Source organism: Nonomuraea sp. NPDC054003 (assembly GCF_055585125.1).
In genome coordinates, this window is the sequence record NZ_JBVJKR010000009.1 from 254,188 (window position 1) to 311,440 (window position 57,253).

Below are 57,253 nucleotides of genomic sequence, written 5' to 3' on the forward strand. Positions count from 1 at the left end.
TCACGTGGCCGAGCCTGGTCACATGCGTGACCGCGAGGGTCACGTGGCCGAGCCTGGTCACATGCGTGACCGCGAGGGTCACGTGGCCGAGCCTCGTCGCGTGCGTGACCGTGAAGGTTTCGGTCGCGCGGCCGAGTTCGGTGGAGCGCGTGACGCCGGGTCGGCGCGTGAGCCCAGGGGCGGGGAAGATGGCGCGGCCGGGCGAGGTGCGTGGGAGATCGGCTGGGAGGTGCCTGACGACGAGTCGGCGGGTGCTCCCGAGGGCTTGGGCCGCGCGGCGGAGCCGGGTCGGGCGCATATGGCCGGGCCGGCGCGTCAGCCTGGGGCTCGGGAGGATCGCGCGGCCGGGCGAGGTGAGCAAGGGCCTGGCCGGGGGGCGCCTGGCGCGGAGTCGGCGCGTGAACTCGGGGACCTGGACCGCCCGGTCGAGTCTGGCCGGGTGAACGACGCCGAGTCGGCGCGTCAGCCTGGGGACCAGCGGGGCGGTGCGGAGGCTGCGGAGTCGCGTGACCGGTCCGGACGGCCCGAGGCCGGTAAGGCCCGGGAGGAGCACGGGCGGGCCGGTAAGGGCCAGGAGGAGCACGGGCGTGAGGCCGGTAAGGGCGCGGAAGAGTACGGGCGTGAGATCGGTAAGGGCGCGGAGGAGCGCGGGCGTGAGGCCGGTAAGGGCGCGGAGGAGCACGGGTGGGGGGCCGAGCTTCAGGAGCCTTCGCTGGAGGGCGGGGCGGGCGAGTGGCCCGCGGCTCCGGATCGGACGCATCAGCATGGCGAGGTGAAGCTGCCCGAGGTGGCTCCGCCGCCGGTCGAGGCCGCGCAGGAGGTGGTTCCCGGGGCGCCGCTGCCGAGGACCGTCGACGGGGCGCAGGTGAGTGTACGAGCCGCGGAGAGGACGAATCCGCTGGCCGGGGTCGGCGGGTTGCCGTACGTGGCGGGCGGGATCGGGGTGTTGCTCGTGGGACTCTGGGCAGTCGCCAAGGCACAGGCCCGGCGTATGCGGAGAAAGGTATTCTAGATCCGTCTTTACTGTTCCTTTGACCCGACTAGTATTCCCTTGACCGTGGATTCGCCAATCGCGGAGGGCACAGGTGGCACGCAAACGAGCGACGGCCGTCTCCGCCATGGTGCTCGCTATCGGGTTAACCGGCATCGGGGTCATCCCGTTCGTCGGCGCGGGCGCGACGGCTTCGGCTACGGCGCTGGACCCGGTGGAGCCGTGTGACGTCGGGCAGGAGTGCCCGCCGCAGACCACCGTGACGATCACCACCACGCTCCCGACCCCGACCCCGGAGCCGGAGCAGCCCGAGACCACGATCACCAAGACGGTCACCGCGAAGCCCACCAAGACGACCAAGGCTCCCGAGCCGACGAAGACCAAGACGACCAAGGCCTCCGACCCGGCGCCGGTCACGCAGTCGGTGGCCCCGCCGCCGCAGCAACTGCCGGAGGAGACGCCGCAGGAGGTGCCGGACCCCGTCACGTCGTCGGCCGAAGAGTCGGTGCAGATGCCCACCGTGGCCGGCACCGACACCCCGACACCCGCGCTCTCCACCGACGCCGCCTCCGTCGAGAGCGACACGGTGCAGTTGGAGGTGCGCAACGCGGCGCCGGAGTACGACCAGCGCAGTCTCACCCAGCGGCTCAGCATCCCGGCGCTGATCATGGTGCTGCTGGCGTTGTTCGCGGTGCTGATCTTCGAGGGGCGGCTGCGCCGGATGGCTCACGCCGCGGCGGTGCGCAAGGCCGGTCCGCAGGCCGGGGCCTACCCCGGGGCCTATCCTCAGCAGCCCGGCCCGTACCCGCACCAGGCCGAGGGCTACCCGGCGGGGCCCGGTTACGCCACCGCGGGCGTCGCGGCCCCCGGCTACCCTGGCGGCACCGCGTACGCGCCGATCATCAGCTTCGTGCCCGTCCAGACGTTCCCGAGCGGGCAGGTCCAGTACGGCGCGGTCTACCACGACCCGAACGCCCCCCACACCGCGCCCGCCCCCATGCCCGAGCAGGGTCCCGTCGTCCTGGCTCCCGACCAGTACGGTTCGTACAGTCACCAGCCGGGCGAGCCGCCGTCGTCGCGTCACCAGCCGGGCGAGGACGCGTACGGTCGCCAGCCGGGTGAGGCGGGCAGGGACTCGTCGGGGCACCAGCCGGGTGAGGCGACCAGGGAATCGTATGGTCACCAGCCGGGTGAGGCGGAGAGTGAGCAGCTCCGGGCGCCGTTCGAGCCGTTGATCGCGCCGGAGCCGCCGTCCTCCGACATCCCACCGGGCGGCGCGGCCCCGTACGAGGACACCCCGGATCGGCCTCTGGGCCCGGCCTCGGCTGCCGAGTCCGGCGACTCCGAGCCCTGGTTCGGCCCGCGGACGACAGGCAACCCGCCGTCCGACCTCGACCGTACGATCGTGCAGCGCTTCCCCGACGACGATCACGGTCCGGACGAGCGCGGACGCCACCCCCGCTGACACCCGCCTGCGGCGAGCACTGCGCGTTCCGGGCCGAGTGTGTCCGTTCACGGTGAGCGCGGCAGGTTCCGAGCGAGGGCTTGTTCACGGCGGCAAGGCGTGTTTCCGGCCGAGCGCCTCGTTCCGGGCTGAGTCCGGTGAACGCGGCGTGTTCCCGGCGGAGGGCTCGTTCGCGGGGAGCAAGGCGGGTTTCGGGCGAGCGTGTCCGTTCACAGCGAGCAGAGCGTGTTCTCGGTGGAGGCTCTTTCGCGGTGAGCGCGGCTCGTTCCCGGCGGAGCGCCTGTTCCCAGCGGGTACGGCGTGTTCCGGGTGCCTGCCGGTAGGACGGTGCTGGAGATGGGAAACGCGGCGGGAACGAGGGCCCGCCGCGTTTCCGGGGGTGTTACTTGGCGCGTTTGAAGATCTTGCTGCCGAGCCAGACCAGCGGGTCGTACTTGCGGTCGGCGACGCGCTCCTTCATCGGGATCAGCGCGTTGTCGGTGATCTTGATGTGCTCGGGGCACACCTCGGTGCAGCACTTGGTGATGTTGCAGTAGCCGAGCCCGTGGTCCTCCTGGGCCGACTCCTTGCGGTCCGCGACGTCGTACGGGTGCATGTCGAGCTCGGCGATCCGCATCAGGAACCGGGGCCCGGAGAAGGCCGGCTTGTTCTCCTCGTGGTCGCGGACCACGTGGCAGACGTTGTTGCACATGAAGCACTCGATGCACTTGCGGAACTCCTGGGACCGCTCGACATCGACCTGCTGCATCCGGTATTCGCCCGGCCGCACGCCCTCCGGGGGCGTGAAGGACGGCACCTCCCTGGCCTTCTGGTAGTTGTACGAGACGTCGGTGACGAGGTCCTTGATGACGGGGAAGGTGCGCATCGGCGTCACCGTGATCGTCTCGTCCTCGGCGAAGGTCGACATGCGGGTCATGCAGCTCAGCCGCGGCTTGCCGTTGATCTCCACCGAGCAGGAGCCGCACTTGCCGGCCTTGCAGTTCCAGCGCACGGCCAGGTCGGGGGCCTGGGTCGCCTGGAGCCGGTGGATGATGTCGAGGACGACCTCGCCTTCGTTCACCTCGACGGTGAAGTCCTCGAGCTTGCCCTCGCCGCTCTCACCGCGCCAGATCCTGAACTTCGCCTTGTAACTCATTTCGCGATCCTGTCGAACTCGTCCATCTCGTCGTCGGTGAGGTACTTGCTCAGCTCGTCGCGGTCGAACAGAGTGATCAGGTCGTCCCGCATCGCGGGCTGCTCCTGTTCTTCGACCGTGATGGACCCGCCGTCCTCGGTGGAGCAGACCAGCAGCTTGCGCCGCCACTCCGGCCGCATGCCCGGGTGGTCGTCGCGGGTGTGGCCGCCGCGGCTCTCCTCGCGCATCAGCGCGGCCTTGGCCACGCACTCCGACACGAGGACCATGTTGCGCAGGTCGAGCGCGAGGTGCCAGCCGGGGTTGTAGATGCGCGAGCCGCCCGCGCCGACGAGCTGCACGCGCTCCTTGAGCTTCTCCACGACCTCCAGCGCCTCGGTGAGCTCCTCGGCCTTGCGGATGATGCCGGCCAGCTCGTTCATGGTCCGCTGGAGCTCGTGGTGCACTTCGTACGGGTTCTCGCCGCTGGAGCGCTCGAGCGGCGCCAGCGCCTCGGTGCGGGCCGCGTCCACCTGCTCCTGGGCCACCTTGGGCCGGGCGGGCAGCGCGTCCACGTAGGCCGCGGCGCCGGCGCCCGCGCGCCGGCCGAACACCAGCAGGTCCGACAGCGAGTTGCCGCCGAGCCGGTTGGAGCCGTGCATGCCGCCGGACACCTCGCCGGCCGCGAACAGCCCGGGTACGGACGCGCCGCCGGTGTCGGCGTCGACCTCGACGCCGCCCATGATGTAGTGGCAGGTCGGGCCCACCTGCATGGGCTCGGCGGTGATGTCGACGTCGGCCAGCTCCTTGAACTGGTGGTGCATCGACGGCAGCCGCCGCTTGATCTCCTCGGCCGGGAGGCGGGTGGACACGTCCAGGTAGACGCCGCCCTGCGGTGACCCACGGCCCGCCTTCACCTCGGCGTTGATGGCCCTGGCCACCTCGTCACGGGGGAGCAGCTCCGGAGGCCGGCGGTTGTTGGCCTGGTCGGTGTACCAGCGGTCGCCCTCCTCCTCGGTGGTGGCGTACTTGTCCTTGAACACCTCGGGGATGTACTTGAACATGAAACGCTCGCCCTCGGAGTTGCGCAGCACGCCGCCGTCGCCGCGGACCGACTCGGTGACGAGGATGCCGCGCACGGAGGGCGGCCAGACCATCCCGGTGGGGTGGAACTGGATGAACTCCATGTTGATGAGGTTCGCGCCGGCCAGCAGGGCCAGGGCGTGACCGTCACCGGTGTACTCCCAGGAGTTCGAGGTGACCACGTAGGACTTGCCGATGCCGCCGGTGGCCAGCACCACGGCGGGCGCGTCGAAGAGGACGAAGCTGCCGGTCTCGCGCCAGTAGCCGAACGCCCCGGAGATCCGGTCGCCGTCCTTGAGCAGGCGCGTGACCGTACATTCCTGGAAGACCTTGATGTAGGCCTCGTAGTCGCCGTGCTGCTCGTGGTCCTCCTGCTGGAGGGCCACCACGCGCTGCTGGAGCGTGCGGATCATCTCCAGGCCGGTGCGGTCGCCGACGTGCGCCAGTCGGGGATACTCGTGGCCGCCGAAGTTGCGCTGGCTGATCTTGCCGTCCTTGGTGCGGTCGAAGAGCGCTCCCCAGGCCTCCAGCTCCCAGACCCGGTCCGGCGCCTCCTTCGCGTGCAGCTCGGCCATCCGCCAGTTGTTGAGGAACTTGCCGCCCCGCATGGTGTCGCGGAAGTGCACCATCCAGTTGTCGTCGGAGTTGACGTTCCCCATCGCGGCGGCGGCCCCGCCCTCGGCCATGACGGTGTGGGCCTTGCCGAACAGCGACTTGCACACGATCGCCGTGCGCTTGCCCTGCTGGCGGGCCTCGATGGCGGCACGCAGCCCGGCGCCTCCCGCGCCGATGACGACCACGTCGTACTCGTGACGCTCGATGTTGATCGAGTTATCCACTTGAACTGATCCTTACGCGAACGGGAAGGCGATGATGCCCTTGGCCACCAGGCGGACGTAGAGGTCGGCGCCCATGACGGAGAACATCGAGGCCCACGCCCACTGCTGGTGCTTGGCGTTGAGCTTGGAGACGAAGGTCCAGGCCCGGTAGCGGAGCGGGTGACGGGAGAAGTGGTTGAGCCGGCCCGCGGTGATGTGACGGCAGGAGTGGCAGCCGAGCGTGTAGCCGAGGATGAGCACGGCGTTGAGCATCAGGATCCAGCTGCCGAGGCCGATCGGCTTGTGCACGACGGCCAGTACGGCGTCGTAGGTGAGGATGGCGCCGATCAGGAGCGCGAAGTAGAAGAAGTAGCGGTGGATGTTCTGCATGATCAGCGGGAAGCGGGTCTCACCGGTGTACTTCCCGTGCGGCTCCTGCACCGCGCACGCGGCGGGCGACAGCCAGAACGAGCGGTAGTAGGACTTGCGGTAGTAGTAGCACGTCAGCCGGAACCCGCCCGGCAGGCCGAGGATCAGCAGCCCCGGCGGGAGCGCGTACCAGTCGCCGACGGGCGCCCACCCGAACAGCCGCGCGCCGTCACAGACCTCCTGCGTGGTCAGACAGGGTGCGGCGAAGGGGGCGATGTAGGGTTCGGCGAAGTTGCTCGTGTCGAGGATCGCCCACACACCGTAGATCAGAAATGAGCTGAGCCCGAGGAATACCAGCAGCGGGGTGAGCCACCACCGGTCGGTGCGCAGCGTGCGCACCTTGACCTGGGCACGCTGCTTTCTCGCTGGGGCATCGGGCGTCGTCTGGGTCATCGCGGACCTCTCCACCTCCCGCGGACCCCGCACGCCTGGGGTCCGGGTCGTTCTTCTAGGCGCGTTCGGCGGTGACTATGCCGCGCGGGCGCGCAGTTGGTGTGGCATACGTTACGACGAGCGCATCGCGATTTGTGAGGACGGTCACTCACTTTCTCCTGCTCACGCTGTGATTCCTGTCACGTATCCCGTCAGGGGCGCTGTCCCTGGTAAGGCAACTTCACCACAGTCACAAAAAAGTTATCGATTTGACGGACAACCCTTATGAATTGCCCAAAATCTACGGGTTTAGCCACGTATGCATTGGCGTGCAGCCGGTAACTCCGGACGACGTCCTCCTCGGCCTTCGACGTCGTCAGGACGACCACCGGGATCGTCCTGAGTACCGGGTCGGCCTTCACCTCCCTGAGCACCTCCAGGCCGCTCTTCCTGGGCAGGTTGAGGTCGAGCAGGACGAGGTCCGGCCTCGGCGCGCCCGCGTGGGCCCCCTCCTGGCGCAGGAACGCCATCGCCTGCTCGCCGTCGCCCACCACGTGCAGGCGGTTGCGCAGCTTGCCGAGGTCGAACGCCTCCCGGGTGATCAGCACGTCGCCCTGGTCGTCCTCCACCAGGAGCACCTCGACAGGCCGCCAGTCAGGCATCGTCGTCACCGGCGGCGGGCAGCGTCCAGCGGAACGTGGTGCCGCGGCCGCCGGTCTCGCCCGGGTCGCCGTCGAGCCAGAGCCGGCCGCCGTGATAGTCGACGATCTTGCGGCAGAGCGCCAGGCCGATGCCGGTGCCGGCGTAGACGTCGCGCGGGTGCAGCCGCTGGAAGATCAGGAAGATGCGGTCGGCGTACTTGGGATCGACGCCGATGCCGTTGTCGGAGCAGCTGAACTCCCACATGCCGTCTCTCTCGACCGCCTCGATCCGGACGTGCGGCGGCTCGTCGCCGCGGAACTTGACCGCGTTCTCGATGAGGTTCTGGAACAGCTGGGTGAGCTGGCTGGGACTGCCCGTCACCCGGGGCAGCTCGCCCGTGGTGACCGTGGCCCCGGCGTCCTCGATGGCCGCCGACAGGTTGTCCAGCGCCGCCCGCACCGCCACGCCGCTGTCCATGGGCGCCTTCTCGCCGCCCACCCGGCCCACGCGGGAGAAGTCGAGCAGGTCGTTGATGAGCAGCTGCATGCGCTTGGCGCCGTCGACCGCGTAGTGGATGTACTGCCTGGCCCGATCGTCGAGCTCGTTCTCGTACCGCTGCTCCAGCATCTGGGTGAAGCTCGCCACCTTGCGCAGCGGCTCCTGGAGGTCGTGGCTGGCCACGTACGCGAACTGCTCCAGCTCGCCGTTGGAGCGGCGCAGCTCGTCGGCCTGGTCGGAGGCGGTGCGCCAGGCCGACAGGATGCGCCTGCGCATGGAGTCGATGTGGCTCGACAGCTCGGCCAGCTCCGCGGGCCGCTCGACGCCGAGCCGGTGGTCGAAGTCGCCGCCCGCGACCGTGCGCACCTGCTCGGTCAGCCGGGCGATGGGGTCGAGCACGGTGAAGCGCACGATGAACGCCAGCGCCACACCGGCGACCAGGATCACCACGAACAGCACTACGAGCGCGACGTTGAGCCGGTCGATCTGCGCGGCCACCTCCGGCTTGGGGGCCAGCTCGCGCGCCTGGGCGATCATCAGCATGATGAGCGCCACGCCGGCCAGGAACGCCGCCGCGGTGGCCGCCCCGGCGAAGACGAACCAGCGCGCTATCGGCACCCTGCCGACGCCGGTCGGCGGCTTGGCGGGGGGAAGCGGGTTGATGCTCATGTCTCGCCCCTGCTGACGATCACGGCCGCCAGGTCGTCCTTGAGAGTCCCGACCTCGCCGATGAGCCGGTCGATGTCGATCGCGCCGTGCAGCCGTACCAGCTCGACGAGCCCCTCCACGCCGAGCAGCTCGCCGCCGAGGGCGGCCTCGATCAGCCCGTCGGTGTAGAGCATCATCGACCAGCGCTCGCCCAGCGGCACGTCGAGCACCGCCCACTGGGCGTCCGGGAAGATGCCGAGCGGCGGGCCGGACGGCGCGCCCTCGACGACCTCGACCACCCCGTCGCGCACCAGCACCGGGGGCGGGTGGCCGGCCACCCGCATCCGGGCGCTCGCCAGGTCGGGCGCGATCGTGGCCATGCAGAGCGTGGTGAAGATCTCCGGGGCCCTGCGCTCGGCCCGCAGCAGCGTGTCGAGCGTGCGCAGCAGCAGGTCGCCGGTCTGCCCGGCGAGGACGAGGGTGCGCCAGGCGATGCGCAGCGCCACCCCGAGCGCGGCCTCGTCGGGCCCGTGGCCGCACACGTCGCCGACGATCACGTGGACCGAGCCGTCGGGCGTCTGCACCGTGTCCAGGAAGTCGCCGGCCAGCCGCTGCCCCTGCGAGCCGGGCAGGTAGCGGGTGGCGTGGCGCAGCTCGCGGGTGCGCAGCAGCGGCACGGGCAGCAGGCCGTTCTCCAGGCGGGCGTTCTCCTTGGCGGTCAGCTCGGCCTCGACCAGCCGGCGCTGGGCCAGGTCGGCGCGCTTGCGCTCCATGGCGTAGCGGATGGCCCTGGCCAGCAGCCGGGCGTCGACGTCCTGCTTCACCAGGTAGTCCTGGGCGCCCGCCTGCACCGCCGCGACCCCGACGTGAACGTCGCGTAACCCCGTCAGCACCAGCACCGCGGCGTGCGGCGCCAGGTCCAGCACGTGCTGCAGCGCCTCCAGGCCGGTCGCGTCGGGCAGCGAGAGGTCGACGAGCACGCACTGGATCTGCGGGCCGAGCTGGGCCTTCGTCTCCTCCAGGCTCCGCACCCAGGTGATCCTGGGTGGCGCCTCGGCCTGCTTCAGCAACTCCTCCACGAGGAACGCGTCTCCCGCGTCGTCCTCGACCAGGAGCAGCGTCAGCGTTTCGTTCAGAGTCGCGGTCACGCACGCCCTTCCGCAGATTGAGGCCGTGCTGCTCATTCTGCGATGAGCTCGACCCCTTGTGGAAGGGTGCCTTCCTGCCCTGCTTCGATCACGTAAGAGAGAAGCGTCGCCCGGAACGCCTGCGCGGCCCTGATCGGTTCCACGTCCTTGCGGTGCGCCAGCGCGATGGTCCGGCTCAGCCCGGGCGGCGCCAGCGGCGTGCCGGCCAGCCCCGGCCGCCCGTCCAGCACCATCGACGGCACCACGGCCACGCCCAGCCCCGCCTCCACGAACCGCAGCACCGCGTCCATCTCACCGCCCTGGACCGCGAACCGGGGCTCGAACCCGGCCTGCCGGCAGGCCGCCAGCGTCGCGTCGCGCAGGTCGTAGCCGGTCCTGAACATCACCAGCGGCCTGCCGCGCAGCTCGTCGATGCGCAGGTACGGCTTGCGCGGCCGCTCGGCGGCGGGCGAGGCCACGACCAGGTTCTCGCGCAGGATCTCCTCCGTCACCAGCGACGGGTCGTCGTGCTGCAGCGGCATGATGATCAGCGACATGTCGAGCTGGCCGCGCGCCAGCGCGCGCACCAGGTCGCGCGAGCCGCCCTCCTCGACCAGCAGGCCGATCCCCGGGTACGAGTGATGGAAGCGGGCCAGGGCGTCGGCCATGAGCCCCGCGCAGAGCGAGGGCGTCGCGCCCAGCCGCACCTGGCCCCGGCGCAGCCCGGCCAGCTCGGCGACCGCCTGCCTGGCGGTGTCGGCGTCGGCCAGCATCCGGCGGGCCAGCGGCAGCAGCGCCTCCCCGGCCGGGGTCAGCGTGACGTTGCCGCGCGCCCGGGAGAACAGCGGCGCGCCCAGCTCGTGCTCCAGCGCCTTGATCTGCTTGCTGAGCGACGGCTGCGCGACCCGCATCCGCTCAGCCGCGTGGGTGAAGTGCCTGGTCTCGGACACGGTGACGAAGTACGCCAACTGCTGGAACTGCATGTGATTTTCCTCGCAACCGGCCAGCCCGGTGAACGTGCTTATGCCGTACAAACCAGACATCATAGCCGCTGGCTATCGAAACCAGGCCCCTCATGACTTGGACGGATCATCGCAGGCTACCTAGCGTCGATGAACGTGACTGCCACGATAGAGCGCGGCGCCGCCACCGCGCCCGTTATCCCCCCCAAGGGTGAAGAGAAGCCCAGAGCCAAGAGGCCTGGCGGATTCCTGACCTCGTCCAACGGCAAGAAAGCCGTCATGGCCGTCACGGGGGCCGTCATGGTGCTCTTCCTCGTCGGCCACATGCTCGGCAACCTCAAGATCTTCGCGGGCCGCGACTCCTTCAATGAGTACGCGCTCGCGCTGCGCACCCTGCTGGAGCCGATCGCCCCGTACCGGACCCTGCTCACCCTCGTCGAGATCGTCCTCGTGGTCTCGGTCGTCCTGCACATGTGGGCCGCGATCTCGCTGTCCCGCCGCGCGGCCGCGGCCCGGCCGGTGAAGTACGCGGCCAGGAAGAAGTCGCAGGCCAAGGGGTACGCGACGCACATCATGCGGTTCGGCGGCATCACGATCGCGCTCTTCGTGGTCTGGCACCTGCTCGACCTGACCTTCGGCGTGGTGAACCCGAAGGGCTTCGACTCCTCACCGGCCGACCGGATGATCGCCGGGTTCGACCCGTCCCGGTGGTACGTGACGCTTCTCTACATCGTCGCCGTCGCCATGGTCGGCCTGCACCTGCGGCACGGCATCTGGAGCGCCTTCCAGACGCTCGGCGTGGCCAACCGCGACAGGAACAGGGCGCTGCGCGCGGTCGCGGGGCTCGGCTCCGCCGTCCTGGTCATCGGTTTCCTCGCGCCGCCGCTCGCCATCACGTTCGGAGTGGTCCAGTGAATTTCGTCGAAGGCGCGGAGATCCGCGACACCAAGGCACCGGCCGGTCCCATCGAGGAGCGGTGGGAGAAGCGCAAGTTCGGCGCCCGCCTGGTCAACCCCGCCAACAAGCGCAAGCTCGACGTCATCGTGGTGGGCACCGGCCTGGCCGGCGGTTCCGCCGCCGCGACGCTCGGCGAGCTCGGCTACAACGTCAAGTCGTTCTGCTATCAGGACTCGCCCCGGCGCGCCCACTCCATCGCCGCCCAGGGCGGCATCAACGCCGCCAAGAACTACCGCGGCGACGGCGACTCGATCTACCGCCTGTTCTACGACACGGTGAAGGGCGGCGACTTCCGCGCCCGCGAGTCGAACGTGTACCGCCTGGCCGAGGTCTCGGTGAACATCATCGACCAGGCCGTGGCCCAGGGCGTGCCGTTCGCCCGCGAGTACGGCGGTCTGCTCGACACCCGCTCGTTCGGCGGCGCACAGGTGTCGCGGACCTTCTACGCCCGCGGCCAGACGGGCCAGCAGCTCCTGCTCGGCGCCTACCAGGCGCTGGAACGGCAGATCGCGGCCGGGACCGTCGAGATGTTCACCCGGCACGAGATGCTCGACCTGATCGTCTCCGACGGCCGGGCGCGCGGCGTCATCGTGCGCGACATGGTGACCGGCGACATCGAGCGGCACTTCGCCGACGCCGTGGTGCTCGCCACCGGCGGCTACGGCAACGTGTTCTACCTGTCCACGAACGCCAAGGGCTGCAACACCACCGCCATCTGGCGGGCGCACGAGCGCGGCGCGTACTTCGCCAACCCCTGCTACACGCAGATCCACCCGACCTGCATCCCGGTCTCCGGCGACCACCAGTCGAAGCTCACGCTCATGTCGGAGTCGCTGCGCAACGACGGCCGCGTGTGGGTGCCGCTGCGCAAGAACGACTCCCGCGCCCCCGGCGACATCCCGGACGCCGAGCGCGACTACTACCTGGAGCGGATCTACCCCGCCTTCGGCAACCTGGTCCCGCGTGACATCGCCTCCCGCGCCGCCAAGAACGTCTGCGACGAGGGCCGCGGCGTCGGACCCGGCGGCCTGGGCGTCTACCTCGACTTCCGCGACGCCATCGGCCGGCTCGGCCGCGACGCCGTGGAGAAGAAGTACGGCAACCTGTTCGAGATGTACGAGCGCATCACGGGCGAGAACCCGTACGAGACGCCGATGCGCATCTACCCGGCCGTCCACTACACGATGGGCGGACTGTGGGTGGACTACGACCTGCAGTCGACGGTCCCCGGCCTGTTCGTGATCGGCGAGGCCAACTTCTCCGACCACGGCGCCAACCGGCTCGGCGCGTCCGCGCTGATGCAGGGCCTGGCCGACGGCTACTTCGTGCTGCCCACCACGATCGGCGACTACCTGGCCGACGGGCCGTTCGGTGACGTCGACGAGGAGGCCGTCGCGGCGGCCGAGGTCGCGGTGCGCACGAAGATCGACCGGCTGATGTCGGTGAACGGCACCCGCACCCCCGACTCCTTCCACCGCGAGCTGGGCAAGCTCATGTGGGACTACTGCGGCATGGACCGCACCGAGGAGTCGCTGCGCAAGGCCCTGGAGCGCATCCCCGAGCTGCGCCAGGAGTTCTGGGAGAACGTCAAGGTCACCGGCGTCGCCGAGGAGCTGAACCAGACGCTGGAGAAGGCCGGCCGGGTGGCCGACTTCTTCGACCTGGCCGAGCTCATGTGCCTGGACGCCCTGGTGCGCAGCGAGTCGTGCGGCGGCCACTTCCGGGCCGAGTCGCAGGACTCCGACGGGGAGGCGCTGCGCGACGACGAGAACTTCGCGCACGTCTCGGCGTGGGAGCACTCGCCGGACGGCACGCCGGTGCTGCACAAGGAGCCGCTCGAGTACGAGTACGTCAAGATGAGCCAGCGGAGCTACAAGTGAACCTGACCCTGAAGGTCTGGCGTCAGAGCGGCCCCAAGGACCGCGGACGCATGGTGACTTATCGGGTGGAGGATGTTTCGCCCGACATGTCCTTCCTCGAAATGCTGGATGTGCTGAACGAGCGGCTCATCCTCGAAGGCGACGACCCGATCGCCTTCGACCACGACTGCCGCGAGGGTATCTGCGGCATGTGCGGCATGGTCATCAACGGCGTCGCGCACGGCGAGCAGGTGGCCACCACCACCTGCCAGCTCCACATGCGGCACTTCGAGGACGGCGCCACCATCACCATCGAGCCGTGGCGGGCCGCGCCGTTCCCCGTGATCAAGGACCTGGTCGTCGACCGGAGCTCCTTCGACCGCATCATCCAGGCCGGCGGATTCGTCTCCGTCCCGGCCGGCTCCGCTCCCGACGCGCACAGCGTGCCCGTCCGCAAGGAGGACGCCGACGCCGCCTTCGACGCCGCCACCTGCATCGGCTGCGGCGCCTGCGTCGCGGCCTGCCCCAACGGGTCGGCGTCCCTCTTCACCGCGGCCAAGATCACCCACCTGAGCCTGCTCCCGCAGGGCCAGCCCGAGCGCCTGTCCCGCGCCAAGGCCATGGTGGACCAGATGGACGCCGAGGGCTTCGGCGGCTGCACCAACACCGGCGAGTGCACGGCCGTCTGCCCGAAGGGCATCCCGCTGGACACGATCGCCCAGATGAACAGCGACTACCTCAAGGCCAACGCCAAGTAGCCCGCTTCTCCGGAAGGGCCGCGCGGTTCCCACCGCGCGGCCCTTTCCTGCTCCTGTTGGGGATAATCCGGTTCGGGACGGTTGAGTAGGCTGGCGGCATGACCGCCATGGCACCCGGCCGCTCCGAGCCTGACCTGTCGTTCCTGCTCGACCACACCAGTCACGTGCTGCGTACGAAGATGGCGGCCGCGCTGGCCGAGATCGGCCTGACCGCGCGCATGCACTGCGTGCTCGTCCACGCCCTGGAAGAGGAGCGTACGCAGATCCAGCTCGCCGAGATCGGCGACATGGACAAGACGACCATGGTGGTCACCGTCGACGCCCTGGAGAAGGCGGGCCTGGCGGAGCGCCGCCCCTCCAGCACCGACCGGCGGGCCCGCATCATCGCGGTCACCGAGAAGGGCGCCGAGGTCGCCCACCACAGCCAGCGGATCGTGGACGGCGTGCACCGGGAGGCGCTGGACGCCCTGCCGGAGAAGGAGCGGGAGATGCTCCTGTCGGCGATGAAGCGGCTGGCCGAGGGTCATCTCGCCACCCCGGTGGAGGTCGCGCCCGGCGCGCGCAGGGCCAGGCAGTCCCGGAAGTAGTTCTGTAAAGGATCGTCTACAACAAAACTATCTGTTAAGGTCTCTCCTGTTTCCCATGAACAGGAGGGGCCATGTCGCCCACCCCGCACCGCCGGCTCGCGTTGATCGTGCTGTCCGCGGCGAGCCTGATGACGATCCTCGACGGCAGCATCGTGACCGTCGCGATGCCGGCCATCCAGCACGATCTGGGCTTCACGGCCGCCGGGCTGAGCTGGACCGTCAACGCCTACTTGATCCCCTTCGGCGGCCTGTTGCTCCTCGCCGGGCGGCTGGGCGACCTGATCGGCCGCAAGACGATGTTCCTGGCCGGCAACACCCTCTTCACCGTCGCGTCACTGCTCGCCGGCCTGGCCACCACGCCCGGCATGCTGGTCGCCGCCCGCTTCCTGCAGGGCGCGAGCAGCGCCATGGCGGCGGCCGTGGTCCTCGGCATCCTGGTCACCCTGTTCACCGAGCCGGGCGAGCGGGCCAAGGCGATCGGCGTGTTCAGCTTCACCGGCGCGGCCGGCGCCTCCATCGGCCAGGTGCTCGGCGGCGTGCTCACCGACGCGCTCTCCTGGCACTGGATCTTCTTCATCAACCTGCCGATCGGGCTGGCCACCGTCGCGCTGGCCGCCCGCGTGCTGCCCGCCGACCGCGGCACGGGGCTCTCGGCGGGCGCCGACGCCCTCGGCGCCGCGCTGGTCACCGGCGGCTTGATGCTGGGCATCTACACCGTCATCAAGATCGAGGAGTACGGCTGGGCGGCGGCCCACACGCTGGGCCTGGGCGCGCTGTCGGTCGCCCTACTGGCCGGCTTCTTCGTCCGCCAGGCCACCGCCCGCACCCCGCTCATGCCGTTGCGCGTCTTCCGCTCCCGCAACGTCTCCGGCGCGAACCTGACCCAGATGCTGGGCCTTTCGGCCATGTTCGCCTTCCAGATCCTCGTCGCGCTCTACATGCAGAAGGTCCTCGACTACAGCGCGCTGGAGACGGGCCTGGCGATGCTGCCCGCGGCGGTGGCGATCGGCGGGATCTCGCTGTTCCTCTCCGCACGGCTGAACGAGCGGTTCGGGGCGCGTGCCGTGCTCATCGCCGGCCTGGCCCTGCTGATGGCCGCGATGGGCTGGCTCTCCCGGGTGCCGGTCGAGGCGTCGTACGTCACCGACCTGCTGCCGGCCATGCTGCTGATCGCCGGGGGCGGGCTGGTGCTGCCCGCGCTGGCCACGCTGGGCATGTCGGCCGCCAGGGCCGACGACGCGGGGCTCGCCTCGGGGCTGTTCAACACCACCCAGCAGATCGGCATGGCGCTGGGCGTGGCCGTGCTGTCCACGATGGCCGCGTCCCGCACGGGAGACCTGCTGGCCCGGGGCATGACGGACGCGGCGGCCCTCACCGGCGGCTACCGGCTGGCGTTCGGCATCGCGGCCGCCCTGCTGCTGACGGCCCTCATGGTCGCGGTGACCGTGCTCCGCTCGCCCGCACCGGCCACGGAGGACCTCGTGGAGCGCAGGCCGGTCTGACGGCCTCCCCGGGGTGGGGAGGCCGTCGAAGAGCGGGTCAGCTGTGCGGGCAGGTGTCGCGATACTCCTCGATGGCGGTGCCCCGGGGGGCCGGGCAGAGGAAGGGGTCGTAGCGGAGGTCGTCGTCCACGAAGCGCTTCAGCCAGGCGACCATCGACTTGGCCATCGTGGTGTTGGTGGTCTGCGGGAAGAAGTGGCTGGCGCCGTTCAGCTCCAGATACGCCTTCTCCGACGAGGCGGGGATGCTCTCGTAGAACGGCTGGGAGTGGGTGGTGACCGAGGCGACCGAGTCGTTCTCACCGCCGATGATCATCGTGGGGACGCGGACGCCCGACCAGTTCTTGGTCAGGTTCCACGGGGCCAGCGGCACGGCCGCCTGCAGGCTGGGGCGGTCGTCGGCGGCTTCGAGGCTGCCGCCGCCGCCCATCGAGTGGCCCGCCACCGCCAGCCTCGACGGGTCGATGCGGCTGCGCACCGCGGTCGGGCTGTCCTCCACCAGCCAGTCGAGCGCGGCCAGGAGCTGGCGGCCGCGGCTGGCCGGCTGGTCGTAGCGGCTGTTGGTCTCGATGCCGATGACCACGAAGCCGTGCGAGGCGATCCGCGGGCCGAGCCACGACAGGCTCGACCAGGAGGCGGTGTAGCCGGGCGAGATGGCGATCGCGCCGAATGTGCCCTGGCTGGTGTCGTTCGGGTAGTAGACGCGACCGCCGCCGAACCCGGTCACGAGCGAGGACACGGACTGGTCCGAGGTGCTGAACGGGCCGCGGCTCGCCTCCAGGAGGGAGTCCGTCGGGTTCGGGCCGCGCTCGAACGGTCCGGCGGCGCTAGCCGGCTGGGCCAGGGTGAGGGCGCCGCAGGCGAGGGCTGCGGCCACGGCGAGTCTGGCGATCGCGTTGCGGGGATACACGTCGGCAACTCCATCTGTGGGGGGTGCGAACGCCGCCATTGTCAGACCGGGCGGCGCGTCCCCGCATCGCGTGAATCGCCGGTGTCAGAACAGCAGCCGCGCCAGCTCCACCCGGGACCGCACGCCCAGCCTGGCGAACACGTTGCGCAGATGATGGTCGACGGTGCGCGGGCTGAGGAAGAGCTGGGCGGCCACCTCCCGGTTCGTCGCGCCCTCCGCCACCAGCCGGGCGATGCGCAGCTGCTGGGCCGTCAGCACCTGCTCGGGGCCGCCGCCGGGCGCCGGGCGGGCCACGGTCTCACCGGCCGCGCGCAGCTCGGCGCGGGCCCGCTCGCTCCACAGCCGCGCCCCCAGCCGCTCGAACGTCTCCAGCGCGCCGTGCAGGTGCTCCCGCGCGGCTCCCGGCCGGCGTTCCCTGCGCAGCGCGCCCCCGTACAGGAGCTGGGTGCGCGCCGTCTCGAACCGGCACGCGCCCTGCCGGTGCAGCTCCAGGGCCTCCTGGAAACGCTCGCCCGCCTCGCCGGGCGCGGCGAGCAGCGCCCGGCAGCGCGCGACGAGCGCGCGCCGGTCCGGGCTGCTCGTACTCCCGGCCCACCGCTCCAGCACCCGCAGCGCCGCCGTGGCGCGCCGGTCGTCGCCTGTACGGGCCGCGGCCTCGATGAAGTGCGGGCTGGCCATGACCCGTACGACGACATGGTCGTTGTCACGGTGCCCGCGCAGCCGGGCGGCGGAGTCGGCGAGCCTGCCGGCGGCCAGGTCGAGGTGGGCCAGCGCCCAGGTGCCGAGGGCGCCGGCGATGCCCAGGCCGTGCGACTCGGCCAGGTCGAGCGCGCGGTGGGCGCGGTCGCGGCAGGCGTCGGCGTCGCCCTGCACCGCGTCGGCGTGCGCCAGCCAGGCGAGATGCTGGGCGGCGGCGTTGGGCTGGCCGGACGCCTCGGCCAGCCGGAGCCCCTCCGCGGCGTGCGCGGCCACCGACGGGTAGCGGCCCAGCCAGAAGTGCGCCTGCACCACCGACTCCAGCAGTTGCGGCACGAGCGTGACCGCGCCGCGCCGGCGCGCCGTGTCGACCGCGCGCGCCGACAGCTCCAGCGCGGTCGCGTCCTCGCCCAGCAGCAGGCTCGCCACGCACGCCCACACCAGCGGGACGGGGCTGCGCACCGCCGGGGCGAGCCGCACCACCCGCCGCAGCGGCCCCGCCGCCGCGCGATGGTCGCCGCTGAACGTGGCGGCGATCCCCTGCAGATACTCGAACATGAGCTGCGCGTTCGCGCAGTCGTCGGGACGGCGCAGCAGGGCGACCTGCCCGGCGATGGCGTGGAAGGTACGGATGTCGCCGGTCAGATAGCTGGCCTCGGCCGCGTGCAGCAGCGCCTTGACGCCGTCGATCCGGTCGCGCTGCACCAGGCAGGAGGCGGCGGTCAGCAGCTTGTCCCTGGCGCTGTCGGCGTGACCGCTCAACAGCTCCAGCCTGCCGCGCATGAGCTGGGCCTGGCCCTCCAGAGGGTGCCTCGGCTGCGCGAGCAGCCACCTGGCCCGGGGCACGTCACCGGACACCCAGGCGTGGCGGGCGGCCGCGGCCAGCCACTCCGTCCTGCGCTCCTCGACGCCGGTCAGCTCGGCGGCGTGCTCGTACGCGGCGGACCTGCCCGGGTAACCCCGCGCGGTGGCGGCGGACGCGGCGGCGGCCAGCTCGGCGGCGAGCTGATCGGGCGGCCCGTCCAGGGCGTGCGCGCGGTGCCAGGCGCGGGCGAGCCGGTGCCGGTCGCCGTCGAGGAGCCTGCCCAGCAGGGCGTGCGCCGCGCGCCTGCGGGCCGGCGGCGCCTCCGCGTAGGCGACGGCACGCACCGTCTCGTCCGCGAACCCGTACCGCCCGCCCTCCGCCCTGATCAATCCCGCGCGCTCGGCCGGCGCCAGGACGGCGGGCGGCCCGGCGGCCAGGAGTTCGCGGTGCAGCCGCGCCTCTGCGCCGGACTCCTGGGCGGGTCGCCGGCGGAGAGTCTCGGCGTTCAGCCCCGGATGGGCGGCGAGCAGGAGGAGCAGGAACCGGGTGGCCTCCGGGAGCCGGGCCAGCCGCTCGGCGTGCGCGCGGTGCAGGCGCCCGCCCGGCGGGAGACCCGTGGGCGGCGCGGCCAGCCCGGCGCGCTGCTCGGGCGTCAGCGATCCGACGAGTTCGCGCCACGCCAGCGGGTTGCCTCCGGCCAGCCGCGCCAGGCAGGTGCGCAGGTCGTCCGGGAGCGCGCCCGCCGCCAGCTCGTGGGCGAGCGCCCGGCACGCGGCGGGATCCAGCCCTTCCAGCACCCGCACGGGCACGTCCTCCGGCAGCCCGGCCGCGTCCCGCACCGCCAGCAGCAAGGCGATCCGCTCGCCCGCCACCCTCCTGGCAGCGAAGCACAGCGCCTCCCTGCTGACCTCGTCGAGCAGGTGCAGATCGTCCACGCACACCAGCACCGGCTCGGCCGCCGCCAGCTCGGCCAGGAACTCCAGCACCGCAGCGGGCAGCGCCATCCCGTCCCCGGCCGTGCCCCGCCGCAGCGCCCGCGCCAGCACCGGCGACCGGACCAGCCGCGCCACCGGCCGCAGCAGCGCGTGCAGCCCGGACCCGGCCAGCCGCGACTCCTGCGGCACCCCGCGGGCGCGCAGGACGGCGAACCCACCGGCCATGGACGCGGCCCGGCCGAGCACGGCGGTCTTGCCGATGCCCGGCGGTCCCGCCAGCACCAGCGCGCCGCCGTCGCCGGCCCGCGCCGCGTCGAGCAGCAGCCGCACGGCGTCCAGCTCGGCGGCTCGGCCATGCAGCCCCTCTGACATGACCAGAGTGTGACTCGCGTTTGTCAACCGGAAAAGGGCCCAGCTGTAAAGTCGGCGAAATCGCCGATGGGACGGTGTGGCTTAATTAGTATGTTTCTGAGCATACAAATTAGGAGGCGTGATGGAGAAGCCCCGGCGGGTGCTGGCCCGCGAGATGGAGTGGTCGGCGTTGACCAGCTTTCTCGAGCACCCGGATCGCCGACTGCGGCTGGCCGTCGTGTCGGGCAGGCGGCGGGTGGGGAAGAGCTACCTGCTCCGCGCCCTGGCCGAAACCGCGCATGGTCTCTACGTCACGGCGGTCGTGGAAGAGGGCGTGGTCCTCGCCAGGCGGCGGTTCGCGACGGAGATCGCGCGGTACGCGGGCATCGACCCCGGGCTCATGGCGGACGCCGGTTGGGAGACCCTCCTGACCACGGCCATCGAGTTGACAGCGGGCCGGGGTGGGTTGCTGGTGATCGACGAGTTGCCGTACTGGATGGCGCACTCTCCGGAACTGCCCGGCCTGTTGCAACTGCTCTATGACCGGTCGCAGGCGGGGGAGGGGTCGGAGGGCGGCCGGGTGATCGTATGCGGCTCGGCGCTCTCGGTGATGAACGAACTGTTGTCCGGCACCAAGGCGCTCCGCGGTCGCGCCGCCGTCGACCTGCGGCTGCATCCGTTCAACCTGTCCACCATGGCTCGCCACTGGGGCATCGGTGATCCGCACGCGGCCCTGCGGGTGCACGCCGTCTACGGCGGCTCCCCGGGTTACCGCAACCTGGCCAACGTGCCACCGCCGCAGTCTCTCGCGGAGGTGGACGACTGGGTCGCGGCCACGGCTCTCGACTCCAGCCAGGCGCTGTTCTCGGAGAGCGAGAGCGAGTATCTGCTCCGCGAGGACCCCCGCTTCACCGGCAGCTCCCTGCACTACGCGATCATCAACGCGGTAGCCGGTGGAGCGACGAGTCCCAGCAAGATCGGCGGCTTGCTTGAACTGTCGCGTACGTCGCTGACTCGCCCCATCGAGGCGCTGGTCACCGCTGGTTACCTGCGGTACGACAGCGATCCGTTGTGGGAGCGCCGTCCGGTGATCAGCGTGGTCGACCCCATCGTACGGTTCCACAACCTGATCACCGTGCCGCAGCGCGACCTGGTGGAGACCGGACAGGGAGCGGAGGCCTGGCGCAGGGCGCGACCTGCCTTCGACTCCCGGATCCTCGGCCCGCACTTCGAGGAGTGCGCCAGGGGGTGGCTGCGGGGTCAGACGGCCACCGCGCTGCGTGGCGCCGCAGGTCAGATCACCTCGACCGTGGTCGACGACGGGAAGGGCCGGGCCAGGCACGAGATCGACGTCATCGCGCTGGACAAGCGAGGCGGGCGAGCGGTCGTCGGCCTCGTCGGCCTCGTCGGCCTCGTCGGCGAGGCGAAGGCGACGATCACCAAGGGGGGCATGGCCGATCTCGACCGGTTGGACATGCTCGCGGGGCTGCTCTCACAGCACGGTCACGACACCTCGGCCGCCACGCTCGCGATCTTCTCGCTGACGGGATTCCACCGGGATCTCATCGAGGCGGCGCGCGCCCGGGGCGACGTGCTCCTCGCCGACCTGGAAACGCTCTTCGGGATTCGCGAGCCGGTGGTCACGCCCAGGGAAGGCTGAATGAGCCGGGCCGGAGCCGGACGGCTGCCGCGGCCGGTGAGGCCGGAACGGTCAGGCGACCCAGTCGGCGGTGTCGTCGATCCGCTGACGCCACAGCTTCTCGCCCTCGCCGCCCGGCTCCCACCGCGCGGCGAAGTCCAGCAGGTTGCGGCAGCGGTTGAGCATCGCCGCGTGACGCTCCTCCCACGACGGCACCGGCCCCCCGTACGCCTCGAAGAAGTGACGGAGGTGGGGAACGTGCTCCGGATGGTGGGCGCGCACGATCCACTCGCACCACGCCAGATCCTCCACCGGCCGGCCGGGATGCGCCCACTCCCAGTCGAGGATCGCCACCGTCCTGAACGTCTCCGGGTCGAACAGCATGTTCTGCGGCCCGTAGTCGCCGTGCACGAACCCCATCCGGTGCAGCCGGGACAGCGCGCGGCCGCACTCGGCGAGCACCTCGACAGGGTGACCCTCGTCGAGCAGGTCCTGACCGTGGACGCCCGGGATGTAGTGCATGCTCACGCTCGTGTCGGTCACCGCGTGCAGCTTCGGCACCGGCATCCGTCTGCGCAGCCGCCGCAGGAACCGCGCCTCCGTCCGGAGCCGGACGGCGGCGTCGGGCCCCTGGTAGCACTTGACGACGAGAGCGCCGTCTCCGACCGTGCTGTTGGTGTACCCGTGCTCCACGAGAGACGATTGTGGCGTACTCCTGAGGTCGGTGTGAGGGGGCACGCCCAGACTGACCCATCTTGTACGAAACGTCGGGTGATCGACACGCTGCGGGATAAATCAATTGCCGATCAACCAGGGACTTTGCCACTGTTGACTGGCTATGCGCTCCCTTCCTGACGCCGACCCCGGCCTGCCCGACATCCGCAGCCCGTTCCGCTATCTGTGGTGGAACGCGCGGCGGCAGAGCCGCGCCCTCCTGGCCGGCATCGCCTTCGCCACCACCTGGTGGCTGGCGCAGGCGCTGGTCCCGGCCGCGCTCGGCATGGGCATCGACGCGCTCAGGCTGAAGGACACCGGCGCGCTGCTCGCCTGGTCGGGCATTTTGCTGGGGCTGGGGCTGGTGCAGGCGTTCACCGGGATCATGCGGCACCGGTTCGCCGTCTACAACTGGCTGTCGGCCGCCTACCGCACGGTCCAGCTCACCACCCGGCAGGCGGCCAGGCTCGGCGCCACCCTGTCGAAGCGCCTGTCGACCGGCGAGGTGGTCAGCGTCGGCAACTCCGACATCGCGCACATCGGCAGCTCCATGGACATCCTGCTGCGCGGCACCGGGTCCGTCGTGGCGATCGTCGCGGTCACCGTGATCCTCATCTCGACCTCGCCCGTACTCGGGCTCATGGTGCTGATCGGCGTGCCCGTGATGACGGCGGCCGTGGGGCCGCTGCTGCGGCCCCTGCACCGCAGGCAGAAACATCAGCGCGACCTGACCGGCGACCTGGCCACCAGGTCCGCCGACATCGTGGCCGGGCTGCGGGTGCTCCGCGGCATCGGCGGCGAGCAGGTGTTCGCGGAGCGCTACCGGGAGGAGTCGCAGCGGGCCCGCCACGCGGGCGTCGGCGTCGCCCGGGTGGAGTCGCTGCTCGAAGGCGCCCAGATCGTGCTGCCCGGCCTGCTCATCGCGCTCGTGACCAGCGTCGGCGCGGCCTTCGCCGTCGACGACCGGATCACCGTCGGCCAGCTCGTCACCTTCTACGCGTACGCGGTCTTCCTGGTCGCGCCGATGCGCACGATCACCGAGGCGGCCGACCGGCTCACCAAGGGACACGTCGCCGCCCGCCGGGTGGTGCGGATCCTGTCGATCGAGCCGGAGGTGACCGGCGGCACGGGCAGCACCGCGGGCGGCGTGCTGCGCGACAGCCACAGTGGTGTCACCCTGCAGCCCGGCTCTCTCACCGCGCTCGCCGCGGCCCGGCCGGAGGACGCCATCTCCATCGCCGACCGGCTGGGCCGCTACTCCGACGGCGACGTCACGTTCGGCTCCGCCGACCTGGCGTCGCTGCCGGTGGAGGAGGTCCGGGCGCGCGTCCTGGTCGCGGACAACGGCGCCCGCCTGTTCACCGGGACCCTCCGGGACGAGCTGGACGTGCGCGGCACCGCGACCCCCGAGCTGATCAGCCGGGCCCTGCACGCGGCGTGCGCGGAGGACATCGTCGAGGCGCTGCCCGGCGGGCTCGACGCGCAGGTGGCTGAGGCGGGGCGGGAGTTCTCCGGCGGTCAGCAGCAGCGGCTCCGGCTCGCCCGGGCGCTGCTGGCGGACCCCGAGGTGCTCATCCTCGTCGAGCCGACCAGCGCCGTCGACGCCCACACCGAGGCGCGCATCGCCGACCGGCTGGCGGCGGCGCGACGTGGCCGCGCCACGCTGGTCTGCACGACCAGCCCGCTGGTGCTGGGCCGGGTCGATCACGTGATCTACGTCGAGGACGGCCGGGTCCAGACGGAGGGCACCCACCGCGATCTCCTGACCACCTGCCCGGCATACGCGGCCACGGTCACGAGAGGGGAGACCTGACGAGATCCCGCACCCTTCGGAGTTTCGGACCTCCAGAGGTGGGCCTGAGGGGATCAGCGGCGAAGAGGAGAAACGGCCCCCGACCAAGGACTGCGCGGGCGGCACGGCCCCCGGGAGGCGAAGGGTCGCACATCGGGAGGCAACGTGTCCGCAGGAGGAGCCCGACGCAGAGCGGAGACAGGACAGGGCGGCATCGGGCGAACGGGGGGAGCGGTAAGTGCGGAGATGGGCTCCAGTGACTCCGGGTGCACGGCGGGAGCAGTGACGGCGGAGGCAGGGCGGGTCGGCCCCGCGTGAACGGCGGGAGCGGTGACTGCGAAGGCGGGACGGGGTGGCTCCGGGTGAACGGGGGAGCGGTGAGTGCGGAGATGGAAGGGGGTGGCCCCGGGTGCAACGGCGGGAGCGGTGACTGCGAAGGCGGGACGGGTCGGCCCCGCGTGAACGGGAGAGCGGCGACGGCGGAGGCAGGGCGGGTCGGCCCCGCGTGAACGGCGGGAGCGGTGACTGCGAAGGCGGGACGGGGTGACTCCGGGTGAACGGCTGGAGGTTGGCTGCGGAGCCGGGACGGGGCGGCTCGGGGTGAGGGCAGGGGCCGGCCTCGGCCTCGGCGGAGGCCGGATGGGGTGGGTTAGGACGAAGGCCGGGCCGGGAGTCTGAGGGATCGGGTGGAAAGGCCGGCCGGGGAGTCTAAGGGATCAGGTCGAGGGGCCGGCAGGGAGTCTGAGGGATCGGGTGGGGGCCGGCAGGGAGTGGGACGAGAAGTGGATGTCGAGCTGAGAGGGGAGGGGTGACGGGGGATGGCCCGCGAGATTCTTCCGGTCGCCGATCGGAAGCAGGTGCGCGCCTACGCGCGGCGGTTGACGTTGAAGTATCCGCGGCGGCTCGCCACCGCCCTCGCCCTGCACGCGCTCGCCGCCGTCGCCGGACTGGTGGTGCCGTGGCAGCTCGGCATGCTGGTCGAGGACGTCGAACGAGGCGTCGCGGTGAACGTGGTGCTGTTCGCGGCCGGCGTCGCGGGGTTTCTGCTGCTGCAGGGCGTGCTGGTCAGGTATGCGGTGCTGGCCTCGGCCAGGCTGGGCGAGAAGGTGCTGGCGGAGCTGCGCGAGGAGTTCGTCGAAAGGGTGCTGGCCCTGCCGCTGTCGACGGTGGAACGGGCCGGCTCCGGCGACCTGCTCACCCGCACGTCGCGCGACGTCGACTCGCTGTCGAGGACGGTGCGGCACGCGGTGCCGGAAACCCTGATCGCGGTCGTCACGTTCGTCATCACCATGGGCGCGATCGTTCTGGTCAGCCCGCTGCTCATGCTGCCGATGCTGCTGGCCGCGCCGCTGCTGTTCTTCTCCACCCGCTGGTATCTCCGGCGGGCCAGGGACGGCTATCTTCGCGAGAACGCCGCGTACGCGGAGATGACCGAAGGGCTGGCCGAGACCGTCGAGGGCGCCAGGGCCGTGGAGGCGCTCGGCCTGGAGCGGCGGCGGCGCGAGCGGGCCGACCGCGACATCGCCGGTTCGTTCGCCGCCGAACGCTACACGCTCGGGCTGCGCACCGTCTGGTTTCCGTCGGTGGAGCTGGGCTATGTGGTGCCGCTCGTGGCGACGCTGCTCGTCGGCGGGTTCCTCTACAGCGCCGAGTGGGTGACGCTGGCGCAGGTCACCTCCGCCGCGCTCTACGCGCAGCAGCTCGTCGACCCGCTTGACCGGTTTCTCATGTGGATCGACGAACTCCAGGTGGGCGGGGCGGCCATGGCGCGGCTGCTCGGGGTCGCGAACGTGCCCGACGACCGCGCGCCCTCCGGCGCCCGGCCCGCCGGTGAGCTGCTGAGTGCCGACCAGGTGCGCTACGCCTACCGGGAAGGGCGGGACGTGCTGCACGACGTGTCGCTGACCGTGCGGCCCGGCGAGCGGCTGGCCATGGTGGGGCCGTCGGGCGCGGGGAAGTCGACGCTCGGCAGGTTGCTCGCCGGCATCCACGGCCCCGGCGCCGGGACCGTCACGGTCGGCGGCGTGCCGCTGGTGGACCTGCCGCTGGACGAGCTGCGCGGGCACGTCGCCTTGGTCACCCAGGAGCACCACGTGTTCAAGGGCACCCTGCGGGACAACCTCGTGATCGCCAGGCCCGGCGCCGACGAGGAGGCGGTGCGTGAGGCGCTCGCGGCCGTGGACGCCCTGGACTGGGTGCTCGGCCTGCCGGACGGGCTGGACACGGTGGTCGGCTCGGGCGGACTGGCGATCTCGCCCGCGCACTCGCAGCAGCTCGCGCTGGCCAGGCTCGTGCTCGCCGACCCGCACACGCTGGTGCTGGACGAGGCCACGTCGCTGATCGACCCGCGGGCCGCCAGGAACCTGGAGCGCTCGCTGGCGGCGGTGCTGGACGGGCGCACGGTCATCGCCATCGCCCACCGGCTCTACACCGCGCATGACGCGGACCGGGTGGCGGTGGTGGAGGACGGACGGATCATCGAACTGGGCTCCCATGACGAGCTGGTGGCGGAAGGCGGCTCCTACGCCGCTCTCTGGCAAAGCTGGCACGGCACCTTGGACCGCGCTCCGGTCTGAGCCGGTGCTGAGGTCCGAGGTGGTGCTTCGGTTGAGGGCGTTCAGTTCATCTCGTTTGTCCGGCATGAACGAAGAACCCTTCGGAGAACCCCCTCGGGCTGAGCGTGCCTGACGGTCCGCTCAGCCCGCCTTGGCCATGGAGAACTGCTGTTGACCGCCGGAAGGTCAGCCGAGCAGGCCGAGATACTGGGCCAGCCGTCCCTGTATCTGCGTCAGCACGTCCTCGTCCAGAGTGCCGGTCCGATCTTCCAGCACGGACTTCATGAGAGGCTGCACCGCGGGAACCCGGATACAGCACTTCTTGATCACGCCGCCCTGGCCCCTGGCAAGCTGCACGTCGAATCGGGTCCGCCGCGAAGTCGAGCTCGAAACGGGACAGACGAGGACGAACGGCCAGTCGGGGTCGCCATTGGACTGCCCGCCGGTGACCACGACCACGGGACAGCGTTCGTCGTGCACAACCCGCTCTTCCTCAGGGATGAGACGGAGAGTCTTATCGCTGACGAGGTAGACGCCTCCGGCCACGTAGGGAGCCGGCACTATTCCTCCAGTAGGTGCCGGGTCGCCTCTGCGCGGGGTTCGGCGAGATCTTGGCTCTCTTCGAGGAGGTCCTCGACGCCGCCGGGTTCGTCGCCGGGTAGGGGATGGTCCTTGGCCCACTGGCGTAGGCGAGCCAGGCCCGATCCCAGATCGGGTAGTGGCGGTCCGCCGGCCAGATCGAGGCGCGCTTCCCGTCTGTGCTGCTTGACGGCCTCCTGCATGGGAGGCGTCTGGTAGGTGAGGTCGCGGAGTTGACCTGCGGACCATCGCCCGTAGTCGGACAGCACGCCGTCGACGATCCGGGCGAACTCCGCGTCGATGGCCAGCTGCGGTGCGTCCACCAGGTGAACGACGCTCTCACGGTTGCCGCCGAACGGGTCGGCGCTCTCTTCCACCAGGATGACGCCCGCCTCGCGCAGATCGCGCTCCACTTCGCCGAGACGAAGACTGTGGGGGCCGTAGTGACGCCAGCGCCACTCCACACCAGAGCCCGGAGGGAGGCCGCGCTCGACGGCACGGAGGTCGGCCAGGTAGAGAAGCTTGGCCAGCTTGGTGCGGTTGACGCGCATGCCGTTGGTCCGTGCGGCCGCCAGGAGATAGGCGATGGCCGCCGCGGGGCCGCGGAGAGGCGAAGGAACCGACACGATCCCCAGTGTAGGCACTGGCCACGTCACAGTCCGTGCCTCCTCGTTCAGCCTGCTATAGAAATCTTGTTCGATTATGAGCATGCCGGATCCTGTGGATAGAAGTCGGCCGTTGGTCAGAGTCAAGGCCCCAGGTCTCGATCGCCGTCTGGCGGTGAGCCGCGGTTGACGGTTGCGCCCATGGGCCCTCCGTCAGCACTTCGCGGGAGCCGGGGGCAGGGTCTTGTCGGTGAGGTAGCGGTCGATGTGGGTGCGGGCGCAGGGGTTGGAGGTGTAGAGGGTGTGGCCGGGGCCGTCGTGGGTGATGGTGACGCTGCCCGGGACCGTGCTCATGGCTCGGGTGACCGCGTCGGACTCGCCCCAGGCGCCGGCGCCCAGGAGGGGTGGGAGGGTCTTGGGAAGTGGGGCGGGCGGGTTGGTGACGGGGACGGGCCAGCCGACGCAGGCCAGGCCCGCGGTGGCCATGGTGTTGGCGGCGCCCGCGTTGGGGGCGGCCTTGCGCAGGCGGGCGGTCATGGCGTCGAGGGCGGACCGGCTCGTGGGGCGCGGCCAGTCGGTGCACTCTGTGACCCCGGTGGCCTGGTCGGGGTAGCGGGCGCCGCGGGCGGGGAGGAAGGCCGAGGCGTCGCCGCCGTGGGCCCTGCGGATCGCCGCGGCCAGGCCCGGCCAGGCGGCGCGGCCCTGGCGAGCCGAGGAGACGGCGAACGAGCGCAGATCGCGGCCCGTGTAGGCGACGCCGTCGGCGGCGCGGACCGGCTCGCGGTCGGCCCCGGCGACCAATGAGCGCCACTTGCGGGGGACGTCGCGGCAGCCGCCGGTGGCGCACCAGTCGAAGAAACGGGTCAGCGACCGCTCGTTGCTCCTGGCCATCGCCTCCACCTCCTTGCCCCAGTCGGCCGGGCTGTGGTTCCACGTGCCGTCGAGGACCATGGTGCGGACCTGGCCGGGGAAGAGGCGGGCGTAGGCCTGGCCGTAGAAGCCGGCGTAGGAGGCGCCGTAGTAGTTGAGCCCGCCGTCGCCGAGCGCCTTCCTGATCGCCTCCATGTCACGGGCGTGGTCGGCGGAGCTCATGTTGGCGAACAGCTCGGGGTCCTTGTGGCGGCACGCCTCGGCGAGACCGCGGTTGGTGTCGGACAGGCGCCCCCACTCGGCGTCGTCGCGCGGCGCGGCCGGGATGGGGACGCGGGTCCAGACGCACGGCAGGCCCGTGCTCCGGCCGCGGAACTGCTCGCCGTAACCGCGGGTGTCCCACACCACGACGTGCATCCGCTTGCGCAGCCCGGCCCAGGTGTCGACGATCGGCTCGGTGTAGGCGATGCCGGGGGCGCCGGGGCCGCCGTAGGCGACGAGCGCGGAGCCCTCGGCCCGGCCGGTGGCCTTGAGCCGGCCGAGCTTGAGCGTGATTTGCCGCCCCTCGGGCTTGGACCAGTCGACCGGCACCCGCAGGTCGGCGCACTCCATGCCGATCTTGTCGCCGGGGCACGCGGCCCAGTCGAGTGAGGCCGTCTCCTGTGCGGGCGCGCCTCCCGAGAAAACCAGCGTCAGGGCCATCGCGATTGACTTCAGCATGCCGATCACGATGGCCGAACGCCCCGCCCTGCCACATCGGACCACGGTCTGGTTTCAGGAGGGCCGAATCAGACCGTGGTCTGTCATCCCGCTACAGGTGCAGCGACTTCTTCAGGAAGTCGACCTGGAGCAGCAGCAGGTTCTCCGCCACGATCTCCTGCGGCGTCATGTGGGTGACGCCGGACAACGGCAGCACGGTGTGCGGCCGGCCCGCCGCCAGCAGCGCCGACGACAGGCGCAGCGTGTGGGCCGCCACCACGTTGTCGTCGGCCAGCCCGTGGATGAGCAGCAGCGGCCGCTCCAGCTTGGCCGCGTCGCCGAACAGCGACGACGTGTCGTACACCTCAGGCTGCTCGTCGGGATGCCCGAGGTAGCGCTCCGTGTAGCAGGTGTCGTACAGCCGCCAGTCGGTCACCGGCGCCCCCGCCACCGCCGCGTGGAACACGTCGGGCCTGCGCAGCACCGCGAGCGCCGCCAGGAAGCCGCCGAACGACCATCCGCGGATCGCCACCTTCTCCAGGTCGAGGTCGTCGGGATACTGCTCGGCGACCCCATGAAGAGCGTCGACCTGGTCCTCCAGCGCGGGCGTGGCCAGGTCGCCGAGCACCTCCCGCTCGAACGCGGGCCCGCGCCCCGGGGTGCCCCGCCCGTCGGCCACGACCACGGCGAACCCCTGCTCGGCGAACCACTGGCTCTCCAGGTAGCCGCCGCGCCTGTTGAGCACCCGCTGGGCGTGCGGGCCCCCGTACGGATCCATGAGGACCGGCAGCCGCCGCGAGCCCGGCTCGTGCCAGGAGGGCAGCACTACGGCGGTCGCCAGCTCGCGACGGCCGGAACGGCCGAGTGAGACGCGCAGGTCGAGACCGGGACGCTCGGCGTAGGAGGGGATCGGGACGGCCACGCCGTCGCGGCGCACGACGGTGGTGGAGACGCCCTCGGTGTCGAGGTTCTGCTCGGTGAGCACGCCGACGCCGCCCGCCATCCGGCCGGTGAACACGCCCGACCGGGTGGAGACCGGCAGCAGCGAGTGGCCGTCCCAGGTCCACAGCTGGATCTCGGTCGGGTCGCCGCTGGCGCTGAACAGCACGCTGTCGTGGTCGACGTCGAGCACCGCGCGCACCTGCAAGGTGGGCGGGGTGACGGGGCGGTCGCCGACGAACAGCCGGTGGCCCCCGTCGGCGGCGGCCACCCAGACCAGCGAGCCGTCGTCGAGGTGGGCGGGCACGCCGGAGACGACGTCGACCCAGGCCGGGTCGGTGTCCTCGCGCACGAGGGTGGACTTCCCGGTCTCCGGGTCGACCGAGAGCAGCCGCATCGTCTTCTGGTCGCGGGAGAGCGTCACGATCGACAGCGCGTGGGAGTCCCACGCCGCCGTCGCGAGGTATTCGTGCTCGTACGGGACCGCGACCCTGGACCCGTCGAGCCCCAGCACGAACAGCTCGGTCACGGCGTTGGGCGTGCCGGCGGCGGGATAGCGCTGGACGGCCGGGGGCCGGCCGGGGTTGGCCGGGTCGGCGATGTGCCAGGTGTGGACCGGCGCCTCGTCGGCCCGCTCCACCAGGAGGGCGTCGCCGGAAGGCGACCACCAGTGGCCGCGCATGCGGCTCATCTCCTCGGCGGCGATGAACTCCGCCAGACCGTACGTGACGGTCTCCGACTCGGGGGTGGCGAGCACGCGGTCGTCGCCGGTGGACAGGTCGTGGACGTGCAGGGCGCCGCCGGTGACGTAGGCGACCCGGCGGCCGTCGGGGGAGAGCCGGGGGTCGATGACCGCGCCCGCCGTCTCCAGCCGCCGGGTGCGCGCGGCGGCCAGGTCGGTCACGTAGAGGCCGCCGGACAGCGCGAACGCCGCCGTGGCGGCCTCCGCGTCGGTCGAGTAGGACACCACGCCGCCGGCCTGCTCGCGGCTGCGCTCGCGCCGGGCGCGCTCCTCCGGCGGCAGGTCCTCGTCGCCGGAGTCGAGCGAGCGCGGATCGACGACCAGCCGCTCCACGTGAGTCTCGGTGTCGAGCTCCCACAGACACGTCACAGGGTCGGTGCCCGACTTGGTGCGCAGGAACAGCACCCGCGCGCCGTCAGGGGAGATGGTGAAGCCCCTGGGCACTCCCAGGGTGAAGCGGCGGGTCCTGGCCGACAGGCGCGGGAAGCTCTCACTCATGGGCCCAATCCTGCCAGTTGTTACGCTCGGAGCATGATTGACCGACGGCTGCTGCTCGTGCACGCCCATCCCGACGACGAGTCGATCGGGACCGGCGCCACGATGGCCCGCTACGTCGCCGAGGGCGCCCACGTCACGCTCGTCACCTGCACGCTGGGCGAGGAGGGGGAGATCATCCCCGTGGAGCTCTCGCACCTGGCGTCCGAGGAGGACGACGTGCTCGGCGACCACCGGATCGGTGAGCTGGCCGCCGCCTGCGAGGCGCTCGGCGTCGAGGACCACCGCTTCCTGGGCGGCCCAGGGCGCTGGCGCGACTCCGGGATGATGGGGGTCGCCACCAACGACAGGCCCGACGCGTTCTGGCGGGCCGACCTCGACGAGGCGGCGGGCGAGCTGGTCGCGGTCATCCGCGAGGTGCGGCCCCAGGTGCTCGTCACGTACGACGAGAACGGGCATTACGGTCACCCGGACCACATCCAGGCCCACCGCGTCTCCCGGCGGGCGTTCGAGCTGGCGGCCGACCCGGGATTCGGCGAGGGCGAGCCGTGGCGGATCGCGAAGTTCTACCACACGGCCACGCCGAGGTCGGTGCTGGCGCGGTCCAACGAGGCGCTGCTGGAGGCGGGCGCCCCGTTCACCGTCGCGAGCGTGGACGACATGCCGTTCGGCGACCCCGACGGGGTCGTCACCACGGAGATCGACGCCCGGCCCTGGCTCGGCCACAAGGCGGCGGCCATGCGCGCGCACCACACGCAGATCACGGTGTCCGAGCCGTGGTTCGCGCTCTCCAACCACGTCGGTCAGGAAATCCGGGGAGTCGAGCACTTCGTGCTGGCCATCGGGGAGCGCGGGCCCGCCGTGCCCGGTCCTCCGGTCGAGGCAGGAGGGCTCGGCGAGCCGTACGAGCGGGAGAACGATCTGTTCGCCGGCATCCACTAACCTCGACCGACATGGAGCAACGCAGCCAGGTCGAGTCGGCGCTGGGGGGAGCCGCCTACGGCATGCTCTTCGTGCTGGGCGTCGTCATGGGCGTGGTGGGCGGGTTCACCCACAGCGCGTGGCCGGGTCTCCCGGTCGTCTCCGCGGTGCTCTGGCTGGTGCTGATCTTCGGTGTCTCCCTGGGTGCGGGCAGGCTGATGGGCGGGCGCGCGGCCGCCGCCGTCACGTCGGCCGGGTGGGTGCTGGTGTCGTCGGCGTTCTCGCTCAGACTGGGCGCGGGGGATCTGGTGATCGCCGGGGACGCGTCGGGGCACGTGTACCTCTACGGCGGGATGGTGGCCGCGGTCGCGGCATTTCTGATGTTGCCCTCGTCGGGGGGATCGTGGCTGTTGCGCGGATATCCGGAAGAGGGCTCGGCTCCGCCGGGTAAAGTGCAGCAGGGCCGATGAAAGCGCTGCTTAATAGCGCGACAGGCATGTGAATGATCTGTCGCCGCGCGCTATATGAAATTCACTGGATATAGCAATATGTTTCTCCCGGCCCGGCGGCTGAAGGGAGGCCGCCGGGCCGGGGAAACGTGATCACTGCGCCGGTGGCGTCACGGTCTCCGTCGGGGGCGGGGTGTCCGTGGGCACATCGGTCGGGGTGTCGGTCGGCGTGTCGGTCGGGGTGTCGGTCGGAGTGTCAGTCGGCAGGTCGGTGGGAACCTCCGTCGGGATCTCGGTCGGCTCCGGACATGTCGGGATCTCGGTCGGGCTGATAGTCGGATCCACCGTCGGGTCGACGGTCGGGGAGATGGTGGGATCCAGGGGCGGGTCGACCGTCGGGTCGACGGTGGGATCGACGGTCGGGTCCACTGTCGGGTCGACGGTGGGATCAACCGTCGGGTCCACTGTCGGGTCGACGGTGGGATCGACCGTCGCTGTAGGCGTCAACGTGGGCGTTTCCGTCGGAGGCGCGGGCTGACAGGTGAACGTGACCGTCGCCGTGGCCGTCTCGGTGACCGTTTCCGTGACCGTCACCGGGGGCTCCGTGACCGTGACCGTGGGGCCGGGGAGCGGCCACATCCTGATCCTCGGCTTGCCGCGCAGCCAGTAGTCGCCGCGGCCGAGCCGCTTGGCGGCCTCGCCCGTGCCCGAGGCCACCGTGAGCCCGACACGCACCGTACGGCAGGACTTGCGCTTGCAGACCCGCTGCCTGACGCTGAACTTGGCCGCGGTCTCGTACGTGACGGCGACGTCCAGATAGGTCACGCCGTCTCTCTCGACGATCTCGGTCTTCGCCACGTACGCCCCCGGGGCGGTGGTGGCGGGTAACGCCGCCGCGGCGGCGGCTGGGGAGTCGGCGACGCGTAAGGGGACGGTGGCTGATGTCTGGGTGATCGCGATTCCGCCGGCTCCGGCCAGTGCCGCGGAAGCCAGCAGCGCGCCCAGGATGGTGAATCTCATAAATCCTGCTCTTCTAGGAGATTTCAGGACTCAGATCATTATTCCGATTTGTCAAGATTGGTCAAGACTGAGACGCATGGACAGGCGATATCGGTTCCGCCGAGTCATCAATTTTCTTAATCTCACCACTCCACTCGGCCTGCTCATCGCCGCGATCGGCGGCGCGACCAGGCGATCCGGCCCGGACGGGCTCGTGCTCGCCTGCGGCTACCGCTTCCGCTTCCCCATCGCCGGGGCGTTCACGGTGGGGAACGTCGTGATCACCAGACGTGATGGTCTTGACGAGACCCTGATCGGTCACGAGAGCAGGCACGCCACCCAGTGGGCCTGGTGCGCCGGTCTGCCCATGCTCCCGCTGTACCTGCTGGCGATGCTGGTCTCGGTGATCGTCTGCGGCGACCAGGCGTCGTACAACCCCTTCGAACGGCTCGCCGGTCTGGACGAGGGCGGCTACCGGCGGGCGCAGCCCCGCTGGCGCGGACGCGCAGGTGAGCCTCCACGCGCGTGACTGATCCATTACGCGGGGCAGGGGATCTCCATGACGCAGATCATCCGTGCTCCGAAGAGACCCGAGAGCTATCGTGACCGCCTCACCGACACCCCGTCGGGGCTGCGGGAGGTGCTCAGCATCGCCTGGCACACCGCCTTCCCCCCTGACTTGAGCGAGGCCGCCCGCATCCCCGTGGCGGGCGGCGAACTGCCCCCGGTCGCGCGGGGGGAGACGTCCGTGACGTGGGTCGGGCACGCGACCTACCTGCTCCGGACGGGCGGACTGTCGATCCTCACCGACCCGGTGTGGTCACGGCGCATCCCCGGGGTGCGGGCCCGCGTGAGCATGCCCGGCCTGGACTGGGAGGACCTGCCGCCGATCGACGCCGTGGTCATCAGCCACGACCACTACGACCACCTGGACTGGCCCACCGTGCGCCGGTTGCCCAGGACGACGCCGATGCTCGTGCCTGCCGGGCTCGCGAAGTGGTTCACCGATCGCGGCTTCACCGAGGTGATCGAGCTGGACTGGTGGGAGTCGGCCACCGTCGGCGGCGTGAGCTTCGAGTTCGTGCCCGCCCACCACTGGAGCAGGCGCACGCTCTTCGACTTCTGCAAGACGCTGTGGGGCGGGTGGGTGATCGGCGGGTCGGTGTACTTCGCCGGCGACACCGGTTACGGCGAGCGGCTCGCCCAGATCGGCGCCCGCCACCCCGGCCTGGATCTGGCCTTGATGCCGGTCGGCGCCTACCAGCCGCCGTGGGCGATGGAGCCGGCCCACGTCGACCCGCCGCAGGCCGTACGGGCCTTCCTGGACGTGGGCGCGCACCGGATGGCCACCATGCACTGGGGCACGTTCGTGCTGTCCGGTGAGCCGCTGCTGCGGCCCCTGGAGTGGATCCGCGAGGAGTGGGCCGCCCACGGCCTGCCCCGCGAGTGTCTGTGGGACCTGGCCGTGGGCGAGTCGCGCGCCTTCGCCACCTGAACGGTCAGGGGCGGAGCCGGAGCGTGTGCACGGCGGCCTTGGTCACCGAGCCCGCGTCCGAGCGCATCGGCAGCATCTCGCCCCTGGCCCACAGCTCCGCCTGGTCCCAGTAGTTCTCGTGGAAGGCGTGCCCCGACGCGCCCGTCAGGTTGATCCACCGCGACTCGTCCAGGTCACCCAGGTCCACGACCATGCGCATGGACGGCACCGTCGTGACCGCGTACCCCTCCAGCACGTTCCAGCCGGTGGCGTTCACCGCGTCCTTGCCGCCCGCCGAGGCCAGCGGCCCCCGGTTGAACAGCGCCTCGATCGGCGCGATCCCCGAGGTGCCGAGCGAGCCGTGGGTGAGCTTCAGCCCGTGCAGGTCGCCCCAGCGCCACGCCTTCACGTCGTCGCCGAGCAGGTCCGACAGCTCCTGGAAGGCCGAGGCCATGGCCTGGCGCAGGATGTCGTCGCGCCGCTCGGTGATCCCCTCGGTGCGGGTGTCGTCCCAGTACGGGTCGTCGGGGTCGCGCAGGAGCCCGGCGACGACCTCGTACCAGCGGTCGCCCCCGTTCGGCCTGGCGCCCTCCGGCAGCTCGTCGTGGAAGGTCAGCTCCAGCAGGTGCCGCCAGACCGCGTTGAAGTACGCCGCGGCGGCCGATCCCGCGTCCTGGGCGCCGTCCCAGCCGTCGAGCAGCCCGCGGGCCTCCTTGGCGGGCCCGGCCAGGTCCACGGCCATCAGCGAGGGCACCAGGGTCCCGGCGAACAGGTTGCGGTCGTCCCGCTGGACGCGCGCCATCGTCGCGGCGTCCACCTGGCCCTTGCCGATCTCCTCGCGCAGCAGGTCGAGGATGCGCTGCGAGCGGTATCCGTACGACCAGTCCTCCGTCAGGTGCGGCCGGTAGCGCCGGGGGTCGATGACGGCGTTGTTGGCCGTGACAACGAACCCCTCCGCCGGGTTGCGCACCGACGGGAGCTGGTCGTACGGGATGGGCGCGGTGTTCCAGTCGTACTCGCCGGTCCAGCCGGGCACGGGCACGGTGCCGTCGCCCGACTTGCGCACGGGGATGCGGCCGGGCGCCTGGTAGCCGATGGTGCCCGAGGTGTCGGCGTAGACCAGGTTCTGCGCGGGCACCTCGAAGAGCGCGGCCGCCGCCCGGAACTCGTGCCAGTCGCCCGCCTGGTTCAGCTCGAAGATCGCGTCGACGGTGCGGCCGGGCATGAGAGCGGTCCACGACAGGGCCACCGCGTTGGCCTCGCCGCTCGGTTCCACCGCGCCCATGACCTCGTTGACCAGCGGCCCGTGCAGGGTGCTGCGGACGGTGATGGTGACCGGGGCGCCGCCCGCCACCTCGATCCGTTCCTGACGGGTCTCCAGCGGGACCTGCTCGCCCTGGTAGAGGTACGTGTCGCCGTCGACCTTCTCCAGGAACAGGTCGGCCACGTCGGGACCCAGGTTGGTGAACCCCCAGGCGATCTTGTCGGTGTGCCCGATGATCACGCCGGGGACGCCCGAGAACGAGAACCCGGTCACGTCGTACGGGCACGCCTCGCTCGGCACGCGGCAGTGCAGGCCCACCTGGTACCAGACCGAGGGCAACTGCGCCGACAGGTGCGGGTCGTTGGCCAGGAGCGGCTTGCCGCTCTTCGTGTGCTCGCCGGAGACCACCCACGAGTTGGAGCCGATGCCCTCCCGGTCCGTCGCGCCGATCGTGCTGGGCACCGCGTCGAGCGCCCGCGCCGCCTGGGCGAGGGCCCGCGCGCCGGTCCGCGTGTCCTGCCGGGTGCGAGGCTCGGCGGTCTGGTCGAAGCGCTCCCGGTCGATCGTGCCCCGGGTGACGATCGGCTCGTGCTCGTCGTACGGATAGCCGGGGTAGAGCTGGGCCACCCGCTCCGGCGGCAGCGCGGTGAGCGCCAGGGCGCGGTCGATCTCGTCCTCGAGGTTGGAGCGGAGGTCCCAGGCCATGGCCTTGAGCCAGGCCACGGAGTCGAGCGGGGTCCACGGCTCAGGGTCGTATGCGCCGTTCTGCGCCTTGAGAATCGAGTATTCGAGACTGCGGTCGGAGGCGTTGGGGTTGGCGGCGGTCCAGGAGTTCACACCCTTGGCGTAGGAGTCGAGGAAGCGCCTGGTGCGCTCGGTCAGCTCGGGCAGCTCCTGCTCGGCCACCTTGCGCCAGCCCATGGTCCTGATGGCCTTGTCGCTGTCGAGGGTCGTCGCGCCGAACAGCTCGGAGAGCCTGCCGGCGGTCACGTGGCGGCGGAAGTCCATCTCCCAGTAGCGGTCCTGGGCGTGCACGAAGCCCTGGGCCATGAAGAGGTCTTCGGCGGTGTCGGCGTAGATGTGCGGGATTCCGTATTTATCACGATAAATCTCCACATTCCCGGTTAAGCCGGGGAGCCGCACCGTACCCTCCACCTGCGGGAACGACTGCCGCACGGTGACCACGAGCACCGCCGCGAGCACCAGCGCGATCGCCAGGAGAACGGTAACCACCCGCGCGAACCACCGCAGCGGCCCCGGCATCCACGCGTACGGCCTCAACCTCACGAAAACCTCCATACTCCCCGGGCTGGCACCCAGTTTGGCAGCCCCCGCCGACTCCTCTCGCCGCCGTCACACCGCGTTTTCCTCCACGCACCGGGAGGTACCTCGCAACCCAGATGCAACCCGAGATCTGCCTATCGTTTCGCTTGGCGCGCTACCGTCCACACCCCCGCACCAGGACGGCGCCATCCCGGGCGGACGGCTCCTGCCATGCCGTCCGCCCGACCTCACACCGCGACGGGCCGCCCGCTCAGGGCCGGGGCTTGCCGATGTCGGCGGGCAGGTCGAGAGCCAGGACGTGGTCCAGGTGCAGGAACGACTCGAACTTCGCGCCCGGCGGCACCGCGTCGTCGCGCTCCAGCTCCTCCAGGACACGCAGCGCGGCAGGGGTGTCGAGGTCGTCGTCCAGCGCGGACTCGGCCCTTTGGACGTACGCGGCGGCCATCGGCGCGCTCGGCGACTCCGACCATTCGGCCACCCGGGCGCGCAGGCGTCGCAGGGTGCCGTCGGCGGCGCGCAGGACGTCCCAGGTGAGGTCCAGCGGGCCGCGGTAGTGGTGCCGCAGGAACGCCAACCGCACCGCCAGCGGGTCGAGCCCGGCCTCCGCCACTTCGGCCAGCTCCCGCGGCCCGTCGCCGGGCGTCACCCCGTCGGGACCGGGCGCACTGCCGCTCGGCGCCAGCCCTGCGCTGTGCGCCCAGCGGCGGACCACCTCGTGCCCGGCCGCCGCGTCCGACTGGGCGCGCATGGCCTCGTGGTGCGGGAAGATCAGCTCGGTGCCGCCGGTCTGGATGTCGACCCGGTCGCCCAGCCGCCGCGACGACATCGCCGAGCAAGCGACGTGCGGGCCGGGCACTCCGCGCCCCCACGGCGAGTCCCAGGCCGCCTCGCCGTCCGCGGGCCGCCACAGCGCCCAGTCGGCCGGGCGCCGCCGCTCCGGCCCGTCGTGGGGGAATCCATCCCCGCCGTCGTGCGGGGACCGCTCCCCGTCGTGGGGGAATCCATCCCCGCCGTTCGGGTCCTTCTCCCCGGACAGCTCGCCGTACGAGGGAGAGCCGGCGGAGTCGAAGAACACCCAGCCGCCGTCGGCCGCGTACGCGTGACCGCGCTCGACCAGCGCGGCGACCAGCTCGACCACCTCGCCGGCGTGCTCGGCGGCGCGCGGGGACAGCTCGGGCGAGCGCAGGTTGAGCGCCGCCGCGTCGCGGGCGGAGGCCTCCTCGTACGCCCGAGCGCTCTCCACCGGGCAGCCCACGTCGTCGACGCCCAGGCAGACCACCATGCGCACCCGATGCCGTTCCAGGACCCGGCGGATCAGATCGGACAGCAGCGCCGGGCGCAGGTCGCCGAGGTTCGCCCGGCGGTGGACGGGCGGCGCGCAGGCGTACATCCGCAGCCCCCGGGCGGGCGCGATCTCCTCGACCTGCCCGGTCAGCGTGTCGTAGATCCGCAGCATGCCTCGACCCTAGCCGTCATCTCCCCAGGAAGCCGAGGATGTCGCGGTCACCCCGCTCGCGCAGCCGGGCGAGGACCTCCTCGCGGGTGGCGGTCTCGGGCAGCCCCACCCGCGCGCCGATCAGCCGCAGCCCTTCCAGCTCGGAGTTCACCGGCGCGGTGTAGCCGATGAGGTAGAGGGCCCGGTTCAGCGCGGGCATCCCGGGAGGGGCGGCCGGCAGGTAGCGGGTGAGCAGCTCGCCGCCGTCGGAGACGGTGAGGAACACGTGGTCGCCCTCGCTCGCCTTGAAGTCGGCGAGTACGTTGCGTATCGAGCCCATCGTCGGCTGGTTGTGCCAGCTGATGACCACGTCGCCGGAGGACGTCGAGGCGGTGAGCGACCCGCCAGGCGCCATGCCCAGGTGCGCGGCGAACCCGGTCGGCAGCGGCGAGCCGGAGCCGCGCAGGTGCTCGGCGTTCACGTCCACCCGGTGCCACCAGCGCCCGTCGCGGCTGCGGAAGCTGCGCCGGGTCTCCGAGACGTCCTTGCGCGGCTGGTAAGCGCCCGCCTCCCCGGAGGGCGAGGTGCCCGCCACCCGGATCCAGCCGCGCTGGCTGCGCTCGAACCCGGGACCGCCCGAGTAGGCGCGCACCGAGCTCTCGCTGACGTCGTAGCGGGAGGTCAGGTTGGCCACGATCGTGCTGACCGGGGCCTCGCCGCCGGCCCGCTCGATCTCCCTGACGATCATCTCCCGGATGCCCAGGTACTGGTCGCCGCCCCAGCGGGTCAGGCCGTACTTGTTCCTGTCGAGCCGCAGGAACCGGTCGTCGGCGGTGAGCTGGTTGCGGATGCCGACGAGGCTGTAGTCCTCGCCGATGCGTTCCTGGATCTCCTCCGGGGACATCGGCTTCCCGGAGACGGCCAGCACCGCCTCCGCCTTGTCGTTGATGCTGCGCGGCCACGGCACCACGTGCCCGTCGAGCAGCCGCAGCTGGGGCACGGCGAGTATCCACCGCTCGGCCACGTCCTCGCGGACGCCGAGCTGGGTCACCATGGTCACCGCCTCGGCGAGCGGGTGCGGCCCGTCGGCGAACAGCTGGCGGGTCTTCTCCCGCAGGTCGTCGGCGCCGCCCGCGATCAGCCAGCCGTCGGTCTGCTCGTAGCCCGTCAGCAGCGTGCGCACGAACCGCCAGGCCGGGATGCCCAGCGTGCGCAGCTCGGCGCGGTGCCACGGCACGGCCGCCGTCAGGTCGTCGGCGGGCGCGGCCGAGCCGAGCCGGCCGCGCAGCCACGTGACGTGCGCGACCAGCGCCGCCGCCTCCGGCCCCGCGAGCCACAGCTCCACGTGGTCGCGCAGGTCGCGCTCGATCTGCCGGATCCGCTCCCTGGTCACCGAGAAGCGCTGGGCCAGCTCGTCCAGGGTGGCCCGGTCGGCCGCGTACAGCCGGTCGCGGGCGATGGCCCGCTGCCGCTCGTCCAGCGCCGCGAACAGGGCGTCGACCAGCTCAGGCAGCGGCTTGTCCTGCTGGACGGGCGCGGCGACCGCTGCCGCGGGTTCGAGCAGCCGGTCGAGCACGCCGCCGAACAGCTTCTGCACCACGTCCTTGCCGAGCGTCTCGGGTGTCCGCTCGGCCTCGGCGGGGTCGGAGAAGCGCAGCAGCGGCAGGATGTCGCCCAGCACCAGATGCCCCCAGAAGGCCACGGCGAGGTCGGCGAGGCGGCCCGCCACGACCTGCGTGCCCACGATGGCGCACGCCCGGTCGAGCGGGATCGCCTGCCACCATGCCTCGGGCAGCTGTGGCTCCTCCGCGATCGGTGCGATCTGGCCAGGTGCGGTCCAGCGCAGTGGTGGCGCGATGTCGCTCAGACTGAGGTTCATTGGGGTCCAACCGGCAACGATAGATATCCGCAGTTCAGACTATGTGATCAGAAGGACAGAAAAGGGCTACCTCTTCCGGAATGCGAAATGTAGAGCATCGTCCGGGCCCGGGTGCACGCCACGAACAGCATGCTCCGTTCCCGCTGGAGCGCGCGGGCCCGGGCGCCCGGATCGTCGGGAGGGCGCTCCGGCACGACCCCCTCGGCCACGCCGATGAGCGCCACCCTGTCGAACTCCAGCCCCTTGAGGTTGGCGAACGTCGACACCCGTACCGGAACGTCCCGCAACACCCGCTTGGCGGCCCGTACCAGCCCCTGGTTGCGCGCCCCGACCGCGATCCGGTCGGCGGGCACGCCCTCGTCGAGCCAGTCGGCGACGGTGCGCTCCAGGCCGGCCAGCTCCGCCTCCTCGCTCTCGTACGCGCGGACCACCGGCCGCGGCCCGAACCGCCCCGACCGGAACCCGTACAGCGCCGACATGCCCTTGACCAGCCCGTCGGCGGGCCCGCCGCCGCGCAGCCGGACCGCGAACGTCAGCAGCTCCTGCGGCAGCCGGTGCGAGACCTTGAGCGTGTACTGGACGGCCGGGATGCCGACGGCGCCGAGCGCGACCCGCGTGTCGGTGACGCGCTGGTGCGGGTCGCCGACGATGAACAGGTCGTCCGCCGCGCGCGGCGCCGCCGCCCGCAGCAGCCGCCACTGCGCGGGGCTGACGTCCTGCGCCTCGTCCACCACGATGTGCCGGTACGGTTTGCGCCCGGGTTCGACGTCGTCGAGCAGATCTCCCGTGGTCCTCGACAGCAGCCGGAGCGCCTCGTCGATCAGCTCGTCCATGGTCCGCGCGCCCGGCCCGACCAGCGCCGGGCGGCGGCCCTCCACCTGGGCCACGATGCGCATCGCCAGCCGCTCCGGGTTGTCCACCTCGATGCGCTTGCGCATCGGCTCGTCCTGGACGAGCTGGTCCAGCCGGCCGGTCAGCTCGTCGCAGAGCCCCTGGGAGAACGTCACCAGCAGCACCGGCCCGCTGCCGTGCGCGGCCAGGTGAGCGGCGCGGCGCAGCGCGAGCACCGTCTTGCCGGTCCCGGCCCCGCCCACCACCAGCACCGGATGGTCGTAACGGGCCCTGGACAGCCGGTGCTGCGGCGGATGCGGGAACACGCACCACTCGGGCGCCGTCAGCAGCCGGTCCAGCTCCGTCTTGTCGGCGGCGAACGCGGCCCGGTCAGGGCTGCGCAGCAGCGCCTGGTGGAGGTCCTCGGCGTCGACCGGCTCCTCGGGGTCCTCGTCGAAGGCGCGGCAGCCGTCCAGCTCCCGCCACGCCTCGGCCAGCGTGCCGCCCCTGGCCAGCACCGCCAGCGGAACGTACTGGGTGGGCGGCAGCAGCGGCTCGAGCGCGGCCACGTCCGCCTCGGTGGTGATGAGCCGGACCAGCGGCAGCGCGTGCACGTCGATGCCGAGGGCCAGCAGGTCGCCGTCGCAGATCGGGTCGAACAGCCTCGCGACGCCCGCCGACCGGCGTAACGCGGGCTCGACCCGCTCCAGCGCCTCGGCGTCCCACTCCTCGACCACGCCGAGCACCGGGTTGATCCCGTACCGGTGCCGTGCGGCGTACGACCAGGCCTCGGGGTCGGGCAGCACGGTGCGCAGCCAGTAGACGTCCCGCCGGCGCACCACCACCCCCCGGCGCCCCCCGGCGAGCCGGAGAGTCGCCACCCGGGGGTCCCTGGCGCCCCTGACCGACTCGGGATGCGGGGCGCCCGACACGTTCAGCAGGAACCGCCGCAGCGCGACCACGGCGTCTCGGCGCACCGGCTGTGCCAGTGCGCCGAGTTCCCTGGGAACCTCAGGGCCGATCGCGAGCCGCGGCACCGCATCAGTCCAGGAGTTGGAGAAGGTCGCGGTCCCCGCGCTCGCGGAGCCTGGTGAGCAGGTCCGGCAGCTTCACCGGGCCCGTCATGCCGATCCTCGTCGCGATCACCCGCGCCGCCTGGTCGCGGGTGCCGCCCGGGGCCGTGTAGCCGACCAGGCGGAGCGCCTTGGTGATCTTCTCCGCGCCGGCCGCGGCGACCGGCAGGTGCCGGGCCCGGAGCACGCCCTCGTCCGACAGCGTGAGGAACAGGTGACCGCCCTCCTTCGCGCCGACGTCCGCCAGCAGCCTGTCGATCGACTCCAGCACCGGCCGGCCGTGCCACGTCATGGTCAGCTCGCCCGCGGCGCTCCTGGCCGCCTTGCTCTCGCCCGGCGAGAGCCCCAGGTACGCGGCGAACCCGGTCGGCAGCGGGCACTCGCCCCCGCTCAGCTGCTCGGCCGTCACGTCCACGCGCAGCCACCACCGGCCGTCGGGCTGGCGGAAGCAGCGCCTGGTCTGGGAGACGTCCTTCAGCGGCTGGTACGGCTTGCCGGCCGCGCCGTTCTCCTCGCTCTGCACCGGCACCGCCGGGGCGAACGCCTGGAACTGCGACGGCACCGGATCGGGCGGCATGAACCCGGGCGGCAGCCCCGTCGGGGCCGGCTTCTGGACCGGCTTCGGTACTGGTTTCGGGGCTGGCTTGGGGGCGAAGGCGGGGGGCGGCGGCTCGGGCAGCTTGCCGTACGGCGCGCTGAACGCCGACGGCGACGCCGGCGAGCGCTGCGGCAGCGGCCGGTCGGGCAGCGTGGCGAGCACGAACTGCCAGGCGGGCACCTCCAGTGCCTTGATCTCCTTGCCGTGCCAGTCGGCGGCCTTGATCAGGCGCTCCTTGGGAGCGGACGGGCCGATCTTCTCCCGCAGCTCCTCCAGGTGCGCCCGGTACGGGGCGGCCTCGTCGCTGGCCAGCCACTCGTCGAGCATGGCGCGCAGCCGGTCCTCGGTGGCGGTGATCTCGGCGGGGGCCACGGCGAACAGCTTGGCGAGCTGGTCCACGGCCGACGGCTGGTCGGTGAACACCCGGTTCTGGGCGACCGCCCAGCTCTTGTCGTCAAGATGGGCGAACGCGGCCTCTATGAGCTGCGGCAGATCCGAGTCTTCCTCCGGAGCCCCAGGGGCGGCCTCCACCGGTTCCCCACCGGCCTCCTCCTGCCGCCCATCCGAGCCCTGCACAGCGAAGAACCCCGGCGCGACGCCCTCCTCAGCCGCATCCTCCCGGCGGCCTTCCGGCGTCTCCGCCCCACCGGAGTCGCCACCTTCCTCGGCAGCCTCGGGCCGCTCGTCGTCGGCGGTGTCACCGTCCTGAAGATCGGCGCCAACAGGAGCAAGCTCGCGCCCCGCCACACCCTCTTCACCGGAGCCGCGCTCATCGGAGACGCGCCCCTCGACGGAGTCGCGCCCTTCGTCGGAGCCGAGGTCCGTGCGAGCCGCCTGCTCCGGGTCGGAGCCGAGGTCCGTGCGAGCCGCCTGCTCCGGGTCGGAGCCGAGGTCCGTGCGAGCCGCCTGCTCTTCGTCGGGGCTGAGGTTCGCGTTAGGCGCTCGGCCCTCGTCGGGCGCGAGGTCCGCGCCAGGCGCTCGGTCCTTGTCGGAGGCGAGGCCCGGACGAGGAGCCCCGTCCTCGTCGAGGGCGCGGCCCTCGCGAGGCGCTCGGGGCTCCTGTGCGGGGTCGCCCTGGAGGTCCTCTTCGGGGGTTTCCGTCCCGTCGGGGGCGTCGCCGTCTATGGAGGCGAGCTCCTTGTGGGACGTGGGGACCTGCGCCGCCTCGGGATGCTCTTCGTCGGCGGTGTCGCCGTCTACGGAGGCGAGCTCCTTGTGGGACGTGGGGACCTGTGCCGCCTCGGGTCGCTCGTCATCGGCGGTGTCGCCGTCCGTACGGGCCGCGTCGGCGCCAGCCCGGTCCGCGAGGTCGTGCTCTTCGCTGGAGGCGCGGTCCTCGTCGGGGCTGAGCCCCGCGCGAGGCGCCCGGTCCTCCTCGGAAGCGCGGTCCTTGCCGGAGTCCTCTTCTGGGATGCGGTCCCCGCGAGGCGTCCGGTCCTCGTCGCGGCTGAGGGCCGCGTGAGGCGCATGGTCCCGCTCGGGGGCGAGGTCCGAGCGAGGCGTCCGGTCCTCGTCAAGGGCGAGGTCCCCGTGAGGCGTTCGGTCCTTTTGCGCGGGGTCACCCTGGAGGTCGTTTTCGGCCGCGTCGTCGACGGGGGTGAGTTCCCTGGGGGTGGCGCTGCCCGGGAGGGGCGCGGGTTCGTCCACCGGCTGTTCGGCGAGGAGGGACGCGGGTTCCCCGGCGGACTCGCGCACGAGCGGCCGGGCGGCCCCCTCGCCCAGGGCGGCGCCGGAGGACGGCGACAGACGCACCAGGGCGGCGGAGAACAGCGCCGTCAGCACCGGCCGGGCCTGGACGAAGGGCTGGTCCCTCAGCTCCCGGCTGGTGAGCGCCAGCAGCCCGGGCCACGACCCGGCCCGGTCGAGCGCGATCGCCACGTGCGGCTCGTCGGCCTCGTCCGGGTCGAGCATGTGCAGCGCCGGCAGCACGTCACCCACGGCGGCCGCGGGCCAGTGCTCGATGGCGATCTCGGTGAGCAGCTCACCTAGCGACTCGGGCCCGATGGCCGCGAGCACCCGCGGCATGGGCAGGCTGCGCCACCAGGCGTCCGGCAGCCCCGGCTGCCCGGTGAGCAGCGTGATCGTGGACGTGTCGCTCCACCTCAACGGTGGTACGAGGTCGCTCAGGCAGAAATTCATCCCGTTCCGTTCACCAGCCCCTCACGCCGCCGTGCCGTCGCGGGCCATGCGACGCCGTGTCGCGGTGCCATCATCGCGCCACCCACTGAAGAGACCATAGTCCGGCAAAACAGCCCTACGCATCCTGCACTACGCATCAGCGCCGAACGGCGGCAAACCGTAGGCGCACGTAGTCGGCCATCCAGCCGGACTCCCGGCGCAGCGCGGGCGCCGCGAGCTCGTTCACCCGCCGGAGCAGGGGATCGACGAGGCCGGGAGCCAGCCCGTCGAGCGCCGAGGACGCGAACATCCTCACCCAGTCGGCGGCCCCTCCAGGGCACTCCTCCAGCGGCGTCGGCCGGTCGAAGTACTCCAGCAGCCGCACGACGAAACCCTCGGACTCCAGCCGCCGGGCGTACTCGGCGGGGGAGGGGAAGTACCACGGCAGCTCGGGCTCGCGCAGCCCGTGCTCGCGCCAGGCGGTCAGCATCGCCGTGGTCAGCTCGGCGCAGTTGCCGGCCCCGCCCATCTCGGCGACGAACCGCCCCCCGGGCAGCAGCGCCTCCCGCACGCTGGCGATCACGGCGTCGGGGTCGCGGCTCATCCAGTGCAGCGCGGCGTTGGAGAAGACGGCGTCGTACGGGCGGGCCACGGTGAAGTCGTGCGCGTCGCCGACGATGAAGTTCATGCCCGGATACTGGGCGAGCGCCTTCTCGATCATGGCGGAGGACCCGTCGATCCCCAGCACCTCGGCGCCGCGGAAGGCGATCTGGGCGGTCAGCACGCCGGTGCCGCAGCCGAGGTCAAGGACGCGCTCACCCGGCTGCGGGTCGAGCAGGTCCACCAGCGGCGCGCCCTGGGTGGAGACGTAGCCGAAGCTGCTGTCGTAGGCGCGACTGTTCCACCGCTCCAGGCCCGGTGTGTCATATCGCAAGACGATCAGCTCTCAATCGTGAGACATCGGGCCCCCGTGGCCGTAGTGTCGGTTCACTTTAGAGCCAGTTTGTCGCAGCGACATACCTGATCACACCGGTATCACCCCGTGCTTTTTGCCCACTGTTTCTTCACGTAGGTCTTCCCGGCGTCGGTCTGCGGGATCGTCAGCAGCACGGGCGGCCCGGGAGCCTTCGGCAGCTTGCTCGCCTGCTCGGTGTCGAGCGTGCCGCGCATGAGCATCGCCTCGCCCCGCGCCGGTCGCGTCCACCCCTTCTGGAACAGGTTCTGGCCCTGGTCGGAGAAGAGGAACTCCTGCCACAGCCGGGCGGCGGCGGGGTGCGGCGCGGCCTTGTCGATCGCCTGCACGTGGAAGGCGCCGAGCGGGGCGTCCCTCGGGATCACCACCTTCCAGGCGGCCGAGTCACGGGCCTCGCGGGCGGCGTTGACGTGGTCCCAGGTCACGACGGTGTTGGCGGAGGCCGGACTGGTGAGCTGCCCGGCCTGCTTGAGCCTGGCGAACAGCGCCACCCCCTGCTGCGGCTGCGGCGAGCCGGCCCGCAGGGAGGCAGCCATCACGCCGGAGAACGCCGCCTGGGAGCGCAGCGGGTCGCCGTCGAGCGCCACCTTGTACCCGGGCTTGGCCAGATCGGCGAAGGAGGCGGGTGCGGGCACCGCGCGGGGGTCGTACCCGATGGACATGTAGCCGCCGTAGGCGGCGTACCAGGCGCCGGCCGGATCCTTGACGTGGTCGGGCACGTCGAGCCAGCCCTGCACCTTGTACGGCGCGAACCGCCCGCCGGCGCCCACCGCCTCCTCCAGGGTGAGGTCGAACACGTCGGGCTTGAGCTTGGCGGCGGTGTCGAGCGCCCGGCGGCTGCTGGCCCCCGGTTCGAGCTGCTTGACCTCGATGTCGTACTCCTCGGCGAAGGCGTCGATGATCTCGCCGTAGTTCGCCCAGTCGCGGGGGAGCCCGACGACGGTGAGCGTGCCCTCCTTCTGGGCCGCCTGGACCAGCCGTTCCATGGTGCCGAAGCCCTCTTTGAGCGAGGCGGCATGGACGTTGACGGGAGGCCCGGAGCCGGGCTGCTCAGCGGACGGCGACGCGCCGCATCCGGCGCTGGCGAGGATGGCGGCTACGGCGGCGCAGGTACGTACGGTCACACAATGAATACTTACCGTTACTTCCGTCCAGGTCGAGGAGGCGCGGCCGGAACCACCCTGCCCGCGACCAGCGTCTCCTCCGGGATCTCCACGAGAGTGCCGTCGCGCTTGCGGACGCGCAGCACTCCGCCCTCCCACGATTCGAGCATGCCGACGGCGTCTCTGAACCCTTCCGGGACCCGCCTGCGCGTGGTGACGCGCGCTCCGACGTCGGATGCTGAGATAGTGATCACGAGGCGAGCGGCCACGAGTTTGCCACCCTCCGTTTCAGTCGCCTGGCAGGCACGGCAATACTAGGGCGTAGCAAACCGCGGTCAGAGTCATGCCATGGTGCGGAGAAGAAGGAGCTCGAGGTGACCTACGTCATCGCGCAGCCTTGCGTGGACGTCCTGGACAAGGCGTGCATCGAGGAGTGCCCCGTCGATTGCATCTACGAGGGCGAGCGCATGCTTTACATCCACCCCGACGAGTGCGTCGACTGCGGAGCGTGCGAGCCTGTGTGCCCGGTCGAGGCGATTTTCTACGAGGACGACCTTCCCGAGCAGTGGAAGGACTTCTACAAGGCCAACGTGGACTTCTTCGAGGACCTCGGATCGCCCGGTGGCGCGTCCAAGGTCGGCAAGATCGAAAAGGACCACCCGGTCGTGGCGGCGCTCCCGCCGCAGAGCGAGTAACCGGAGCGGCCCGCGCGCGGGCCGCTCACACGGCGGGGCGGCAGGCCGTTGCCGCACGCGCCGCGTGCCCGCCGTGCGGGTGCGCGGTCCCAGCCCGTACGTATGAGCCTGGAGAACCGTGAACAAGCTGCCTGACTTCCCCTGGGACCGGCTGGAGCCGTACAAGGAGCGCGCCCGCGCGCACCCCGGCGGCATCGTCGACCTCTCGGTCGGCACTCCCGTGGACCCGGTGCCGGGGCTCGTCCAGGAAGCGCTGTCCCGGGCGGCCGACAGCCCCGGCTACCCCTTCACCCACGGGACCCAGGCGCTGCGGCAGGCGGCCGCGGGCTGGCTGGCGCGCAGGCACGGCGTACGGGTCGACCAGCGCGACGTGCTGCCGGTGATCGGCTCCAAGGAGTTCGTCGCCTGGCTGCCGACCTATCTCGGCGCCAAGCGGGTGGTCTTCCCCGAGCTGGCCTATCCCACCTACGACGTGGGGGCCAGGCTGGCGGGGGCCGCGGGCACGGCCGCCGACGGGCTGCTCGCGCTCGGCCCGCAGCAGGCCGACCTCGTCTGGGTCAACTCGCCGGGCAACCCGACCGGCAAGGTGCTCCCCGTGGAGCACCTCCGCAAGGTGGTGGCCTGGGCGCGCGAGCGCGGCGCGATCGTCGCCTCCGACGAGTGCTACATCGAGCTCGGCTGGGAGGAGCGTCCGGTGTCGATCCTGCACCCGGACGTGTGCGAGGGGTCCCACGAGGGCCTGCTCGCCGTCCACTCGCTGTCGAAGCGGTCCAACATGGCCGGATACCGCACCGGTTTCGTCACCGGCGACCCCGCGCTGATCAAGCGCCTGCTGGAGATCCGCAAGCACGCCGGCATGCTGATGCCCGAGCCCGCGCAGGCGGCGATGACCGCCGCGCTGGGCGACGACCGCCACGCCGACGAGCAGCGCGAGCGCTACGCCGCGCGCCGCGCCCTGCTGCGTCCGGCGCTGGAACGGGCCGGCTGGCGCGTCGACCACTCCGAGGCCGGGCTCTACCTGTGGGCGTCCGACGGCCGGAACTGCTGGGATCAGGTCGGCAAGCTTTCCGAAACCGGCATTCTGGTCGCGCCCGGTGAGTTCTACGGACCGGCAGGTGGGCGGCACATCCGGGTCGCGCTCACGGCCACTGATGAACGCATCGATGCGGCAGTGCGCCGCCTCCAGTAGGATCGCCCCTCAAACGCCCCTCCCGTCGTCGGAAGGGGCGAGCCGGATAAACAGCAACACAAGTAGATACCGGGCGTTCGCCGAGGCGAACCGCGAGTGGAGCGAGCCGTACGATGAGCATGACCTCCATGGTCGTTCTCGGGCTGAGCATCGCCACCGTCCTCCTCCTGCTTGGGGCGTTCCTGGCCACCCTGCGCCAGGACAGGAAGGACCGCACGGCGGTCGAGCAGCCGGTCGAGGTCGCTCCCGCCGAGCCCCCGCTACCTGCGCCGGTCGCGGCGGCCGGGCATGCCGGCATCGACTACACCGACCCGCGCACGCTCAGGGTCGGCGACAAGATCGAGGTTCTCGGGTCGCCGGTGCGCGTGCTCGGCGCCCTGTACGTGTCGTGGCAGGGCCAGCAGTGGGTCGAGTACCGCCTGCGCGACGGCGCCCGCCGCGTCCAGTGGCTGACGGTCGAGATGCGCAAGGGCCAGACCCCCGACCAGCCGCCGCACCTGGAGGTGCTGCTCTGGACCGACGTGCCCACCCAGGGCATGGTCCCGGCGCGGAGCAGCCTGATCATGGATGACGTCGAGTTCCACCCGCTGGAGCGGGGCACCGCCGCCTTCCGGTCGGAGGGCAGCACGAGCAAGCCCGACAGGGGGCTGCTCGACTTCGCCGACTACCGGTCGACCGACGGGCGGCTGCTGTCGTTCGAGCGGGTGCAGGGCCAGGCGTGGACGGCAGCGTACGCGCAGCCGCTGCCGCCCGGCTCGATCGGCATCATCAGCCGCGCCTCCTCCTAGTCAGGCCAGCTCGACCTTCCGGCTGCCGGACGCGCTGCCGTCGACCCAGCCTTCCACCCGCGTGTCGTTGGACCAGCGGGCGCCGGCGTACTCCACCCGGCTCAGCCCGTACTTCTGCGCGTGCGCCACCGACCAGGCGGCGATCAGCCAGCCGCGCTTGCTGCCGGTGACGGTGGTGCTGCCGAGCGCCCGCTTGAGCTGGCGGCGGGCCTGGGCCGTCTTGGGCCGGGGCGCGGCGGCCTGCTCGGCGCCCGCCTTGCCGCCGCTCGCCTGCGCATCGCCGGCCTGGCCCGTCTCCGGCGGATACCAGCAGTGGACGGCGCGCGGGACGCGCCCGGTGAACGCCGCCGCGAGGATCTCGGCCTCCTCCTGGTGGGGGCCGTAGGCGTAGCCGGCCGCCGAGCGCTGCACCTCCTGGGCGGCCTCCGCGACCGGCATCTTGCGGTAGCCCTTGACCTTGACCAGGGCGGCGAAGAAGCGTTCGGTCGCGTAGACGGGGTCCATGATCTGTTTCTTGGTGCCCCACCCCTGCGACTCGCGCTGCTGGAACACGCCGACCGAGTCGCGGTCGCCGTAGTCGAGGTTGTAGAGCTTGGACTCCTGCAGCGCCGTCGCGTACGCGATCACCACGGCCCGCTCCGGCAGCTTGCGCCGGGCGGCCACGGCCGCGATGGTGGCCGCGATCCGGGCCTGCTCGATGTCCATCTCCCGATCGCCGCCGGGGGTGCGCACGACGCAGTGGGCCTCGGGGACGGCCAGGGGCTTGGGCGCCCGCTTGAGCAACTGGTAGACGCCGAAGGAGATGCCCACCGCGAGGATCAGCACGATCGCCGCGATGGTGATGACTCCCCGTGAGAAGCGCAGGTGCACGCTGTAGAACCTACCCGGCGGGATAGGCTCCGTGGCCATGACCGAAGTGAGCACCCTGTCACCGGCGATCGACCGGTTGTGGGCGCGGCGCGCCGAGCTGTCACCGGCCGACGCGGAGGCTCGCGCCGCGGTGGTGGCCGCCGTGGACCTGCTCGACCGGGGGCAGGCGCGGGTGGCGTGGCCGTCGGGTGACGAGGTGGTCGTGGACGAGCGGGCCAGGCGGGCGATCCTGCTGGCGTTCAAGGTGCTCGGCATGGCCAGGTCGCAGGTGGGCGACTTCCACCACCACGACAGGGTGCCGCTGAAGACCTCCTTCGACGGGGTCAGGGTGGTGCCGGGCGCGATCGTCCGCTGGGGCGCCTATCTGGCGCCGGGCGTGGTGCTGATGCCGTCGTTCGTCAACACCGGCGCCTACGTCGGGCCGGGCACCATGGTCGACACCTGGGCCACGGTCGGCTCGTGCGCCCAGATCGGCGCCGACGTCCACCTGTCCGGCGGGGTCGGCATCGGCGGCGTGCTGGAGCCGCCGAACGCGGCGCCGGTGGTGGTGGAGGACGGCGCGCTGATCGGCAGCCGGGCGATGATCGTGGAGGGCGCCCGGGTGGGCCGCGGCGCCGTCGTCGGCGCCGGCACGATCCTGTCGGCGTCCATGCCCGTCGTCGACGTCCAGACCGGCGAGGAGCTGGCCCGCGGCCGCGTCCCCGACTGGTGCGTGGCGGTGGGCGGCACCCGCCAGAAGGAGTACCCCGGCGGGACGTTCGGGCTGCCCTGCGTCCTGGTGCTCAAGCGCCTGGAGCCGGGGCGGCGCCACGACAAGGCAGCGCTCAACGAGGTGCTGCGCGAACACGGAGTGAACACCTGATGCTTGACCTGACGCAGGACGTCCGCACGCTGACGGCGGCCGTCGTCGACATCGAGTCCGTGAGCGGCGCGGAGGAGCACCTCGCCGGGCTGGTCGAGCGGGCGCTGACCGGGCTGCCGCACCTGAAGGTCGACAGGTCGGGCAACACCGTCGTGGCCCGCACCACGCTGGGCCGGGCCGAGCGGGTGGTGATCGCCGGTCACCTCGACACGGTGCCCGTCGCCGGCAACCTGCCCAGCCGGGTCGAGGACGGCCTGCTCTACGGCTGCGGCACCTCCGACATGAAGGCCGGGGTGGCCGTCGCGCTGAAGCTGGCGGCCACGGTGCCCGACCCGGTGCGCGACGTCACGTACGTCTTCTACGACTGCGAGGAGATCGAGGCCGCGCGCAACGGGCTCACCCGGGTCGCCCGCGAGCACCCCGGCTGGCTGGCGGCCGACTTCGCCGTGCTGATGGAGCCGACCGACGGCGTCATCGAGGGCGGCTGCCAGGGCACGCTGCGCGCCGAGATCCGGGTCACCGGCAAGCGCGCCCACAGCGCCAGGTCGTGGTTCGGGGTCAACGCCGTCCACGGCATCGAGCCGGTGCTCGCTAGGCTGAACGCCTACGAGGCGCGGCGGCCGGTGGTCGACGGGCTGGAGTACCACGAAGGGCTGAACGCGGTCGGCGTGCGCGGCGGCGTCGCCGGCAACGTCATCCCCGACGAGTGCGTGGTCACCGTCAACTACCGCTTCGCCCCCGACCTGACGGTCGAGCGGGCGCGGGCGCACGTGCGCGAGGTGTTCGACGCGTACGAGGTCGCGTTCGTGGACGCGGCGCCCGGGGCGCGGCCTGGCCTGACCCATCCGGTGGCCGCCGCCTTCACCGCCGCCGTCGGCGGCACGCCGCGGGCCAAGCTGGGCTGGACCGACGTGGCGCGCTTCTCCGACCTGGGCGTCCCGGCCGTCAACTACGGCCCCGGCGACCCCAATCTGGCACACCAGCAGGGCGAGTACGTGACGCTGGAGAAGATCGTGGAGGGCGAGCGGGCGATGCGCGCCTGGCTCACCGGGGGCCGGAAACAGTGAAAGTGGCTCTCCTCGCCGGCCATTTGACGGGGAGAGCCACTTTCAGTCCCGAGCAGCACCCTCGCCGGTTAGACGCAGGGGTCGCGAAATCTGGTTCCAGGTTTCCCGGGAAGTTTTTCAAGATTCTTCCGGCGGCCTTCCTGGCGGCATCCCGGCCCCGTCCCCGCAGGGTAGGCAGATACCGGACATCCAGCGAACTGTTGAGGGATAGCGTGGTCCGTATGAGAGCGAATCGCCGCGAACGGCGGCAAGGCCAGGCGGTGGTGCGCGGCAACCTGGTGCCCGAGTCGACCCATGACCAGAGGCTGCTGGCCCGTCAGGGGCCCGCCGACTGGGTGCACCAGGACCCGTGGCGCGTGCTGCGGATCCAGGCGGAGTTCGTCGAGGGCTTCGGCCAGCTGGCCGAGCTCCCCCGCGCGGTCACCGTGTTCGGCTCGGCCAGGACTCCCGCCGACTCGACGGAGTACAAGGTGGGCCGGGAGCTCGGCAGGGCGCTGGCGCAGGCCGGTTTCGCGGTGATCACCGGGGGCGGGCCCGGCGTCATGGAGGCGGCCAACCGGGGCGCCACCGAGGTCGACGGCGGCGTGTCGGTCGGGCTCGGCATCGAGCTGCCGTTCGAGCAGCGTATGAACGACTACGTGGACCTCGGCATCGAGTTCCGCTACTTCTTCGTACGCAAGACCATGTTCGTGAAGTACTCGTGCGGGTTCATCGCGCTGCCGGGCGGGTTCGGCACGCTCGACGAACTGTTCGAGGCGCTCACCCTGGTCCAGACCCACAAGGTCACCAGCTTCCCCGTGGTGCTGATGGGCTCGGAGTTCTGGGGCGGGCTGCTCGACTGGGTCAAGAGCCAGCTGTGCGGCACCGGCAAGATCGCCCCCCACGACCTCGACCTGATCACGGTCACCGACGACGTCGACGAGGCGGTGCGGATCATCACCGACTCCGAGCTGAACCGGTCGCGCCGGCGGGAGGACGAGGAGGAGTCCGTCAGGGCGCAGGTGGCCGAGCCGCAATAGGCTGGCTCTCCGTGAACATCTGCGTCTTCTGCGCCTCAAGCCGGCACATCGACGACAAGTACCTCCACCTGGCGGCCGAGGTGGGGGGTGAGCTGGCCCGGCGCGGCCACACCCTGGTGAGCGGCGGCGCGACCGTCTCCTGCATGGGCGAGGTCACCAGGGCGGCCCGCGCCGCCGGCGGCCGCACGATCGGCGTCATCCCCCAGGTCCTCGTCGAGATCGAGATCGCCGACGAGGATTCCGACGAGCTGATCGTCACGGCCGACATGCGCGAGCGCAAGGGCCAGATGGACGCCAGGTCCGACGCCTTTCTGGTGCTGCCCGGCGGCATCGGCACGCTGGAGGAGCTGTTCGAGATCTGGACGGCCAGGGTGCTCGGGATCCACGACCGTCCCCTGGTGATCCTCGATCCCTGGGGGCTCTACCGGCCGCTCAGGGACCTGGTCAGCGGCATGTACGACGCCGGGTTCACCCGCGCCGGCGTCTTCGACGCCATCTCCTGGACCACCACGGTCGACGAGGCGCTGGCCCATCTCGAAGCCCGCGCGCAGCCCGTCCGGCCGAGCGTGGAGGAGCTGAGCGAGGCCGTCGACTGAGCGTCCGGCTGCGCACCGGGTGGGGCAAGTGCGGGACTCGTGCCCCGGTGGTATGAGTACGATGCCAATGTGCTGCTGGTCATCCTCGCCATCGCCGCGCTCGCCATCCTGGCCGGCGTGGTTCTGGTGTCCCTGGGCAAGGGCGGTGAGCTGACCGAGTTCCCGCCGGACGTGCCGCCGCTCAACCTTCCCGAGGCGGGCAATCTCGCGGCGGTCGACGTCCTGGCGTTGCAGTTGCCGGTCAACCTCATCGGTTACCACACGCAGAGCGTCGACGAGTCACTGCGCCGGATGGCCAACGCCATCAGCGCGCGTGACACCAGGATCGCGATCCTGGAGCAGCGGGTGTCGGAGCTGCTGTCGAGCAGGCTCTACGCCCGCCAGGAGGTCTACGCCGCGCCGGGCAACGGGCCGCGCACCGAGCACGAGCCGCCCGCCTCGCCCCTCGCGCTGACCGCCGAGAGCGGCCCGCCGTCCAACGGTCACGTGCCCCCGTCCGCGCTGGAGGCGCCGGCCGGCGTCGAGCACGAGCCGGTCTCCTGGGTGGGTCCCGACGGCCAGGACCTCGCCGCATCATCCGAACACGACGAGCCCGAAGACCCCGAGACCGAGCAGAGCCCGGCGGAGCGGGACGAGTCTGAACGGTCTGAGACCGAGCAGGGTCTGGCGGAGCGGGACGAGGCCGAGCAGAGCTCGGCGGACCGGGACGAGACGGGCGACGAGACACGGCGACGGTCTTCCGAGGGGTCCGGCGACGCAGGCGAGCTGGTGCGGGTCTTCGGCGGAAAAGACGGCGACGGCGGCGGGGACAAGACCGGCGGCGAAGACGGCGGCAAGGAGGGGGACGGGCGGGCGTGAGCGAGGTGATCCGCTGCTCGTGGGCGGGCATGGCCGACCCGCTCTACCTCGCCTACCACGACGAGGAGTGGGGCCGCCCGGTGCGGGGCGACGACCGGGTCTTCGAGCGGGTGACGCTGGAGGCGTTCCAGTCGGGCCTGTCGTGGCTGACGATCCTGCGCAAGCGGGAGAACTTCCGTGCGGCCTTCGACGGCTTCGCCATCACCAAGGTGGCCGCGTACACCGAGGACGACGTGCGGCGGCTGCTCGCCGACGTGGGCATCGTCCGTAACCGGGCCAAGATCGAGGCCACGGTCGCCAACGCCAGGGCGGCGATGGAGGTGCCGGGCGGCCTATCCGACCTGGTCTGGAAATATGCCGACCCGTCCGCGCCGGTGCCCGCGACCATGGCCGACGTGCCCGCCGTGACCCCCGCGTCCAAGGCGCTGGCCAAGGAGCTGAAGAGCCACGGGTTCAGGTTCGTCGGCCCGACCACCTCGTACGCGCTGATGCAGGCGATCGGGCTGGTCAACGATCACATCAAGGGCTGCGTGGCGCGGGCCTGAGCCCGCGCGCCGTCAGCGGCCGTGGAAGACCGGCTGCTCCTTGGCCAGGAACGACGCCGTGGCCCGCAGGTGGTCGTCGGTGGCCGCGCACGCGTCCTGCAGGTCGGCCTCCAGCGCCAGAGCCTCGGGCAGCGGACGCGCGGCGGCGTGGGCCAGCGCCCGCTTGGTGGCGCCGTAGGCCTTCGTCGGCCCCTGCGCGAGCCGTACGGCCAGCTCGTGCGCGGTCTTGAGCACGTCGTCGGCGGGCACCACGCGGGTGACCATGCCGAGCTCCAGCGCGCGGGCGGCGGTGACGGGCTCGCCGAGCAGCATCAGCTCGGTCGCCCGGCCCAGGCCGACCAGGCGCTGCAGCGTCCACGAGGCGCCCGAGTCGGGCGCCAGCCCGATGCCCGCGAACGCCAGTGCGAACTTGGCCTTCTCCGAGGCGATCCGCAGGTCGCAGGCGAAGGCGAGGGCGGCGCCCGCGCCCGCGGCCACCCCGTTGACCGCCGCGACGACCGGCTGGTCCATCGTGGTGATCAGCTCGATGATCGGGTTGTAGTGCTCGCGCACCGTGTTGTCCAGGCCGCGGCCGGCCTCCAGGTTGGCGGCGTGCTCGCGCAGGTCCTGCCCCGCGCAGAAGGCCCGGCCCGAGCCGGTGAGCAGGACGGCGCGCACGCCGGGGTCGGCCGCCGCCCGCCGCAGCGCGTCCAGCAAGGCGGTCTTGACCTCCGCCGTCAGCGAGTTCATCGCGTCGGGCCGGTCGAGCGTGATGGTGGCGACGGCGTCGGCCACGTCATAACGGATCAATGCAACTCCCTGTCGACGAACGCGGCGGCTGCGGGCAGCAGCCGGGCTGCCTCCTGCTCGAAGAACGCCCTGGCCTTCTCACCCGGCCAGCCCGCGGGCAGCAGCTCGGGCGGCAGGCCGGGGTCACGGAACAGGAAGTTCCGCCATCCGTGCACGAGCTTGCTCCTTGTCGCGAAGACTAGGTCGGGCCTGGCCTGGGCGGGCAGGGCGGTGATCAGTGTGTCGGCCTCGGCGTGCCACTGCTCGTAGGCCTCGCCGATGGCGTCCAGATCCCAGGCCCGCGCCACCAGCTCGCGCGGGTCTCCCTCCAGTGCCGCCTCGAACCTATCGGCCCGCACTCCCTCGCTCTCCAGCAGGTGGTCCAGCTCGGCGGAGGAACGCGGGCCGATCCAGGTGCTCTCGGAAAGCGCCGCGTAGCCGAGGAAGGCCAGCGTGATCCTGA

General features: G+C 71.7%; 50 protein-coding genes (1 of these 50 cut by a window edge). 23 read left to right on the forward strand and 27 right to left on the reverse strand.

Annotated elements, in window-relative coordinates:
- The coding region (locus ACZ6YG_RS24950) for a hypothetical protein (protein WP_466019335.1) at nt 1–298 on the reverse strand (298 nt) is incomplete at its 3' end.
- 141 nt (nt 299–439) lie between these two features.
- On the opposite strand from ACZ6YG_RS24950, the gene ACZ6YG_RS24955 reads away from it, so the two are divergent.
- Together ACZ6YG_RS24955 and ACZ6YG_RS24960 are read left to right on the forward strand one after the other, a co-directional pair.
- Complete coding sequence (locus ACZ6YG_RS24955; RefSeq protein ID WP_466019336.1) at nt 440–1,012, forward strand: hypothetical protein; 573 nt, start codon at nt 440–442, stop codon at nt 1,010–1,012.
- Between the two features lie 73 nt (nt 1,013–1,085).
- Nucleotides 1,086–2,456 carry a DNA polymerase III subunit gamma/tau domain-containing protein gene (locus ACZ6YG_RS24960; RefSeq protein WP_466019337.1) on the forward strand — a complete coding sequence of 457 codons (1,371 nt, stop codon included), beginning with the start codon at nt 1,086–1,088 and terminating at the stop codon, nt 2,454–2,456.
- A gap of 382 nt (nt 2,457–2,838) precedes the next feature.
- On the opposite strand, the gene ACZ6YG_RS24965 is transcribed toward ACZ6YG_RS24960, so the two are convergent.
- From ACZ6YG_RS24965 to ACZ6YG_RS24995, 7 genes are all read right to left on the reverse strand, one after another.
- Nucleotides 2,839–3,591, reverse strand: a complete 753-nt coding sequence (locus ACZ6YG_RS24965) for a succinate dehydrogenase/fumarate reductase iron-sulfur subunit (RefSeq protein WP_148029212.1) — start codon at nt 3,589–3,591, stop codon at nt 2,839–2,841.
- The gene (locus tag ACZ6YG_RS24970) at nt 3,588–5,489 is read right to left on the reverse strand and encodes a fumarate reductase/succinate dehydrogenase flavoprotein subunit (RefSeq protein ID WP_372452410.1); all 1,902 of its coding nucleotides are present in this window, start codon (nt 5,487–5,489) and stop codon (nt 3,588–3,590) included. The genes ACZ6YG_RS24965 and ACZ6YG_RS24970 overlap by 4 nt, the downstream gene beginning before the upstream one ends.
- A 12-nt stretch (nt 5,490–5,501) precedes the next feature.
- The gene (locus tag ACZ6YG_RS24975; RefSeq protein ID WP_148029213.1) at nt 5,502–6,290 is read right to left on the reverse strand and encodes a hypothetical protein; all 789 of its coding nucleotides are present in this window, start codon (nt 6,288–6,290) and stop codon (nt 5,502–5,504) included.
- Nucleotides 6,291–6,481: 191 nt separating this feature from the next.
- Nucleotides 6,482–6,931 (reverse strand): response regulator, encoded by a 450-nt coding sequence (locus ACZ6YG_RS24980; protein WP_271280052.1) that lies wholly within the window; start codon nt 6,929–6,931, stop codon nt 6,482–6,484.
- Nucleotides 6,924–8,078 (reverse strand): sensor histidine kinase, encoded by a 1,155-nt coding sequence (locus ACZ6YG_RS24985; protein WP_466019338.1) that lies wholly within the window; start codon nt 8,076–8,078, stop codon nt 6,924–6,926. The genes ACZ6YG_RS24980 and ACZ6YG_RS24985 overlap by 8 nt, the downstream gene beginning before the upstream one ends.
- Entirely contained in the window at nt 8,075–9,205 is a 1,131-nt protein-coding gene (locus ACZ6YG_RS24990; protein WP_466019339.1) for a PP2C family protein-serine/threonine phosphatase, read from the reverse strand. The genes ACZ6YG_RS24985 and ACZ6YG_RS24990 overlap by 4 nt, the downstream gene beginning before the upstream one ends.
- Nucleotides 9,206–9,237: 32 nt before the next feature.
- Nucleotides 9,238–10,167, reverse strand: coding sequence for a LysR family transcriptional regulator (locus ACZ6YG_RS24995; protein ID WP_148034272.1), 930 nt, complete (start codon nt 10,165–10,167; stop codon nt 9,238–9,240).
- Nucleotides 10,168–10,296: 129 nt separating this feature from the next.
- Here ACZ6YG_RS24995 and ACZ6YG_RS25000 point away from each other — a divergent pair, with 129 nt between their 5' ends.
- The 5 genes from ACZ6YG_RS25000 to ACZ6YG_RS25020 all read left to right on the forward strand — a co-directional run bounded on the left by ACZ6YG_RS25000 (nt 10,297) and on the right by ACZ6YG_RS25020 (nt 15,809).
- Nucleotides 10,297–11,061, forward strand: coding sequence for a succinate dehydrogenase cytochrome b subunit (locus ACZ6YG_RS25000; RefSeq protein ID WP_364231584.1), 765 nt, complete (start codon nt 10,297–10,299; stop codon nt 11,059–11,061).
- The gene (locus ACZ6YG_RS25005; protein WP_148029218.1) at nt 11,058–12,983 is read left to right on the forward strand and encodes a fumarate reductase/succinate dehydrogenase flavoprotein subunit; all 1,926 of its coding nucleotides are present in this window, start codon (nt 11,058–11,060) and stop codon (nt 12,981–12,983) included. Before ACZ6YG_RS25000 ends, ACZ6YG_RS25005 begins: the two co-directional genes overlap by 4 nt.
- Nucleotides 12,980–13,720, forward strand: a complete 741-nt coding sequence (locus ACZ6YG_RS25010) for a succinate dehydrogenase/fumarate reductase iron-sulfur subunit (RefSeq protein ID WP_148029219.1) — start codon at nt 12,980–12,982, stop codon at nt 13,718–13,720. The genes ACZ6YG_RS25005 and ACZ6YG_RS25010 overlap by 4 nt, the downstream gene beginning before the upstream one ends.
- Nucleotides 13,721–13,818: 98 nt before the next feature.
- Nucleotides 13,819–14,307: a MarR family winged helix-turn-helix transcriptional regulator gene (locus tag ACZ6YG_RS25015; RefSeq protein WP_397199174.1), complete on the forward strand. Its 489-nt coding sequence runs from the start codon at nt 13,819–13,821 to the stop codon at nt 14,305–14,307.
- 71 nt (nt 14,308–14,378) lie between these two features.
- On the forward strand, nt 14,379–15,809 hold the full coding sequence (locus tag ACZ6YG_RS25020; protein ID WP_466019340.1) for an MFS transporter: 1,431 nt from the start codon (nt 14,379–14,381) through the stop codon (nt 15,807–15,809).
- A gap of 37 nt (nt 15,810–15,846) precedes the next feature.
- Here ACZ6YG_RS25020 and ACZ6YG_RS25025 read toward each other — a convergent pair whose 3' ends face one another.
- Nucleotides 15,847–16,755: an alpha/beta hydrolase family protein gene (locus tag ACZ6YG_RS25025; protein WP_148029222.1), complete on the reverse strand. Its 909-nt coding sequence runs from the start codon at nt 16,753–16,755 to the stop codon at nt 15,847–15,849.
- A gap of 45 nt (nt 16,756–16,800) precedes the next feature.
- Nucleotides 16,801–19,524 carry an AAA family ATPase gene (locus ACZ6YG_RS25030; RefSeq protein ID WP_466019341.1) on the reverse strand — a complete coding sequence of 908 codons (2,724 nt, stop codon included), beginning with the start codon at nt 19,522–19,524 and terminating at the stop codon, nt 16,801–16,803.
- A 121-nt stretch (nt 19,525–19,645) separates the two neighbouring features.
- Here ACZ6YG_RS25030 and ACZ6YG_RS25035 point away from each other — a divergent pair, with 121 nt between their 5' ends.
- On the forward strand, nt 19,646–21,163 hold the full coding sequence (locus tag ACZ6YG_RS25035) for an ATP-binding protein (protein ID WP_466019342.1): 1,518 nt from the start codon (nt 19,646–19,648) through the stop codon (nt 21,161–21,163).
- Between the two features lie 51 nt (nt 21,164–21,214).
- Here ACZ6YG_RS25035 and ACZ6YG_RS25040 read toward each other — a convergent pair whose 3' ends face one another.
- Nucleotides 21,215–21,835 (reverse strand): phosphotransferase, encoded by a 621-nt coding sequence (locus ACZ6YG_RS25040; protein ID WP_271276293.1) that lies wholly within the window; start codon nt 21,833–21,835, stop codon nt 21,215–21,217.
- A gap of 145 nt (nt 21,836–21,980) precedes the next feature.
- On the opposite strand from ACZ6YG_RS25040, the gene ACZ6YG_RS25045 reads away from it, so the two are divergent.
- Entirely contained in the window at nt 21,981–23,669 is a 1,689-nt protein-coding gene (locus ACZ6YG_RS25045) for an ABC transporter transmembrane domain-containing protein (protein WP_466019343.1), read from the forward strand.
- A gap of 797 nt (nt 23,670–24,466) precedes the next feature.
- Entirely contained in the window at nt 24,467–26,224 is a 1,758-nt protein-coding gene (locus ACZ6YG_RS25050) for an ABC transporter ATP-binding protein (RefSeq protein WP_466019344.1), read from the forward strand.
- A 165-nt stretch (nt 26,225–26,389) separates the two neighbouring features.
- On the opposite strand, the gene ACZ6YG_RS25055 is transcribed toward ACZ6YG_RS25050, so the two are convergent.
- The 4 genes from ACZ6YG_RS25055 to ACZ6YG_RS25070 all read right to left on the reverse strand — a co-directional run bounded on the left by ACZ6YG_RS25055 (nt 26,390) and on the right by ACZ6YG_RS25070 (nt 31,135).
- A complete protein-coding gene (locus tag ACZ6YG_RS25055; RefSeq protein WP_466019345.1) occupies nt 26,390–26,683 on the reverse strand; it encodes a type II toxin-antitoxin system PemK/MazF family toxin in 294 nt (97 codons plus the stop codon).
- A gap of 80 nt (nt 26,684–26,763) precedes the next feature.
- Complete coding sequence (locus tag ACZ6YG_RS25060; protein WP_271276295.1) at nt 26,764–27,408, reverse strand: Panacea domain-containing protein; 645 nt, start codon at nt 27,406–27,408, stop codon at nt 26,764–26,766.
- Between the two features lie 192 nt (nt 27,409–27,600).
- Nucleotides 27,601–28,977 (reverse strand): alpha/beta fold hydrolase, encoded by a 1,377-nt coding sequence (locus ACZ6YG_RS25065; RefSeq protein WP_466019346.1) that lies wholly within the window; start codon nt 28,975–28,977, stop codon nt 27,601–27,603.
- A 91-nt stretch (nt 28,978–29,068) separates the two neighbouring features.
- A complete protein-coding gene (locus tag ACZ6YG_RS25070; protein WP_466019347.1) occupies nt 29,069–31,135 on the reverse strand; it encodes a S9 family peptidase in 2,067 nt (688 codons plus the stop codon).
- A 33-nt stretch (nt 31,136–31,168) separates the two neighbouring features.
- Between ACZ6YG_RS25070 and mshB the strand changes: the two genes are divergently transcribed.
- Together mshB and ACZ6YG_RS25080 are read left to right on the forward strand one after the other, a co-directional pair.
- Nucleotides 31,169–32,074: an N-acetyl-1-D-myo-inositol-2-amino-2-deoxy-alpha-D-glucopyranoside deacetylase gene (gene mshB / locus ACZ6YG_RS25075; protein ID WP_219544006.1), complete on the forward strand. Its 906-nt coding sequence runs from the start codon at nt 31,169–31,171 to the stop codon at nt 32,072–32,074.
- Between the two features lie 11 nt (nt 32,075–32,085).
- On the forward strand, nt 32,086–32,523 hold the full coding sequence (locus ACZ6YG_RS25080; RefSeq protein WP_397199169.1) for a DUF6113 family protein: 438 nt from the start codon (nt 32,086–32,088) through the stop codon (nt 32,521–32,523).
- Nucleotides 32,524–32,655: 132 nt separating this feature from the next.
- Here ACZ6YG_RS25080 and ACZ6YG_RS25085 read toward each other — a convergent pair whose 3' ends face one another.
- Nucleotides 32,656–33,522 (reverse strand): hypothetical protein, encoded by an 867-nt coding sequence (locus tag ACZ6YG_RS25085; RefSeq protein WP_466019348.1) that lies wholly within the window; start codon nt 33,520–33,522, stop codon nt 32,656–32,658.
- 76 nt (nt 33,523–33,598) lie between these two features.
- Between ACZ6YG_RS25085 and ACZ6YG_RS25090 the strand changes: the two genes are divergently transcribed.
- Both ACZ6YG_RS25090 and ACZ6YG_RS25095 read left to right on the forward strand, forming a co-directional pair.
- Entirely contained in the window at nt 33,599–34,030 is a 432-nt protein-coding gene (locus tag ACZ6YG_RS25090) for a hypothetical protein (RefSeq protein ID WP_148029233.1), read from the forward strand.
- A 30-nt stretch (nt 34,031–34,060) separates the two neighbouring features.
- Nucleotides 34,061–34,996, forward strand: coding sequence for an MBL fold metallo-hydrolase (locus tag ACZ6YG_RS25095; protein WP_219544003.1), 936 nt, complete (start codon nt 34,061–34,063; stop codon nt 34,994–34,996).
- A 4-nt stretch (nt 34,997–35,000) separates the two neighbouring features.
- Here the strand turns inward: ACZ6YG_RS25095 and ACZ6YG_RS25100 are convergent, their stop codons facing one another.
- The 8 genes from ACZ6YG_RS25100 to ACZ6YG_RS25135 form a co-directional block, all read right to left on the reverse strand.
- Entirely contained in the window at nt 35,001–37,502 is a 2,502-nt protein-coding gene (locus ACZ6YG_RS25100) for a penicillin acylase family protein (RefSeq protein WP_466019390.1), read from the reverse strand.
- Nucleotides 37,503–37,773: 271 nt separating this feature from the next.
- A complete protein-coding gene (locus ACZ6YG_RS25105; protein ID WP_466019349.1) occupies nt 37,774–38,979 on the reverse strand; it encodes a cysteine--tRNA ligase in 1,206 nt (401 codons plus the stop codon).
- 16 nt (nt 38,980–38,995) lie between these two features.
- Nucleotides 38,996–40,837 (reverse strand): sigma factor-like helix-turn-helix DNA-binding protein, encoded by a 1,842-nt coding sequence (locus ACZ6YG_RS25110; RefSeq protein ID WP_466019350.1) that lies wholly within the window; start codon nt 40,835–40,837, stop codon nt 38,996–38,998.
- A 47-nt stretch (nt 40,838–40,884) separates the two neighbouring features.
- Nucleotides 40,885–42,705, reverse strand: a complete 1,821-nt coding sequence (locus ACZ6YG_RS25115) for a UvrD-helicase domain-containing protein (RefSeq protein WP_466019351.1) — start codon at nt 42,703–42,705, stop codon at nt 40,885–40,887.
- 4 nt (nt 42,706–42,709) lie between these two features.
- A complete protein-coding gene (locus ACZ6YG_RS25120) occupies nt 42,710–45,478 on the reverse strand; it encodes an MSCRAMM family adhesin (protein ID WP_466019352.1) in 2,769 nt (922 codons plus the stop codon).
- A 136-nt stretch (nt 45,479–45,614) separates the two neighbouring features.
- Complete coding sequence (locus ACZ6YG_RS25125) at nt 45,615–46,391, reverse strand: class I SAM-dependent methyltransferase (protein ID WP_219543998.1); 777 nt, start codon at nt 46,389–46,391, stop codon at nt 45,615–45,617.
- Between the two features lie 101 nt (nt 46,392–46,492).
- Entirely contained in the window at nt 46,493–47,554 is a 1,062-nt protein-coding gene (locus ACZ6YG_RS25130) for an ABC transporter substrate-binding protein (protein ID WP_466019353.1), read from the reverse strand.
- A 17-nt stretch (nt 47,555–47,571) separates the two neighbouring features.
- Nucleotides 47,572–47,802, reverse strand: a complete 231-nt coding sequence (locus ACZ6YG_RS25135) for a putative acetyltransferase (protein ID WP_466019354.1) — start codon at nt 47,800–47,802, stop codon at nt 47,572–47,574.
- Between the two features lie 105 nt (nt 47,803–47,907).
- Between ACZ6YG_RS25135 and fdxA the strand changes: the two genes are divergently transcribed.
- The 3 genes from fdxA to ACZ6YG_RS25150 all read left to right on the forward strand — a co-directional run bounded on the left by fdxA (nt 47,908) and on the right by ACZ6YG_RS25150 (nt 50,205).
- Nucleotides 47,908–48,228, forward strand: coding sequence for a ferredoxin (gene fdxA / locus ACZ6YG_RS25140; protein WP_148029241.1), 321 nt, complete (start codon nt 47,908–47,910; stop codon nt 48,226–48,228).
- A 118-nt stretch (nt 48,229–48,346) separates the two neighbouring features.
- Nucleotides 48,347–49,417 (forward strand): succinyldiaminopimelate transaminase, encoded by a 1,071-nt coding sequence (gene dapC, locus ACZ6YG_RS25145; protein WP_219543997.1) that lies wholly within the window; start codon nt 48,347–48,349, stop codon nt 49,415–49,417.
- A gap of 119 nt (nt 49,418–49,536) precedes the next feature.
- Complete coding sequence (locus ACZ6YG_RS25150; RefSeq protein ID WP_148029243.1) at nt 49,537–50,205, forward strand: DUF4178 domain-containing protein; 669 nt, start codon at nt 49,537–49,539, stop codon at nt 50,203–50,205.
- On the opposite strand, the gene ACZ6YG_RS25155 is transcribed toward ACZ6YG_RS25150, so the two are convergent.
- Nucleotides 50,206–51,114, reverse strand: coding sequence for a hypothetical protein (locus tag ACZ6YG_RS25155; RefSeq protein ID WP_271276307.1), 909 nt, complete (start codon nt 51,112–51,114; stop codon nt 50,206–50,208).
- On the opposite strand from ACZ6YG_RS25155, the gene ACZ6YG_RS25160 reads away from it, so the two are divergent.
- The 6 genes from ACZ6YG_RS25160 (at nt 51,107) to ACZ6YG_RS25185 (ending at nt 56,022) form a co-directional block, all read left to right on the forward strand.
- The gene (locus ACZ6YG_RS25160) at nt 51,107–51,937 is read left to right on the forward strand and encodes a 2,3,4,5-tetrahydropyridine-2,6-dicarboxylate N-succinyltransferase (RefSeq protein WP_372452409.1); all 831 of its coding nucleotides are present in this window, start codon (nt 51,107–51,109) and stop codon (nt 51,935–51,937) included. The genes ACZ6YG_RS25155 and ACZ6YG_RS25160 overlap by 8 nt on opposite strands.
- Nucleotides 51,937–53,004 carry a succinyl-diaminopimelate desuccinylase gene (dapE, locus tag ACZ6YG_RS25165; protein WP_466019355.1) on the forward strand — a complete coding sequence of 356 codons (1,068 nt, stop codon included), beginning with the start codon at nt 51,937–51,939 and terminating at the stop codon, nt 53,002–53,004. Before ACZ6YG_RS25160 ends, dapE begins: the two co-directional genes overlap by 1 nt.
- Before the next feature lie 221 nt (nt 53,005–53,225).
- Nucleotides 53,226–54,023, forward strand: coding sequence for an LOG family protein (locus ACZ6YG_RS25170; protein WP_148029246.1), 798 nt, complete (start codon nt 53,226–53,228; stop codon nt 54,021–54,023).
- A gap of 11 nt (nt 54,024–54,034) precedes the next feature.
- A complete protein-coding gene (locus ACZ6YG_RS25175) occupies nt 54,035–54,619 on the forward strand; it encodes an LOG family protein (protein WP_466019356.1) in 585 nt (194 codons plus the stop codon).
- A 69-nt stretch (nt 54,620–54,688) separates the two neighbouring features.
- Entirely contained in the window at nt 54,689–55,477 is a 789-nt protein-coding gene (locus ACZ6YG_RS25180; protein WP_148029248.1) for an ICP22 family protein, read from the forward strand.
- Nucleotides 55,474–56,022 carry a DNA-3-methyladenine glycosylase I gene (locus ACZ6YG_RS25185; protein WP_148029249.1) on the forward strand — a complete coding sequence of 183 codons (549 nt, stop codon included), beginning with the start codon at nt 55,474–55,476 and terminating at the stop codon, nt 56,020–56,022. The genes ACZ6YG_RS25180 and ACZ6YG_RS25185 overlap by 4 nt, the downstream gene beginning before the upstream one ends.
- Nucleotides 56,023–56,034: 12 nt before the next feature.
- On the opposite strand, the gene ACZ6YG_RS25190 is transcribed toward ACZ6YG_RS25185, so the two are convergent.
- Both ACZ6YG_RS25190 and ACZ6YG_RS25195 read right to left on the reverse strand, forming a co-directional pair.
- Nucleotides 56,035–56,811, reverse strand: a complete 777-nt coding sequence (locus ACZ6YG_RS25190; RefSeq protein WP_148029250.1) for an enoyl-CoA hydratase-related protein — start codon at nt 56,809–56,811, stop codon at nt 56,035–56,037.
- Nucleotides 56,808–57,253: the 3' portion of a PaaX family transcriptional regulator gene (locus ACZ6YG_RS25195; protein ID WP_148029251.1), read on the reverse strand. It continues 331 nt past the right edge of the window; only the last 446 of its 777 coding nucleotides appear in the window; the start codon falls outside the window, past its right edge — the gene reads right to left on this strand; its stop codon occupies nt 56,808–56,810. Before ACZ6YG_RS25195 ends, ACZ6YG_RS25190 begins: the two co-directional genes overlap by 4 nt.

Coding starts and splice junctions, on each gene's coding strand:
- ACZ6YG_RS25035 (WP_466019342.1), top strand. CDS start 19,646: ATGGAGAAGCCCCGGCGGGTGCTGGCCCGCGAGATGGAGTGGTCGGCG.
- ACZ6YG_RS25095 (WP_219544003.1), top strand. CDS start 34,061: ATGACGCAGATCATCCGTGCTCCGAAGAGACCCGAGAGCTATCGTGAC.
- ACZ6YG_RS25050 (WP_466019344.1), top strand. CDS start 24,467: ATGGCCCGCGAGATTCTTCCGGTCGCCGATCGGAAGCAGGTGCGCGCC.
- ACZ6YG_RS25065 (WP_466019346.1), bottom strand. CDS start 28,977: ATGCTGAAGTCAATCGCGATGGCCCTGACGCTGGTTTTCTCGGGAGGC.
- ACZ6YG_RS25085 (WP_466019348.1), bottom strand. CDS start 33,522: ATGAGATTCACCATCCTGGGCGCGCTGCTGGCTTCCGCGGCACTGGCC.
- ACZ6YG_RS25110 (WP_466019350.1), bottom strand. CDS start 40,837: ATGAACCTCAGTCTGAGCGACATCGCGCCACCACTGCGCTGGACCGCA.
- mshB (WP_219544006.1), top strand. CDS start 31,169: ATGATTGACCGACGGCTGCTGCTCGTGCACGCCCATCCCGACGACGAG.
- ACZ6YG_RS25105 (WP_466019349.1), bottom strand. CDS start 38,979: ATGCTGCGGATCTACGACACGCTGACCGGGCAGGTCGAGGAGATCGCG.
- ACZ6YG_RS25030 (WP_466019341.1), bottom strand. CDS start 19,524: ATGTCAGAGGGGCTGCATGGCCGAGCCGCCGAGCTGGACGCCGTGCGG.
- ACZ6YG_RS25090 (WP_148029233.1), top strand. CDS start 33,599: ATGGACAGGCGATATCGGTTCCGCCGAGTCATCAATTTTCTTAATCTC.
- ACZ6YG_RS24980 (WP_271280052.1), bottom strand. CDS start 6,931: ATGCCTGACTGGCGGCCTGTCGAGGTGCTCCTGGTGGAGGACGACCAG.
- ACZ6YG_RS24985 (WP_466019338.1), bottom strand. CDS start 8,078: ATGAGCATCAACCCGCTTCCCCCCGCCAAGCCGCCGACCGGCGTCGGC.
- ACZ6YG_RS25020 (WP_466019340.1), top strand. CDS start 14,379: ATGTCGCCCACCCCGCACCGCCGGCTCGCGTTGATCGTGCTGTCCGCG.
- ACZ6YG_RS25025 (WP_148029222.1), bottom strand. CDS start 16,755: ATGGCGGCGTTCGCACCCCCCACAGATGGAGTTGCCGACGTGTATCCC.
- dapE (WP_466019355.1), top strand. CDS start 51,937: ATGCTTGACCTGACGCAGGACGTCCGCACGCTGACGGCGGCCGTCGTC.
- ACZ6YG_RS24975 (WP_148029213.1), bottom strand. CDS start 6,290: ATGACCCAGACGACGCCCGATGCCCCAGCGAGAAAGCAGCGTGCCCAG.
- ACZ6YG_RS25170 (WP_148029246.1), top strand. CDS start 53,226: ATGAGAGCGAATCGCCGCGAACGGCGGCAAGGCCAGGCGGTGGTGCGC.
- ACZ6YG_RS24965 (WP_148029212.1), bottom strand. CDS start 3,591: ATGAGTTACAAGGCGAAGTTCAGGATCTGGCGCGGTGAGAGCGGCGAG.
- ACZ6YG_RS24995 (WP_148034272.1), bottom strand. CDS start 10,167: ATGCAGTTCCAGCAGTTGGCGTACTTCGTCACCGTGTCCGAGACCAGG.
- ACZ6YG_RS25150 (WP_148029243.1), top strand. CDS start 49,537: ATGACCTCCATGGTCGTTCTCGGGCTGAGCATCGCCACCGTCCTCCTC.
- ACZ6YG_RS25015 (WP_397199174.1), top strand. CDS start 13,819: ATGACCGCCATGGCACCCGGCCGCTCCGAGCCTGACCTGTCGTTCCTG.
- ACZ6YG_RS25120 (WP_466019352.1), bottom strand. CDS start 45,478: ATGAATTTCTGCCTGAGCGACCTCGTACCACCGTTGAGGTGGAGCGAC.
- ACZ6YG_RS25155 (WP_271276307.1), bottom strand. CDS start 51,114: ATGGCCACGGAGCCTATCCCGCCGGGTAGGTTCTACAGCGTGCACCTG.
- ACZ6YG_RS25045 (WP_466019343.1), top strand. CDS start 21,981: ATGCGCTCCCTTCCTGACGCCGACCCCGGCCTGCCCGACATCCGCAGC.
- ACZ6YG_RS25070 (WP_466019347.1), bottom strand. CDS start 31,135: ATGAGTGAGAGCTTCCCGCGCCTGTCGGCCAGGACCCGCCGCTTCACC.
- ACZ6YG_RS25080 (WP_397199169.1), top strand. CDS start 32,086: ATGGAGCAACGCAGCCAGGTCGAGTCGGCGCTGGGGGGAGCCGCCTAC.
- ACZ6YG_RS25000 (WP_364231584.1), top strand. CDS start 10,297: ATGAACGTGACTGCCACGATAGAGCGCGGCGCCGCCACCGCGCCCGTT.
- ACZ6YG_RS25100 (WP_466019390.1), bottom strand. CDS start 37,502: ATGCCGGGGCCGCTGCGGTGGTTCGCGCGGGTGGTTACCGTTCTCCTG.